The following is a 55,762-nucleotide window of genomic DNA, read 5'->3' as shown; positions in this document are numbered from 1 at the left end:
GCGGCTGAACAACGTCACCTGGCCCGGCCTTGTGCCCTACTTCGCGCGCTCCTCGGGCACGACAGGCGGGACCACGAAGCACATTCCCGTCACGCAGCCGATGGTGCGGGCCAACAAGCGGGCGGCGCTCGAGCTGCTGGTCCATCACGTCAGCAACCGGCCGCAGAGCCGCGTGCTGGCCGGCCGCAACTTCATGCTGGGCGGCAGTATCGGCCTCGACTTCCCGGCGGCCGGCGTGGCGGAAGGCGATCTGAGCGGCATCGCCGCCGCGACCGTGCCGTGGTGGGCGCGCGGCTACTACTTCCCGCCACCGGCGCTCGCCCGCCTGTCCAACTGGGAAGAGAAGACGACCCGCCTCGCCCGGGAGTCGCTCGACGCCGATATTCGCAGTATCGCCGGCACGCCGAGCTGGCTGTTGCTGTTCTTCGAGCGAGTGCAGGAGTTGAGTCAGCGATCGAACCGGCGCCTGGTCGAGTTCTATCCCGACCTGGAGATGATCGCGCATGGCGGTGTCTCCTTCGCGCCCTACCGCGCGCGCTTCGCCGAGTTGCTGGCCGGCAGCCACGCCGAGACGCGCGAAGTCTATCCGGCGAGCGAAGGCTTCATCGCCATCGCCGATCGCGGACCGGAGGATGGGCTGCGCCTGCTGCTCGACAATGGCCTGTTCTACGAATTCATTCCCGTCGACGAACTCGGCACCGCGATGCCGACGCGCCACTGGCTGGCGACCGCCGAACCGGGCGTCAATTACGCGCTGATCGTCAGCTCCTGCGCCGGCCTGTGGTCCTATGTGCTGGGCGACACCGTGCGCCTGCTCGACCGCGCACCGGCGCGGATCGCGATCACCGGCCGCACAGCCTACAGCCTGTCGGCCTTCGGCGAGCATCTGATCGGCGAGGAGATCGACCGCGCCGTCACCGCGGCGGCCCAGGCAATCGGCGCATCGGTGACCGACTTCTCGGTCGGCCCGATCTATCCCGCGGACGGTGCACGCAAGGGCCATCACCTCTATATCGTCGAATTCGCCGAACCCGTCGCCGCGCCCCAGCTTGCCACCTTCTCCGCCACGCTCGATCGCACGCTGAGCGGCCTCAATGCCGACTATGCCGAGCATCGCTCCGGGGACTTCGGCATGGATCCGCCGCAGATCGTCAGGGTTGCCAGGGGCGCCTTCGCCGCCTGGATGAAGAGCCGGGGCAAGCTCGGCGGCCAGAACAAGGTGCCGCGCGTCGTCGCCGATCCGCAGGCCCTGCGCACCATGCGCGATGCCCTCGGCGCGACTCGGGAGCTTGGCCCCTGAGCTGGGGCCGTGAGCTTTGACCGTGAGCCGGGGGCTACTTCGCCCGTGGAATGCTGAAGGAGAAGATCGTGCCGCCGCCGGGATTCGGGCTGACGCTGAGCTGACCGCCATGACCCTCGATGATCGAGCGGCAGATCGACAGGCCGACGCCCATGCCGGCCGACTTGGTCGTCACGAAAGGCTGGAACAGGCGCTCGGCGATCTCGGGCGCGATGCCGCTGCCGGTATCGATCACGCGCACCGCCAGCATGCCGTTCGGCGCCAGCTCGGTCGCGACGGTGAGCTCGCGGCGCGGGCTGCCATCCATCGCCTCGATGGCATTGCGCATCAGGTTCACGATCACCTGCTGGATCTGGATCCTGTCGACGAACACCGCGCCCGAGGTCGGGGTCGGGTGGAAATGCACCATGACGCCGCGCTCGCGCGCCCCGACCAGGGCAATGGCGCTCGCCTCGTCGATCAACTTGGCGATGTCCTCGGCCTGTTGCTCGGGTTCGCCCTTCTTGATGAAGCTGCGCAGCCGGCGAAGGATCTCGGAGGCCCGTTCGACCTGGAACCTCGCCTTCTCGAGCGCCTCCTCGAGACGGACCGTTTCGGCCTCGTCGCGCTTGGCATGCAGCCGCTGCGCCGCCTGCAGGTAGTTCGAGGCTGCCGTCAGCGGCTGGTTGATCTCGTGCGCCAGGGCCGACGCCATCTGGCCCATCTCGCTGACGCGGGAAACATGGGACAGCTCGGCCTGCAGCTCCTGCAGGCGCTGGCGCGTCACCTGGCGTTCCGTGACGTCGCGGATGAAGCCGGTGAACAGGCGGCGGCCGGCCATCGACACCTCGCCGACCGCCAGCTCGATCGGGAAGGTGCTGCCGTCCTTGCGCTGCCCGGCGACGACGCGGCCGATGCCGACGATGCGGCGGACGCCGGTGGTCAGGTAGCGCTGGATGTACTCGTCATGGCGTTCGCGATGCGGCGACGGCATCAGCAGGCTGACATTGCGGCCGCACACTTCCTCGGCGGTGAAACCGAACATGCGCTCTGCCGCCGCGCTGAAGGATTGGACGATGCCGTGCTCGTCGATCACGATCATGCCGTCGGGCACGGTCTCGAGGATCGACCGGAGCTGGGCCTCGCGCTCGAGCAGCGCGACTCGTTCAGGCTGCCTGGGGAGCGTCTCTCCGTCCTGCTCTCCGTTCTGCCGCCCCGGTCCTGTCATCCTTGATCCACATCAACGCACATCTCGAGCAGCCAGCACAGCTTGCCGATGTGGGATTTTAAGGCTTCATGATCTTCATTGTCGATGACGACTCCGCCATTCGGGAATCGCTTCGCTTCCTGCTGAGCTGCGAGGGGCTGGAGGCGCAGTCGTTCGCCTCCGCCAACGCGCTTCTCGATACCGGCACGATCGGCGCGGGCGACTGCGTCATCACCGACATCCATCTGCCCGGCATGGACGGCCTCGCCCTGTTGCGCACAATCCGCGCTAGAGGCTTGAAAATCCCGGTGATCGTCATGACCGGCTGGCCCAACAGCCTGGTCCGGCAGAGGGCCCACGAGATGGGCGCCACCCTGTTCCTGGAGAAGCCGCTGAAGGATGCGGAGATCCTCGCCGCGGTGAAAAACTGTCTCTCCGCCGATTGAATCGCGGCACGAATAAGAATTGATCGCGGTGCCTGCGCTGCTTCGTCTCAGGGGCGACTGCCGACGACTCCGCCCGCGTCGGTGGGAGCCTTCTCGCGCATTTCCGGTTAGTCAATAATTGAGATTCGTTCCCGGATGAAGGACTGTGCGCTTTATCAAATCTACCCTTGATGGATTCACGTGACCTTCCCGATCGCGTTCTTTTCCATTGCTGGCGCCTTCGCCGTTCTGAGCTGGCCGTTCCGTCGTCGGCCGCTCGGCGCGGCCGTGCTGGTCAATCTGGCTGCCATCTTCGTGGCCCTGGGGCTGGCCGAGGCCTATCTCGACCGCCAGGAAGCGGCGGGCGACGGCACGCGGCTCGAAGGCTCCATCGTCAACGGCTTCACGCGACCCGACGACCTGCTGGGCTATGCCCCGGAACCGAATGCCAGCGTGACGGCGCGCAAGCTGTTTGGCGACACCGTCCTCTATGATGTCACTTACACCACCAACGCCCATGGCCTGCGCATCACGGCCGATGCTCTGCCGGACGCCAGGGCGTGCGTGGTGTTCTTCGGCGACTCGATAACCTTCGGCGAAGGCGTGAGGGACAACGAGGACTTCCCCTATGTCGTGAGCCGGGCCGTCGGCGATCGGTATAAGACCTACAACTTCGCCTTCAGCGGCTACGGCCCACATCAGATGTTGGCCAATCTCGACTCCGGCCGGGTCGATCGGATCGTCAACTGCATGCCAAAGTACTTCTACTATCTCGCCATCCCCGACCATGCCGCACGCGTCGCCGGCATCTACTCCTGGGATCGTCATGGGCCGAGATACGAGCTGGCACCGGATGGATCGGTGGTACAGCGCGGCCACTTCGACGATCCCGAGCCGCAGGCGGCCAAGAGCGCCGTCGGCTGGGTGGAGGAGCTTCTCTCCGCCTCGACGATCGGGCGCAGGCTGTTGGCTCGCCCGGCGCCCCCGGAGCCCGTCGACCTGTCGCTGCTGGTCGGCGTGGTGACGCAGGCAGCCCGCCAGGCCCGAGACCGCTTTCCCGACAGCGTGTTCGAGGTGATCCTGTGGGACGTCGGCGACCCTGCACAGGTCCAGGCGATCGAGCAGGGCTTCAGGCAGGCCGGCCTGCACGTCCGGCTCATGACGAGTCTCGTGCCCGATTTCCGCCAGCATCCGGAAGACTATGTGCTGAGCGAGCACGACCGGCATCCCAACAAGGCATTCCATCGCCTGATCGGCGAGCAGATCGCCCGCGAAGTGCTGGCCGGCGAGCCCGTGCGCGGGAACTGATCGAGCGCGGGCCGCCGGTCAGATCCGGCGCCACAGGGAGCGCATCGCCGCCAGCACGACCAGGCCGAGACCTCCGGTGATGGCCGTGGCCTGCGGCGCGCCGATGAGGTCGGCCAACCAGCCGAGCCACAGGAAGCCGATCGGACCGGTGCCGATGCAGACCGAGAGCACGCCGAGCACGCGCGACCGCATCTCGGCCGGTGCGGCGAGATATACGAGCGTCGCCTGCATGGTGGCAAAGCCGGCGCCCGCGAGGCCGGTGAGCACGAGGGCGGCGCCGGCGATGCGGGGATCGTCGGCCAGCGCGAAGACGATCAGCGCCACCATGTAGACCGCCACGCCGCCGACATAGGCGCCGACATACCAGCGCCGCGTCAGCCACAGCACCAGCAGGATAGCGCCGAAGAAGGCGCCGATGCCGTCGAGGCTGGTCAGGATGCCGACGCCTTCGGGTCCGAGATGAAGCTGGTCGCGGCCGATCACCGGGATCATGCTGGTGAAGGGCCAGGCGAAGATATTGTAGATGACCGTCACCGCCATGGTGGCCGCTAGGCGCCTGTCGGCCAGGACGATGGCGATGCCCTCCCACGTGCGCGCCAGCACCGCGCCGGCCCCGGGCGCCGCCGCGATGCGGGCCCGCACCGACAGGGCCGCGACGAGTGCCGTCACATACATCGCCACGCTCAACAGGAAAGCACCTTCGATGCCGATGCCGGCGAGAAGCAGGCCACCCACTGCTGGACCGACCATGCGGCTCGCGTTGCTGGCGCCGACATCGAGCGACATCGCCGTCCCCATGGTCTCGCGTCCCACCACCTCGCCCATCATCATGCGGCGCAGGGGATTGTCGGTGGCCCAGCCGCAGCCATTGACGAAGCTGGCCACCGCGAGATGCCAGACTTCCAGCCGGCCCTGCCAGGCGACCAGCGCCAGGATCGCCGAGGTGATGCCCATGAGGACAATGACGGCGGCCAGGGTGACGGTGCGGTCGAATCGCTCGGCCAACGCTCCCAGGAAGGCGCCGAAGATCCCGAGCGGCAGCAGGCGCAGCATGGTCATCATGGCAACGATGAAGGCCGAGCCGGTGAGCTGATAGACCACGACGCCGATGACGACCGTCTCGAGCCAGCGCACCGTGAAGACGACGAGGCCGACATACCAGAGCCGCCAGAAGTCGGCCGACAGCGCGCGCAGAACCTCCCGGAACGACGGCGCCTCCTGTTGTTCGTTCATCGTGCGGCAATCCTCGAGGCGCAGGCTGCCGCCGCCATCGGTTTCATGTCTGGCCTTGATAGCGAATTTGCCACAACGGGGTAAGCGACACGACCGGCAAGACGAGTCATGCTGCGCAGCGGCACGACACCTCACCCTCCGAAACACGTCGGAAAGGACGCCATGTCCGGAAACAAGCTTCCGGCCGACACGGCCGCCGACTGGGCTGAAGGAACGGTCTTCACCGTCGGCCACTCGACGCTGCCGATCGAGCAGTTCATCGCATTGCTGCGCGCCTATCGCATCGACTGCGTGGTCGATATCCGCACCGTTCCGAAGTCGCGGCACAATCCGCAATTCAATGGCGACGCGCTCGAGGCGTCACTGAATGCGGCCGGCATCGAATACGAGGCGCTGCCGGGCCTGGGCGGCCTGCGGCGTCCGCGCAAGGATTCCGTGAACGGCGGATGGCGCAACGACAGCTTCCGCGGCTACGCCGACTACATGCAGACCGAGCCGTTCGCCAAGGCACTGGCGACCCTGATTGCGTTAAGCCGGCCGCGGCATGCGGCGATCATGTGCGCCGAGGCCGTGCCCTGGCGATGCCATCGCTCCCTGGTGGCCGATGCCCTGATCGTGCGCGGCATTCCGGTGGTCGAGATCCTGTCGGAAACCAGCCACCGGCCGCACAAGCTCACGCCCTTTGCCGACGTCAAGGGCACATCGATCACCTATCCGCCGGAGCAGCCCAAGCTCCTGTAGCCGCCGCTCGCTTCAGAACTTGGCGCCGAAGCTGACGCGGATGTTCTGAATCTTGTCGTACGGCTCCTTCACGAGCGGGAACGTATAGTCGACCCGGATCGGGCCGAACGGCGAACTCCACTGCAGGCCGAAACCCGTGCCGACGCGCATGAGAGAGCTGTCGAGGAGGCTGACGCCGGATTGGGAGATGCCGCCCCACAACGAGCCCGCATCGACGAACGCCTTGCCGACAATGCCGATTTCCTTGGGAAAGCCCACCGGAAAGCTGAGTTCGCCCATGCCGGCGTAGAAGTACTTGCCTCCCAGCGAGTCCGCCGTATTGCCGTCGCGCGGCCCGGCACCGCCGACCGCCCAGCCCGGCAGGCTGTCGCCGCCAAGATAGAAGCGGTTGTTCAACCGCAGCGTCGTGTTGTTGAACGGCGCGATCAAGCCGGCGGAGCCGCTCAGCGAGGCAACGACGTCCTCGACGATCTGCTGGTAGATCGCGCCATCGGCCGTCACCCGGAAATAGTAGTTGTCGCCACCGAGACCGGCCACCGCGATGGTGTTGCGCAGCAGCCAGCCCTTGGTCGGATTGAGACGCTGGTCGCGTGTGTCCCAGGACAGGGTCTCGGAGATCTCCGACGTGATCGACGAACCGGCCTGAGCCAGAACTTCGGCCGAGGCATAGTAGGGCACGTTGTAGATGCTCGTCTGGCGCAGCGTGTAGCGGACGGTCTGGGTCGTGTGCTCGGTATACGCCCAGCCGGCATTGAGCGAGAATCCGACACTCCAGTCGCTGTAGGAGGATGTCGACTGCCGGTTGTTGGTCGTATCGAAGATGTCGAAGCCGACCGCGATCGGCAGGTCCATGAAGTAAGGGTTGGTGAAGCCGAGATCGATCGATGTGGCGGTCGTGCCGAGCGACAGGGAGAGCCTCAGCGTATCGCCCGTGCCCACGAGGTTGCGTTCCTGGACCGAGACCGTGCCCATGATGCCGCCCGAGGTCGAATAGCCGGCGCCGAAGGAGATTTCGCCGGTGCTCTGCTCGGTCACGTTGACCTGCAGGTTGGTCTTGTCGGGCGCCGAGCCCGGCGCCGCCGAGATGTCGACCTTCTCGAAGAAGCCGAGGTTGCGCAGCCGCTGCTCGCTGCGGCGCACCTTGGCCGTCGAGAAGGCGTCGCCCTCGGCCAGCCGGAACTCGCGCCGGATCACCTTGTCGAGGGTACGCGTGTTGCCCGAGATGTCGATCCGCTCGACATAGACCCGCGGCCCCTCCTGAATGTCGAAGGTGATGTCGATCGTGTGCGTCTCGCGATTGCGCCGCATGTTGGGCCGCACATCGACGAAGGCATAGCCCAGCGAGCCCACCGCGTCCGACAGCGCCGTCACCGTCTTGTCGACCTCGCCGGCGTCGTACCAGTCGCCCTCGTTCATCGTCACGTAGCTCTTCAACGTGTCGACATCGAGCCCCTGGAACCGCGTCGCCACATCGATCTTGCCGAACTTGTAGCGCTCGCCTTCATTGATCGTGAAGGTGATGAAGAACCCGTCGCGGTCCGGCGCCAGTTCGGCGATCGCCGATTCCACCCGGAAGTCCGCATAACCCTCCGACAGGTAGAATTTGCGCAGCATCTCGCGGTCGAGGTTCAGCCGGTCGGGGTCGAACCGGTCGTCCGACGACAGGAACCGCCACCAGGCGCTCTCCACCGTGCGGATCTTGCCGCGCAGCGTGCCGTCGCCGAACGCCTTGTTGCCGACGAAGCTGATGCGCTTGATGCCCGTCACGTCGCCTTCGTTGATCTCGAACACCAGATCGACGCGGCCCTGTTCGAGCTTGATGATCTTCGGATCGACCACGGCGTTGTAGCGGCCGCTGCGGCGATAGATCGACAGCAGCCGGTCGACGTCCGCCTGCACGCGCGCCCGCGTGAACACCGTGCGCGCCTTCGACTGGATCTCGTCGCGCAGCTTGTCGTCCTCGATCTTGCGGTTCCCCTCGAACGCCACGCGGTTGATGGTCGGGTTCTCCGACACCTTCACCACCATGGTCGATCCCTGCATGTCGATCGACACGTCCGAGAACAGCCCGGTCGAGAACAGCGCCTTCAGCGACCGGTCCGCCGCCGCCGGATCGTAGGGCTGGCCTTCCTTCAGCTGCAGGTACGACCGGATCGTCTCCGGCTCCGCGCGCACGTTGCCCTGGATCTGTACCGCGGAAATCATGGTGCCGGCGCCGCCGGTCGCACGCTGCGCAACGGCCGGCATGCAAAACACGAGAAGCGTCAGCAAGGCTACGCTTGCGGAAATTACTCGACCAACCAAACACACGCCTCGCCAGAAAGGGACGAGGCTCCAATGGCATGGCGGTCACGCTCAAAGAGGGCGCGATTGTTCCAGACTGTTTCCGGTCGCCGTCTGGAAACCTAACGATACAAAATCCTTTCACTCGCCTGTCGGCGCATCGCGCAGACCGCCGACAGTTTTGTGTTTCTCCATATTTCCGCGGTACACGCAGAAACGAGCCGTCACATCTTTCCCGGCGCCTGCGCAGGCTTTCATTGAAGCGTTGTGGCAGCTTTACCGGAGTCACTGTTGAGGACTCCATGAACCGCTTTTATCTGCTCTTCGGCACGACGGTCGCCCTCGTCGCCAGTGCCTGGACCGTTTCCGGACTTGCCCAGGATGCAGGGCCGAGACCGCCGATCGGCCTCTTCGGCGCGGCGCCGCCCCCTGCGCCTCCGGGCGGTGCGATGCTTCCGCCCTTGCCGCCTCCTTTCCCGCCGCCCGGTCCCATGGCCGGGGTCGAGTTCGACGACATCGACGACTTCGGTCCGCCGCCGCCACCGCCGCCCCCGCCAGGAATGCCAGGCCACGGCCCGCGGCCAGGCCGCCAGCCGGCCGACATGTGTCTCGACAGAATGGCCGCAAAGGCCGCTCTCGTCGCCTACACCAAGGCCCGTCTCAACCTGACGTCCGAGCAGCTCGGCGCCTGGCAGGAGGTCGAAACGGTCCTTGGCGGCGCCCGTCAGGACGAACGCGCCGCTTGCGCCAAGCCTCTCCCGAATCCCGAACAGGTCGACGCCCTGCAGCGCAACGAAGGTTTGCGCACCAGATTGGCCTCGCAGCTCGACCGTCTCAACAAGCTGGATGGGCCCATGCACAAGCTCGTCGCCCTGCTGTCGCCGGAACAGCGCCAGGTGCTGGATCGCCTTCCGCCTTTGCCCTTCTAAGGCAGTAAACCGCCTGGCGTCTCCTTCCCCCTTGAAGGACCAGGCGAAGGACCACGCTGAAGCACGCCTCTGTCCACCCCGCTCTCCCCACGGACAAGCAGGCTTCAGCGTGGTCTATCTTTTTCCGATCTCGATTGGCACGTCACGTCCATCGCCCGACAGCAGGCTCGCCGACCGGCCAGCCGGCGTCTGCGACGCTTCTACCTTCCGCTTGCCTCGGCAGCTCGGCCCTTGGTTTCGGCGGCTGCCGGCGCGCTGATGAAGACGTCCATCTGCTGGCCGACATAGGCCGGGATCTTCCCGTTCGGGAAGCTGTAGACGACCTGGAGGACGCGCGTATCCGTCCGCTCCGTGCTCGAGCCCGTGAGCGACTTCTTGGGACGGACATACGGTTCGACGTACTCGAACGTCAGGTCGACGGTGAGATCGCTGTTGCCGCGGATGGAGGCCCGCGCCGGCCGCCCCCGCTCGAAGCGCCAGGCGTCGTTTTCGTCGATGTCGATACGCACCGCCAACCGATCGACATTCCCGACCATCGCCAATACCGTATCGTTGACGCTGGCCGCGGCGTAAGCGCCGGGCAGAGCGTTGAGTTCCAGCACTTCGCCGTCGATCGGCGAGCGCACGACCCGGCGCTCGAGATCGGTCCGCGATTCCTCGACCTGGGCCTGGGCGTTGGCCAGATCGGCTTTCGCCTGGGCCAGTTTGCTTTCGTAGATCGCAACGTTGGCGCGCCGCTTCGAGAACTCCTCCGCGCTCAGGGCGCGCTTGTCCACCAGCGTCTCGGCGGTCTTGAGCTGAACGCGGTAATCGGCGAGGGCCGCTTCCGCTTCCTGGATCTTGGCCTCGTAGAGCGGGATGTTCGCCTCTCGCGCCTTGAGCTCGGCGAGCTTGTCGCGGCCCTCGATCCGAAACAGCGGTGCGCCCGCCGACACGTGGGCGCCGACCTGCACGAAGACCTTGTCGATGATCCCTCCCACCGGCGTCGATATCTCGATATTCCGTCCCAGCGCCTCCACCAGTCCCGCTCCGGCGATATAGGAGCTGTATGTGGCGGCCGGCGGATGGCCTGAAACCTCGGCAGCGGCCGATGGCTGGCTGCCCTTGCTCGCCACCGCGAGCGCCGCGGCCACGCCGCCGACCGCCAACATGGGAAGCCCAACCTTGAGAAAGAACGGGAAGATCTTCATGGCAGATTGCTCCGTGCATCCGCGACAGCCGGCTGCCCGGCTGCGGACTGGGTGATCACGCCGTCGCTCATTTCGATGATCCGGTCGGCGTATTTGAGAATCCGATTGTCGTGGGTGACGATGACCAGGGCGCGGTTCTCCTGCAGCGCCACCTCGCGCAACAGATGGAGCACCGTGTCGCCGGTCCTGGCATCGAGTGCGCTCGTGGGCTCGTCGCACACCACGATCCGCGGGCTGTGCACCAGCGCGCGGGCAATCGCCACGCGCTGCTGCTGGCCGCCTGACAGTTCCGACGGCAGCGCCTCCGCGCGCGTACCGAGCCCCAGTCGCTCCAGGATCTCGGCGGCCCGTCGCCGGGCGACCGTGCGGCCGACGCCATTCAGCAGCAACGGGACCGAGACATTGTCGGCCAGCGTCAGCGTCGGGATCAGATTGAAGGCCTGGAAGACGAAGCCGACAGCCTTCCGCCGCAGCAACACCTTGTCGGCCGCCGTCAGCGTCTTCAGATCCTGGCCGAGTACCCGGCACAGACCCGCATCGTGATCCAGCACGGCAGCGATGATCGAGATCAGAGTGGTCTTGCCGCAGCCCGAGGGCCCGACCAGCATCACCATCTCGCCATAGCCGATATCGAGATCGAGCCCGCGCAAGGCCGGCACGCGCGCCTCCCCCGCCCCGAAGGACTTGGTCAGGCCGCGGCATTGCACGGCCACCTCCTGCGAACCGCCGGGCATCGCGGTCATCCGCGGAAGACCGCCGCCGGCTCCAGCCGCCGCACCGGGCGCGAGCTGAGCACCGCGGTGCCGAGCGACAGCAGCAGGATCGCAAACGCTGCCCCGCCGACGATCCAGTAATTGAGGTTGAAGGCGATGGTATTGCCCTGCACCACGACGCCGAAGAAAGTCACGACGCCGATTCCCACGCCGAAGCCGATCGCGCCGGCGGAAAGCATCTGCAGGGCGATCATGGCGAACAGCAATCGGCTGCTGGCGCCCATTGCCTTCAGCACGCCGAAATACCGGAGATGGTCGAGGGTGAAATTGTAGAAGGTCTGCGCCGCGATGCTGCCGCCAATCAGGAAGCTGATCAGCGCCGACGTGCCGAAATTGAGGAAGATGCCGGTGCGAAACAGGAAGTAGTTGGAGCTCATGGCGCTGAACTCCGCCTTGGTATAGGCAGCGAGACCCGTGTAGCGCCGTATGTCGTGCACGACCTTCGCCGCATCGACGCCCGGCTGCAGCTTGACCAGGATGAAGGACAGCAGCTTGCGGTCGGACGACTTGAAGAACTTCACCCGGTTGTAGGTCGTGTAGATGATCGGCTGCGACTGGACATTGGGCGCACCGCCATGCAGGCCGACGATCGAGGCGCGCAGGTCGTTCAGCTCCATGGTGGAACCGACACCGAGCGGCGCCCGCTGCTCGCCGGTGGCAGTCTGCGCCAGAACACCTCGGGCGCTGACCGCGTCGACGATCACGCCGTCGCTCAGTCTCAGGTCGGTGATGCGGCCTTCGACCATCTTGGCCGGTCCGCCGATGAAGGTCGCGTCGTCGATGCCGTAGAAGATGCAGTTGCGGAAGTTGCCATCCGGAAGTCGTGCCTGGATCGACCCCGAGAAGAAGGGCACCGCCCATTCCACACCGGCGATGCCCTTGACACGGTAGAGCTGAGCATCCTGCAGCGGCTTGGAGTCGTCGGAATATTGGACGTTCGGGTCCATGACCCACAGATCGACCGAGGGAATGTCATCGATCAACGCCGTGGCTCGCGACAGCATGCCGAGGAAGATCGCCGGCTGCTGCGCCATCATCAGCGCGGTGAAGGAAAGCGCGGCGATGATGCCAAGATACTTGCCGCGTTCGTTGATCAGCATTGTGAGGGCGAGCCGGAACATGACGATCCTCGTGGCCTGGCAACCGGTCTAGTAGCGGGTCCGCAGGTGCGGTCCTGTGTGGGTGTCGACGATCTCGGGGCGCGAACTGTCGACGGGACGGTTCCAGCCGCCGCCCAATGCCTTGCACAGCGAGATGTAGCTGGTGGCGGCCGACACCTGCGTCTGCAGGAGACTGTCGCGGGCCGTGTAGAGCGAGCGCTCGGCATCGAGCACATCGAGGAAACTCTGACCGCCTGCCGTATAGAGTGCCCGCGAGAGCTCGTAGGCATCGGCATAGGAACGGCTCGAGGCCGTGAGCTTGTCCAGGCGCCTGCGGTCCTGGGCGAGCGACACCAGCGCATTCTCGACATCCTCGAGGGCGGTGAGGACGGTCGATCGCAGGGCCACGAAGTACTGGTCGCGCTGGGCCTCGGCGACCTCGACTTCGGCTCGCAACTGGCCGCCGTTGAACAGCGGCAGGCTGAGGCTGGGACCGATCGCGAAGCCGATCGAGGAGGACTTGGCCAGCTCGCCAAGCTGAAGACCTGTCGTCGAGATGTTCCCGGTCAGGCTGACGCTGGGATAGAGGGCGGCCTCCGCCTTGCCGATCTTGGCCGTCGCCTCGGCAAGCTGGCGCTCCGCCTTGCGCACGTCGGGGCGCGACTGAAGGATGTCGGCCGGAACCCCGGCGCGGGGCGATGCTGGCGGGACCGGGATCGCCGCCTTGGCCGAGAGCCTGGAGACGAGCGCCTCCGGTCCGTCGCCCAGAAGCACGCCCAGCCGGTGAACGGCTTCGCTGTAGGACGCATCGAGGGACGCGACGTCCGCCTCGGCCGAATAGGTCTGGCCCTCGGCCTTGGCGGCATCGGCGGCGGAAGTAGTGCCGGCCTCGAACTTCCGTCGCGCCAGCACGGCGGTATCGCGATAGGCCTCGGCGGTCTGGCGGGCCAACGCCGCACGCGCCGCGTAGCCCCGTGCCTGCACATAGTACTTGGCGACATCGCCGATCAGCGTCAGCAGCGTGTCGTTCAGATCCTCCTGCGCCGCCTGCAGGCTGTAGGTGGCGGCTTCGGCACTGCGATAGTTGGCGCCGAAGATGTCGAGCTCCCAGCTCGCGTCGAACCCGCCCTGGAACAGCGAATAGTTGGACGCGGCGGCGCTCTGGTTGGCTCCCGAAACCGCCTGCGTTCCGCCCGAACTGCCTTGCGTCGACACCATCGTGCCGCTGGCGCTTCGATTGGCGGTCGCTGACGCGGTCGCTTCCAGGGTGGGCGCCAGCGCGCCGAACTTCTCCCGCCTCGTCGCCCGCGCCTCGCGGATCTTCGCCTTGGCGCTGGCAACGTCCAGGTTCTTCCGCACCGCCTCTTCGATCAGTTCGCTCAAGGTGGCATCGCCGAACGAGGTCCACCAATCCGCGAGCTGCGCCGGTTGCGGGCCGGCACTCTTGGCCGCATTGGCCCACGACGCCGGAACGGCCATGTCGGGCGTCTTGTAATCCGGTCCGACCGCGCATCCCACCAGCGCGGCGCACAACCACACTGCCGAAAACGCTGATCCGAAACGCCCGATAGAACTCATGGACCGGATATAGTTGATTCCGGCGCAGCTTCGCTCACCGATCCCGTCGCATTGTTGTAGCGCCGCGTTTCCGTCGGCTCGCCAGAAACATAGGGAAACACAAAAGACCGGCTCCCTCCGACGGCGATCGGATGTAGAACTATGCCGATGTCTCGTTCCCCCCATATCCTGATCGTTGAGGACGATCGGGAGATCCGCACGATGGTCTCGCGATTCCTCCAGAAGAACGGCTTTCGCGTCTCTGTCGCCGAGGACGCCCGGGCCATGGACCGGGTTCTCGAAGCGGCGGCGATCGATCTGCTGGTCCTCGATCTCATGCTGCCGGGCGAGGACGGCCTCAGCATCTGCCGCCGCCTGCGTGCCAGCTCCTCCATTCCGGTCATCATGCTGACCGCCAGCGGCGATCCGGTGGCGCGCGTGGTCGGCCTCGAGATGGGCGCGGACGATTACGTTCCCAAGCCCTTCGACCCGCATGAGCTGCTCGCGCGCGTCAAGGCCGTCCTCCGGCGCGTCAGCGCCTTTCCGGCCGCGAAGGAGGAAGTGCGGGACAGGCTGCAATTCGCTGGCTGGCGACTCGATCCCGTCGCCCGCGAGCTCAAGAACCCGGAAGACGTGCGAGTCACCCTTACCAGCGCCGAGTTCGACCTGCTGCTGGCCTTCTGCCGCCATCCCCGTCGCACGCTGACGCGCGACCAGCTGCTCGATCTCTCGCAGGGGCGCGCCGGCGCCCCACTCGATCGCAGCATCGACATTCTGGTGAGCCGCATTCGTCGCAAGATCGAAAGCAACCCACGCGATCCGGCCTTCATCAAGACGGTCCGCAGCGGCGGCTACATCTTCACCCCCGAGGTGACCACTGAATGAGCGCCTGGCGGCAGCTCCTTCGCCTCGATCGCGTGACGACCCAGATTGCGCTGGTCGTGTTCGTCGGCGGTTTCGTCTCCTCCATCGCCATCGGCTTCGTCCTCTTCTTCTTCCGGCCGGATCGCGAGCCACCCGAGGTCCATCGCATCGCGGATGAACTCGGTTCGATCGTCCGTGTGCTGGACGGCATGCCCCAGGCAGATCGGATGCGCGCAGCGGCGCTCTATCGGAGACCCGACTTCTCGCTCGAGCTGGACGGCAAGGCGGCATCCGGATCCCCGGCCGAGCTTGACGAGCTCTGGACGGCCTCGCTTGCCCGTGTGCTCCCGAAGGACGTTTCCGTCGTCTCTGTCGGTCATCCGGAAGGCGCCCGCGTGCAGATCCTCCTGCGGCTGGGTGACGGGCAATCCGTCCTGCTGCGCGCGGGCCCCGACAGGCCATCCATTGGGTCGCTGCCCCCGCCCCTCCCACCCCTGGGCGTGTCGCTGATGGTGATGGTCGCGCTGACGGTCGCCTTGTCGATCTGGGCGGTGCTGCGGATCGTGACGCCGCTGGCCCGTTTCGCAACGGCGGTCGAACAGTTCGGATTGAAGGGCGAAGGCGGACCATTGCGCGAGGAAGGCGCCGCCGAGGTCCGCAAGGCGACGAACGCCTTCAACAACATGCGCGAGCGCATCCAGCGCCTGATCGAAGATCGCACCCGCACGATGATCGCGATCAGTCACGACCTGCGAACGCCGCTGACGCGGCTGCGCCTGCGGGCGGAGGACATTGTCGAACCGGGCATCAAGGATGGCATGCTGCGCGACATGGACCTCATGGAGACCTCGATCGCCGGCGCGGTGTCCTACCTGCGCGACGGAGGGTTCCAGGAGGGGACGGAAATGGCCGATCTGCCGTCGCTCCTCGAGACCATCTGCGACCAGTTCTCCGATGCGGGCTTCTCCGTTCGCTACGAGGGGCCGGAGCGCCTCGCCGCCCGCGTCAGGCCGCAGGCGATCGCGCGGGCCGTGACCAATCTGGTGGAGAACGGAACGAAATTCGGCTCCCACGTGGCGGTGCGGCTGAGCCTGCATGGCGCTTCGGTGCAGATCGACGTCGAGGACGACGGCCCCGGCATTCCCGATTCCGAGAAGAGTGCCGTCCTGCAACCTTTCTACCGATCGGACACCGCCCGAGACTCTGTCGCCGGATTTGGCCTGGGCCTGGCGATCGCGGCCGACGTTGCCCGGCTGCATGACGGTACGCTCACGCTGCATGACAGGCTGCCGCGAGGCCTTCGCGCCTGCCTTCGGATTCCGCTCGCCGCCAGATAGACCGCGGTCACACGGCCCTGACGGCAAGCTCCGAGAACGAGAAGCACGCAGGCAGGCGACGCTTGTGTTTCCAGAGGTTTCTGCGCACCGCGCCGAAACGAAGAGCTACAACTTCCATGGCCTCGCAACCTCGACAGCAGAAGACCGGTTCCCGATATTCGGCCTCGTCGTCGGACGAGGAGGACATGAGTCACCATCACACTTTCCATCTGATCATCGTGTCGGCCTTCACTCTGATGGCCCTCTTTCTGCTCGTGGCACGGCCTGCCTACGACTCGCTGCGACCGCTCCTTGCCGGGCCACCGGTGTCCGAGATCGACTCGTGATCGAACAGGAGACGGGGACCACAATTTCGCCGTCCGGCAGGCGAATTGACGGCGCAAACCGGCCGCACGATTGACCTCTTTGATGGCGCTCGGAGCCGGTCGAGGGTCCCGGCGTTTTCGGACCGACGCCTCAACCTTTCGCGAGGTGGGCCCGATGGCGCGGCAATGCGGCCACGGGCGGACTACATGATGCAGATCAACAACAGCGTTCTTCGACTGCACGAAAATTGGATGCGAGCCGCAATCGCCCGGTCCGCTGCCCGGTCAGCAACAGCTCGCCAATAGAGGAGTCGCAATCATGTTCGGCGGTTTCATCCTGACGATCGTGGGCATCATTTCGACGTTGGTCTGGGCGCGTGAAATCGCCAAGGGATATCGCGCCTACCGGTTCGTCAAACCGTCAACCCTCGCCTATCTGCGGCGGGAGGGATCGGCAATGTTCGGCCTTTGCGTCGGGCTGTGCGGGCTTTGCCTTGCCACGAGCGTTCTTATTGCCGTGTGGGGCGCGGTGGGACATCTGCCGATCCGCTAGGCCGGACACGGCACGATTGTGTTTCCAGATGTTTCTCGCCTGCTTCCGGAAATAAGGCGCTACACATCGCCCCGCCTCTCGCCCCCGAGCTCCTGCCATACTGCCCCATCTGCCGGGACGGGCGATACCGTCTCGACCGCCCGCATCAGAACAGAGGCCGAACCGATGGCAGCTCATCCTGTCGATCTCCATGTTGGACAGAAGATACGGGAGCGCCGCCTCTCGCTAAGCATGACTCTCAGGAACGTCGCGGAGGCACTCGGCCTGACCTTCCAGCAGATCCAGAAATACGAATCCGGTGCCAATCGCATCGGCTCGAGTCGCCTCTACGACTTTGCCCGGGTGCTCGACGTCCCCATTGCTTATTTCTTCGACGGCATGCCCAGTGGCGGCCGCCGGAGTAGCCGCATCGAGGGACTCGGCGATGCCGTGACGCCTTTTGCCAACGGCAAGGATCCGCTGGCCAGCCGCGAGACGCGGGATCTCGTGACAGCCTACTATCGGATTCGCGAAGTGCGGCTGCGCAAGCGGGTTTACGAGCTGCTGCGGACCGCCGGTGCCGTCAGCCACGCCGACGCCGTTGCCAAGGGACGGCGCGGAGTCGACGGGCGCAATCGCTGATCCGGCCAGCCTGATCCGGGCCGGCCACGACTATCGGGACGCCGCGCCATGCTTCCTCGACAGCGCCAGCGTCAACCAGACGTTCCAGCCGCCGGCCCGGTTCTCGATGTCGAATTCCTTGTAGCCGCGCAGATTGAGCTCGAACTGGACCGGACCAAGCACGAAGCCATGTCCGATCTGTGGGCCGACGGCACTGACCTTCGACTGGAACGGTCCGGCCAGGGCGCCGGGCCCGCTGTCCGGACTCAGCTGATTGTAGAAATAGCCGACCGCCCCCAGATAGAAATTCTCCGTGAGCGAGTAGGAGGCGGCCCAGTCCACGTGACCATCGATGCCGCTCTGGTACTGGGTCGTAGGATTCATGAAATTGTAGGTCAGGCCGGCCACCACCGAGAATTCGAGGCCGGACGGGCTGAGGAAGGTGTAGCCGAGGCCGGCGTCGATCGCCCAGTGGCCGATGCCGAGACTGACGATGCGATTGGGGTCGTACTGGCCGGCCGGCACATTGACCATCGTGTAGGTCATGAAATTGTGCGGGCCGACCGCCCACTTCAGCTCCGCTTCCGGATAGATGTCGCCGATGCCGGTCATGCTGTCGTAGGCGGTCGAGGATTCGCTGTATCCCTCCGGTCCCGACAGCATGCTCCAGACCGTCGTGCCGGTATGGCCGAAGGTGAAAGTCGCGCCCAGAAACAGGCGGCCGTTCAGAACGGGATCGGCAAAGGTGTAGCCCGTGCCGACGAAGACATACTGTTCCGGCGTTTCGGCCGTGGCCGACAGGGTGAAGCCGTCACCGATGCCGCGCGTCGCCCCGGAAGTCACCTGCCGCTGATAATAATTCAAGACCAGCAAAGGCCCCGGATCTGCCGGCACGGCGGCGAAGCTGGCAATCTCGCCAGGAATCCACATGCTGGCGCCGGCTTCATCGGCCCGCGCTTCCTTCACGCCATCCCATACGACAGGTTGTAGAATCAGTGCGGCGACCGCCCCCGCCTTCCGCAACGATGTCCCGGCGCACTCTTCCACGGTATCGATCCCAGTAGGCGCTCGCCCGCCGCGAAGGACGGTCAGTCCATGATGTGATAGCCACCGTCGATATAGAGAGTCTCGCCGGTGATCAACCGCGTGGCGTCGTGGGCGAGGAAAGCGGTGGCGACGCCGACATCGTCGATGCTGACGAGGCTGTGCACGGGCGCCTTCTCCTTGGCCTTGTCGAGCAGATCGTCGAATTCCGGAATGCCCGAAGCCGCGCGCGTCGCCAGAGGCCCCGGAGAGATGGCGTGGACGCGAATGCCCTTGGGACCGAGTTCGGCCGCGAGATAGCGCACCGCGCTTTCGAGCGCTGCCTTGGCGACACCCATGATGTTGTAGTTCTTCACCACCATCTGGCTGCCGTAGTAGGTCATCGTGAACAGCGAGCCGCCGCTCGTCATCAAGGGCTCGGCCAGATGCGCCATGCGGATGAACGTCCAGCACGACACGTCCATGGTGGTGAGGAAACCCTCCCGCTCCACGTCGGTGACGCGGCCGCGCAGCGCCTCCTTGGGCGAATAGGCAATGGAGTGCACGACGAAATCGAGCTTTCCCCATTCCTGCCCGATACGCTCGAACACGGCCTCCATCTGACCAGGTATCTGGACATCGAGGGGCATGAAAATCGGCGCCTCGAGCCGATCGGCGAGCGGCTGGACGTGGGGCTTCGCCCTGTCGTTGAGATAGGTGACGGCCACCTCGGCTCCGAAGGCGCGGAAAGCCCGGGCACATCCCCAGGCGATCGAGTGCTCGTTGGCGATGCCGACCACCAGCCCGCGCTTGCCCTCGAGGAACCTGGCTTTGACGTCCGGTATGGTTGGAGCAGCCATTGCCTCTACACTCCCGGGATCGTTTGTACGGGGACGACTATTCCTCGCAGAGCTCCAGCGACAGCAGGTCGACCAGGACGCGCGCATCCTCGAGCGCTGCGGCATCGCCTGACGTGATGGCGACCCGCGCCTGCCGGAGGACAGTGTCGATGCGACCGGCCTGGATGTGATGCCGCATGTCGTGCGCCGTATCGCTGATCCTGGCAATGCGAGCGACGCTCTCCGCCAGCGTTGTCGACAGGTTTGTGGAACCCGACTGCATCGGCATCTCGTTCTCCTTGGTGACGTTTGTCTAGGCGAGCGGGGAGTCGGGGACGTTGATGCAGGTCAATTCAGACGATGACCGGAAGATTACCCTGCCGTTGCACTGGCCCTACAACCGTTCGAGACATCGATCATGAGAAAGCTCTCTGACGTCATCCTGGAGCAGCGTCCGCTCATCCTGCGCGGCAACGCATCGGTCGCCGACGCCGCTCGGCAGATGCGGGACCGTAGCGCCGGCTCCGTCGTCGTCGTCGACGATGCCGGACGCTTGAGCGGGATCTTTACCGGGCGTGATGCCGTGGCCCGGGTGCTCGCCGAGGGGCGCGATCCCACCGCGACCAAACTCAGCGACGTGATGACGCCCGCGCCGGCGACGATGTCGCCCGACCAGACAGCCGTCGATGCCCTCCGGTTGATGTGGGACGGCGGCTTCCGGCATCTGCCCCTGGTCAAGGACGGCAAGATCCTGGGCGTCGTGTCGCGCGGCGACTTCAAAGGGCTCGAAGTCGACCGCCACGAGGAGGAGCGCGAACTCTGGGAGCATATGCGCTAGCGAGCTGTCCCGCTGAGAGCGGGAATGTTTTTCAGGTATAAATTATCGATTGTCGTAAAGTTATTTTTGAGATATCAAGGCTTCGTCATTTGCGGAGCCAAACCATGTCACAGCGACGGATCAAGACACTCAGCCACCGCCTGTCCCTTCTTTGCGGCGGCTTGATCCTCATGATCCCCGTGGTCTGCATCCTCTACTGGGGGATGAGCAGCACCGAGGCGATCAGCCGGCAGTTCCTCGGCGAGCCGGGTGCGATCCTGCAGCTCAGCGGGGCACAGCGGCGCATGGCCGTCGTGCTGACGGCCATCGCCGTCGTCCCGCTGGGCCTGGCCCTCGCCTCCCTGCGCCAGCTTCTGCGCCTCTATGCCGAGGGGACCATCTTCGACGCGCAGAACGTGGCCGCCATCGGCAAGATCGGAAAGTGGCTGGTATGGTTCGGCGTCGCGCAGTTCGTCGATGCCACGCTGATCCCGCTGGTCCTGACCTTGAGCAATCCGCCCGGCCATCGGATCCTGTCGATCACCCTCTCGATGGGAGTCATCGAGGCCGTTCTGCTCGGCGCGGTCATGCTGGTCATTGCCCATGTCATGGACGAGGCGCGGATCATCGCCGACGAACAGGCGCAAACCGTCTGAGGCCGGGCCATGCCGATCATCGTGCGCCTCGACGTGATGCTCGCCCGACGCAAGGTCCGTTCGATCGAACTGGCCCAAGCCATCGGGATCAGCGAAACCAACATCTCCCTGCTCAAGTCGGGGAAGGTCAAGGCGATCCGCTTTTCGACCCTGGAAGCGATCTGCCGCTATCTCCAGTGCCAGCCGGGCGACCTGCTCGAATACGAGCCTGAGGAAGCGAGCAGCGAGCGTCCGGCAAGATCCGAGACTGTCGCTTCGGGCTGAAGCGACGTCCTGCCGCTTCGGTGGCGAATCGCCGGTGATGACGGAAGACCATCGTCCTGTACGATGGTCTGGCGAAGGATGCGAAGAGAGGAACCGGAATGCCCCTGTCGCGCCGCCAGGCACTTGCCGTCATCGGCTCGACGATCGCTACGGTCGGCGGCAGCGGTGCGCCGCAGGCTCAGACCGCCGCCGACGATGCCTTGACGCAGAACAATGAGGCATGGCGGCTCGGACCGCGGATCGTCGTCTACGTCGCACGGCGCATCCGCACCATGGAGCCCGACCAGCCCGAAGCGACTGCGGTCGCGGTGTCCGGCAATCGTATCGTGGCCGTCGGCAGCGAGGCCGACGTGATCGCCGCCCTCGGCGAACGGCCGCACGACGTGGATCGCCGCTTCGCCGACAAGGTGATGGTGCCGGGCTTCGTCGAGCATCATGTCCATCCGCTGCTCGGCGCATCGACCATGGTCGCCGATGCTGTGATCGCGATCGAGGATTGGGTGCTGCCGACGCGCACCTGGTCGGCTGCCGCTGACGCTGCGGCCTATTGGCAAGCGTTGCGCACTGCCTTTGCCGCCAACACGACAGCGCCGGCCACCTTTATGACCTGGGGATATCATCACGAGTTCCACGGTCCGATGTCGCGAGCCGCCCTCGACGGCTTCAGCCCGGACCGGCCTTTGGTGGTGTGGCACCGCTCCTGCCACGAGCTGTTCCTCAATTCGCCGGCGCTCTCGAAATATGGCCTGACCGCCGCGACCGTGCGCGGGCACGGTCTGGCCAGCGAGCAAGTCGATTTCGAGAACGGGCACTTCTACGAAAAGGGCCTGACCCTCGTGGCCGCCGCCCTGCTCAAGGACATCTTCACACCGGAGAAGATGCGCACCGGCCTCGACCTGTTCCGGCGCTACCTGCACGGCAAGGGGATCACCACCATTTGCGAACCGGGCACGCAGATGATACGGCCGCTGCACGAGCTCTACGGCGAGGTGCTGTCGGCGGAGGACGTTCCGTTCCGCACCTACTTCATTCCCGACGGCCGCGCCCTCTACGATCAGGCCAAGGCCGCCGGCACGCTCGATCAGCTCGTGCCCAGCACCGAATCCTATCTGAGCTGGGGGCGGGGCAAGGTGCGATGGCTGCCCAAGCAGGTGAAGCTGTTTTCCGATGGCGCGGTATTCTCCCTGCTGATGCAGGTCAAGGATCCCTACCTCGATGGCCACAAGGGCCAGTGGCTGGCGCTGCCCGATGATTATCGCGATGCCGTGCGCCGCTACTGGAACCGGGGCTATCAGATCCACACGCATGTGAATGGCGACGCGGGTCTCGAGACCGTGCTTGGCGCGCTCGAGGAACGCCTGGCGGCGGCCCCGCGCAACGATCATCGCTTCACCATCGTGCATTTCGCCGTCTCGACCGAGGATCAGGTGCAACGCATCGGCCGCGCCCAGGCCATGGTGAGCGCCAATCCCTATTACGTGACCGCCCTCGCCGACCGCTTCAGCGAGGTGGGGCTGGGGCCCGAGCGCGCCAACAACATGGTGCGGCTGGCCTCCGTGCTGCGCGAACGCCCGCATCTGTCGCTGCACTCCGACATGCCAATGGCGGCGGCCGACCCGCTGATGCTTGCCTGGGCTGCGGCCACACGCACGACGGCGTCGGGACGCGTGGCGGCGCCGGATCAGCGCATCTCGCTGGAACAGGCGCTGCGCGGCGTGACGATCGACTCGGCCTTCACGATCCGCCTGGAGAACGAGATCGGCAGCATCCGCCCCGGCAAGATCGCCGACTTCACGATCCTCGACGACGATCCCCTGGAGATCGAGCCTTCCAAGGTGCGCCAGATCGGCGTCTGGGGCGTGGTATTCGACGGCACCGTTCGCCCCGTCGAGCGGCCGCCGCAGCAACACGGCGCAGGAGAGGCTCCCATCCGCTTCGGCGCGTTCGACAAGCCGGCCCCATCGCGCCGGCCGGCGCAAGCCCTTTCCTGCACATCGGTCGGCGTCGGATCTTCCTCGACCGCACAGCAGGTCTGCGGCTGCCAGTCGTCGTCGACCCAACTGTCAACCGCCTGTGCCTGCGGCGGTGTCATGGCCCATGCGCTGGCGGAGCATTACGCCTCGATGGCCTGACCTCGATAGCTCGACAGGGCAACTTCCGCTCGGCTGCCACCGCTGCAACCGTTCTGAAGCAAGTTGATGCACATCAAGGTCGCGCGGCCCTGCACGGACGATTGTACGGCCACTTCCTCGGCGAACGTCGTCGATGCGAACAACCACGGTGTGGCACTCGATCGAGCACCACCTGTTCGACCGACGTGCCGGGAACCAACGGCATTCGCAGCGATGGCGTCGCCTCGAACAGATCGAGGCCTGACATGGTACGGACAGCGTTGGTTACGGGCGGCACGCGTGGCATTGGCCGGGCAGTCGCGATCGCGCTCAAGAGCGACGGTCACAGGGTCGCGGTGGCCTATCACGGCAACGAGGAGGCAGCGCGGGCTTTCGCGCATGACACCTCGATCCCGACTTACAAGTTCGACGTCTCCGACTTTGCCGCCTGCGAGACGGCCCTCAAGCAGATCGAACAGGCCGTCGGACCGGTCGACATCCTCGTCAACAACGCCGGCATCACCCGCGACGTGCAGCTTCACAAGATGACGCCGGCCCAGTGGCACGACGTCATCGGCACCGATCTCACGTCGTGCTTCAATCTCTGCCGACTCGTGATCGGCGGCATGCGCGAGCGCGGCTTCGGCCGGATCGTCAACATCTCCTCGATCAACGGCCAGAAGGGCCAGTTCGGCCAGACCAACTATGCCGCCGCCAAGGCCGGCGTACTGGGCTTCACCAAGGCCCTGGCGCTGGAAAGCGCAGTCAAGGGCATCACCGTCAACGCCATCGCCCCGGGCTATGTCGCGACCGACATGGTGGCCGCCGTGCCGCAGGAGATCCTCGCCAAGATCGTCGCCCAGATCCCCGTCGGCCGCCTCGGCCATGCCGAGGAGATCGCCGGCATCGTCCAGTTCCTCGTGAGCGACAAGGCGGCCTTCATCACCGGCTCGACCATCACGGCCAATGGCGGCCAGTACCTGGTCTGAACGAGGCTACGGAGTCTGAGCGACGCTACGGGCGGGGACCGAGCGCCGCCTTCCAGTCGTGGAAGACATCGATATCGAAGCCGTCGGGATAGAACAGCTCTCCCGGCCCATGGCCCGCCTGGTCGGTCGTGCCGTATTGCCAGATGATCTCCTTGGTCTGGCGATCGATCACCAGAACGCGATGGCGCTCGTCGTCGTTTAGGACGATGTCGCCGGTCGGCAGTTCGAGGGCCAGCGAGGGATGGTCGAGCATCTTGTCGCCGCTCTTGACCCTGTACTCCCAGGTGACCTTTCCCGTGCGGGGATCGAAGATCACCACGCCGCCGGGCTTGACATAATCGGCCACGATGACCTGGCCATCGCGCGTCGGATAGGCGTCGGACGGATACTGCACATGCGGCGCGCGCAGGCTCCACACGACCTTGCCGTCGGCCGTCAGGCGCGTGATCCAGGAGTCGGGAATCTCCGTCACCAGGAAATCGCCGCCCTCCAGCGGAGTCACGCCGTTGGGATAGATGAAGGCATGCGGCGGATCATGCCGGCAATGTCCCGCCTTGCCCCACTGGCGGGTCACTTCCGACTTGTCTGTATCGATGAACAGGATGCGGCAGTTGCGGATGTCGGCCACGACGATCGACCCGTCGCGCAGGAGATGCGCGTCGTCGGGAAAATCGAACTGGGTCAGCGCCCGGCCCTTCCGGTCGGGCATGCCGTAATTGAACGTGATCTCGCGCCGGGCATAGTCGACGATGTGGATGTCGTAGTTGTCCTCCTCGTTCACCATCAGGCTCTTGCCGTCGGGAGAGAAGAAGACGTCGTCGTTGCCGCGATAGATGTGAAGATCGGGTGACGGAAACTCCCAGACGATGCGCTTGTCCGGCGTGATCTCGATCAGCCGGTTGTTGCGCCGGTCGGCGATCACGATGGGATAGGGCAGCGGCTTTCCCCACGAGGCGACCGGCTGCTCGCGTGTGCCGGTCGCCGGCGGCGGCGGCGGCAGGTCGACCCCGGACGAGACGGCGCCCGCTCCCAGCATCTCCGGCGTCACCGTAACGGCAGTCCCCGGATCCTCCTTGACCGGCTTTTTCGATTGGCGCAGCGGGTCGGCAAATCCCGCACCGAGCGGCACGCACAGGGCAGAAAGTACGGCGATACAGGCGACGGTCCGGGCGAAGGGGCACAAGGGCATGGCGTGATCTTTGCGGATGGAGAGGGTCGGCGACCATGCGTCGGGAACGATGTCCGGCCGTTGATCTGAATCAACCTGCTCGGCTCAAAGCATCCATTTTCTATCCTTCACGGATGCGCCGGCGCCGCTCTCTTGTTATAGTATTACCTTGAGGAGACAGAGCATGACTCGTGCAAAATCAGGTCGGCGCGCAGTGCTGCAGGCGGCTGGCGCCTTGATCGGCGGTGGCAGCGCCTTGTCGTTCGCCGCGACGGCCAGAGCCTGGAGCCTCGAACCGATCGAACCCGAAGGCCCGATCGGCCTCGCCTATTCCGAGCGCTGCGGCGGTCCGGCTGAACACGCCCGCCTGCAATCGCAGCTCAAGGCCGCCCTGCTCGAGAAGCCGTCGGCCCCGTCATTGTCCGCCCCTTGCCCGATCTGCGGTTGCCCGATCACCGTTCGCCGCTAGCAGACACGCGCGCTTCTAGGAGGCTTTGTGATAAAGGCGTGATCCAGGCGCCTTATCCGACGGCATGAGCCGCGCGCGCCTTGATCCGTCGGTCGTCTTTGATAGAAGCGAAGCCACCTGACTGCGGTGGCACTCAACACCTCGCTCCCTCCTCGTTCGCCCCGCAGTTCCAAGCCACTACCGCCATCAGTCTTCACGGAGTCCATTTCCTAGCGAAGGGATGCGCCGGCAATGAACATTGCGACGAGCAACAGCCTTGCCTTGATCGTGGCGACACTCGATTTTCGTTTATCGTCCTCGCGTTGCCGAGAACCGATTCCCCATCCTTCCGCATCGGCTGACTGATCTTCGTCGGCAGCGATGAAAAGACCTGTCTGTCGATGATCGATCATCGGCGGCGTGGAATGCAGCGGCAACTTCTGGATCGGCAGGATCGTGCGATTTTCCGTTTCCCCATCGACGAGACAGGCGCTGGTACGAGGAACGAACGGCTGGCTGCGGACGATCTTGCCCTGGCCGATGGTCGCCTTGTGCGAGGGAGTCTATTTCTCGCAATTCGGCGAGATCGAATTACGCCTGGTCAAGCATCTTTGCCGACCCGACCAGGATTCGATCGATGTCGGCGCCAACATCGGCACATATCTTCATGCCATGAAAAGGCATTCGCGGCAGGTCCATGCCTTCGAGCCGATCCCGTGGCTGGCCCAACTTCTGTCGAAGAAATTCGGACGCAGGATCATCGTCGAGAACGTCGCGCTGTCCTCCAGCGCCGGCACGGCCGTCCTGCATATCCCGGAGATCGACGGAACACTCGTCACCGGGCTGTCGACACTTTCCGACCGGTTCACCGAACAGACGGCCCACCGCGACATCGTGGTCGAGACCAAGCCGCTCGACGCGGTCTACAGGGGCACTGTCGGCTTCATCAAGATCGATGTCGAAGGAGCCGAGCACAACGTGCTGCAGGGCGCGCGCCGGACGATCGAGCGATGCCGGCCGCGCGTTCTGGTCGAAGCTGAAGAACGTCACGCCCCGGGATCGATTCGCCTCGTCGAGTCCTTCTTCCGGCAACTCGGCTACCGCGGCTACTTCGTGCTCCGGCGACGGCTGCAGCCGATCGAGCGCTTCGATCCAGCCAGCATGCAACGCAGCGAAGATATCGCGGACTATCGGCTCGGCATGCCGCGTTCCCGCTTCGAGCGATACATCAACAACTTCCTGTTCCTGCCGGGCGAGGTGACGAGTTCGACATTGGCGCGGCTCGAGGCGGCGCTCGCGAAGCCAGGCGCCATACAATTCGAGGCGTGAAGCCCCGCCTCTCCTATTGCAGAAGTCCGTGCACTCCCAGGACGGCCGCACCGGCAACGACGATTGCGGCGACCAGCAGCACGCGATGCGCCCTCCGCAGGGAATCGAGCGAACCAAGGGGCGCCCGGCCGGCGAGTGGTTCGACGACGAACAGGATGACCATGAACAGCAACCAGAGCAGCGCCATCGCCGCCATCCACCAGGTGCCGGGCTGCAGGAACCGGTCCCAGACATCGAGTTTCCAGGTCATGTAGAGGCCACTCAATCCGGCCAACGGCACCGAAATCCTGACCTGTGATGAAAACCGCCGTTCGATCTCGGCAAACAGGGCCTTGTCGCGCATCGGCAATACCACCGTCGTCACGAAGCACAGCCCGCCGATCCAGTGGATGACGGCCAGGACATGCACGGCCCGGGCGAAGGTCACATCCTCCATCGCTGCTCGTTCTCCAGAATGACCGTCCGCTGCAACATTGGTGACACTCTTTCCGCGACGCCGCGCCACAGGTACTGCCGCCCTTGCTAACCGGCCCCTCCCGGCCGATTGTATCCGCCTCGGCCAACTTCGCGGCAAGCAGTCCAATGAGTACGTCGACGACAGTGTACCTTCGCGTGATCGGCAAGGGCGGACTTCAGCGCTTGCCCCATGAGGGACCGCTTAGCCACAGGCTGCAGAAGGCTTTCGGCCCGGAGTTTCTGGCCCTGAAGATTCTGAGCTTCGGCAGCATCACCGGGTTCGAAGTCACCTTCCAGCGGGCGCACGGCCTGTCGAGATCGAAAAGCCGCGATCTTTGGCGAACCCGTCTGAAAGACTACGTCGACTCGCATTACGGTCGGCGGATACCGAGCACGACAACCCTCGAATACGAGTGACGAGTGAAAGGCACCGGGCGAGCGCGTCGACCGGTCAGGCTACCGCCGCGTGCCATTCGACGCCGCACGCCGGGCGAAGACGCGCGCGACCTCGGCGAGATTCTCCGTGCCCCAGGAGCATAGCGGCACGAGGGCTTGGGCGAGGCTCCGGCCCAACGGCGTCAGGTCATAGTCCACGCGGGGCGGGACTTCCTTGTGGTCGGTCCGCTTGACGAGACCGTCGGCTTCCAGCTCCTTGAGTTGCTGGATCAACATCTTGTCGCTGGCGTCGCGCACGGACCGCCGCAATTCGCCATAACGAATCGGACCGCCCTGAGCGAGGAAGTACAGGATCAGCGGCTTCCACTTGCCGGCAACGACCCGCAGCGTCGCGTCGAGGCCGCAGGTGAAACCGGGCAATGTCGGCGTGCAGGTCTGGCTTGGCGCCGGACTCTGCGCGGGCGGTGAGATCGGGTGCGAGGCGTCCAACGACATTTCTGGGCACTTACCAAAAGGTTCATACTTGTCGATAGGTGGGTGCGCCGCCAGCTCAGTGCAACCTCACGAAGGAGCACAGGATGAGCAGCAAACTGCAGGGCAAGACAGCGGTGGTGACGGGCGGCGGAACCGGCATCGGACTGGGAGCCGCCAAACGGTTCGTGGCGGAAGGCGCATTTGTCTACCTGTTCGGCCGACGACAGAAGCAACTCGAGTCCGCGGTGGCGGAGCTCGGGACGTCGGCGCGGGCCATACCAGGCTCGGTGACCGATCTTGCCGACCTCGACCGGCTATACCAGACAGTGAAGACCGAGCGGGGCGGACTCGACATCGTGTTCGCCAATGCCGGCACCGGATTGTTCGCACCGCTGGGCAAGATCACGCCCGAGCACTACGACCAGATCTTCGACGTCAACGTGAAGGGACTGATCTTCACGGTTCAGAAGGCCCTGCCGCTGATGAAGGCCGGGTCGTCGATCATCCTGACCGGATCGAGCACGGGCGTGATGGGAACGCCGCAGTTCAGCGTCTATAGCGCGACCAAGGCGGCGGTCCGCAATCTGGCGCGCAGTTGGGCGCAGGACCTGCGCGGTACGGGCATCCGGGTCAACGTGCTGTCGCCCGGACCGACCAGGACCGAGTTGGCGATCGAAGTTGTGGGCGAGGAAGCGCTGACCACTATCGGGGCCGCCACGCCGCTCGGCCGCATGGGCGATCCGATGGAGACCGGAGCGGTGGCGGCGTTCCTGGCATCGTCGGACAGTAGCTTCATGACCGGCGGCGAGGTGTTCGTCGACGGAGGCCTGGCGCAGATCTGAGACCATTGTGCGCGAGGGCTTCGGATTGTGGAAATCGAAGCCCTCGATGCCATGCCTGTGGCCGGGCAAACTGTCGGAGGTGAAGCCTAATCGAGGAGAAGCCGATGATCGATCACACCGGCATCGGGGTCGCCGACATCCGGCGCTCCGCGTTGTTCTATGACGCCGCTCTGGGCGCCCTTGGATGGCGCAGGGTGAGACAGATGCCAGACGATGTTGGAACGGACGGCATCGCCTACGGCGTTGATCATCCGATTTTCTGGATCGATCGCTTTCACCCCCACTCGGTCCGGCAGCACACGGCCTTCGCTGCTTCAAGCAGATCCCAAGTCGATGCTTTCCACGCCGCCGCCCTGGCGGCGGGTGGGACCGACAATGGCAGGCCGGGTTTGCGGTGGCCAAACTACTACGCCGCCTTTGTTCTCGATCCGGACGGCAACAACATGGAAGCGATCTTCCGCGGCGATTGAACCGCCCGGCAATTCCCGGCCTGCGTGCGCTAACGCACACCGCCTTGCGTGTGGACATTTCCCGCACAACCGATGGCAACTTAAGGGCAGAGGCGCCGCTCAGTCCGCACCGATAACTCTCACCGATAACTCTCAAAGGGGGGAGATGGTCATGGTTCGCCATCTTCGTGCGGCCCTGTTGGTCGTTCTTGCGAGCAGTGGTGCAGCTCTTGCCGTTGCGCAATCGCTGCCGCCGGACGCCAGCTACCGGCCCTTGCCGGTGGCCCCGCTTGCCGAGGTGAAGGCAGCCGACGAGGCCCAAAAGGCCGAGGTGATGCGGCTCCAGCGCCTGCTTCTCGAAGAACGTCTCGACCTTTCCGATCGCCCGATGCCGAATGCGATGATGTCGGGAGGACGCAAGCGCATCCAGGATGGTGTCCGGGTCAAGCTGCGCCAAGGCACGACCTGGGACAGCCTCGCAAGCCTGACGCCGGATGAAATCCGCAACCGCGGATTGCTGCCGGCCGGCTTCATGCCGTTGCCTCACGTCAAGCAGGCGACTGGCGGGCAGGTGTTCCCGACCAACCAGATCGACGAGATCGCCCGACAGGAGCAGCGCAACCTGAGGCGCTTCGATGTCGATTTCGACCTGCCGGATCTCTTCACGCCCGAGTTTCCGCCGCCGATCTTCCTGACCACCCACCCTGAACTCGGCGACGTATCGCGCGGCGAGTTGCTGACCATCAAGAACTACTACCATCTGATGGTCGGCTTTCTGACGCCGGTGCAGCTCGAGGGACTGCGCCTCCTGCTGACGCCGTTCCCGCAGGAGGAATTCAATCAGACCGAGGATCGCAAGAGCGCCGACCAGAGCCTGGGCGTCACCTGCCTCGATTGCCACGCGAACTTCCATACCAATGCCGCGTTCCACCAGACTCCCGATGTGAGACCGCAGGCCGCCCGCTTCCGGCTGGATACGGTCAGCCTTCGCGGTCTGTTCAACCAGCAGATCCACGGCTCGAAGCGATCGCTGCGATCGGTCGAGGACTTCACCCAGTTCGAGCAGCGGACCGCCTACTTCAACGGCGATCACGTCAGCGCCCAGCGCAAAGGTGTGAACCTACCCGACCGTTTCGATCAGGTGCCGATGATGGCGCAGATGCAGAACATCATCGACTTCCCGCCGGCGCCCAAGCTCCTGCCGACCGGCCGGCTCGACCCGTCGAAGGCGACCCAACAGGAACTGGCCGGGGAACAGGTCTTCCTGGGCAAGGGCCAGTGCGCCGCCTGCCACGTCCCCCAGACGTCGTTCCTCGACAACAACATGCACGATCTGCACCTGGAGCGGTTCTACAAGATCGGCCAGACCTCGAACGGCCTGGTGATGCTGCCGGACGGCCCGATCAAGACGTTCACGCTGCGCGGCATAAAGGATTCGCCGCCCTATATGCACGACGGCCGGCTGCTGACGCTCCCGGACACCGTCGAGTTCTTCAATCTGGTTCTGGGGCTCAAGCTCACGCAGCCGGAGAAGGAGTCGCTCGTCGCCTACATGCTCGCCCTTTAACGAAGGATGCGAGCCGGTACGGCCCAGTTCGTTCTGCCCCTCGCCGATCCCGGGAGATCAGCATGATGTTGCGCCTCGTTCCGATGTCATTGGTCGCGGTCGTCGCCGTGCTATCGACCGCCGCCGCGCAGACCGCGTCGCCGCGAGGGCCCGGACAAGGCAATCCGGCGGGCACACCAGCCGGCACCCGCGAAGCGACGGCCGGAATGCCGGCACCGCGTCAGTTCAATCAGGCCGATCGTACCTTTCTGGAGCTTGCAACAAAGGGCGCCAACGCCGAGGTGGAATTCGCCCAGCTTGCCGAACGGATGAGCCGCGACACGGCCGTGAAGCAGTTCGCCGAACGCATGACTCGCGAGCATCAGGAGGCGAACAAGCGGATCGCGACCTTCGCGCACAATGCCGGGCTTCCGCCGATGCAAGGCCTCGATCCCGACCATCAGGCCCTTCACGACCGGCTTTCCAAGCTGCAAGGCGCGGCCTTCGACCGAGCCTATGTCGACAGCCAGATCGCCGACCATCAGGTGATGGCGCAGTTGCTGGAATACGAGATCGGTTCGGGCCAGGACAAGGAGCTCAAGGGCCTCGCGGCGGAGCTGCTGCCGACAATCCTGGATCATCTCCAGACCGCCGACGGCGTCCTCGCCACCCTGACGCCGACCGTCGCCAACCGGCGTTGAGCGTCCGGGCCTGCCCGATCGTTGCCGGGCACTATGATTTGCCACGCCATTTATCCAGACTGGGCCGGCCGCCTATTGCGCCGTCACCTCGACTTCGACGGACATACCCAGATATGCGTCGGTCATCCCGAAGAATGTGCCAGCCACCGGCATCGCCTGGGCAATGCTGCGGCCCACCGCGACCGGGATCAGGTTGAAGCCACCCAGGGCACGATGGGTTGGATCGAACGTAACCCAACCCGGACCCGGTAGGTAGATTTCCGCCCAGGCATGGGTCGAGCCCGCGGCGTTCCGGAATTGCGGATCGGGATTGTAGAGATAGCCTGAAACGAGACGCGCCCCGAAGCCCAGGCTTCGTGCCGCCTCGGCAAACAGCACCGCGAAGTCGCGGCAAGAACCCCAACCGCGATCGAGCGTCTGGCGGGGCGACTGAGTGCCTTCCTCCTCCCGACTCTGGTAGCGGATCTGAGCCGCCGTCCCCACCACCAAGTCCTTGAGCAACGCCAGCGTGTCGGTCTCGCTGCCGCGAACGAAGGCGACCGCCCATTCGGCAAGCCGCCCGGCCTTATCGACATATTGCGGCTGCGCGAGTGGCCCGAGATCGACGATCTCATCACTCGAATACGAGAACGGGTAGCGCACTGCCGACGCCGCCACGTCGAACGCCGGCCAACGCTCCGCTGCGAGTTCAACCACCGCGGTGCTATCGATTACGAGTGCGTCGGCGGGCGCGTCGAAGCTCGCGCTTGCGACCGCGTTGCCGAACACGTCGTTGCTCCAAGTGAGGATCGCCGGCGGCGTGACCTCGATACTGCTCGACAGTAGGCGAACCTCCCGGTTCTCGCGCGGCCGCAGCATGAGACGATGCGGCCCTAGCCACACCGGCAAGCGGTAGCTGTAGCGTGTCTTGTGTCGGATGGTGAGAACGACCATCGTGGATATCGGCGCGTCATTTGCCTCGATGTCCAACTTAAAGGGTGACATCCGCGCAAATATATCCCGTCAGCATCCCCTGATATTCGGCCGTTCGCAGCACCATCTGTCGGTTAGCGGCACAGGTCCGATGTTCGGTCCGGTGGCCGCTCACCAATAACCATAAGGATTTTCTCATGACCGACCAGCCGTCGACGGCGACCATCAACGCCGCCTGGGGCGCGCCGTCGTCAAGGGCCGCCACTTCTGATTGCGGGCCTGTCATTCGCTGCCTGTCAGCCCGTGCGGACGCTGCTTTTCCTGCCTGCTAATTTGCCTCCCGGCAAGGCGCGTGCAGTCGTCCCCGTCGATCCCAACGAGCTCGAGGCCGCACAAGCCGCCGACGCGCTAGAAAGCCGCTAGATGTCCAAACCTCGCTTTGTATGGAAGGACTGGCTCGTTCCGCCCGTCCTCTTCCCGCTATTTCTGGCGGCGATGATCGTCGCCTATGCACTCCTGCGCACCCCGACGTAGACCTTGTCCTACCATTTACCCCGTTCGACGCTCGATACCTTTCAGCGTCTGTTCTATGCGGCACGCGATGATGCAAGCGCCGCGACGGCAGCCATTCGATTCTGCGCGAGGATGAATGGCGACACGTTGAGGGAACTTGGCCGAGAGGTTGCGATGGGAGGCGTTGTCGCGCTGCTCACCCTTCCCGCTGCCTGCGAGGAAGCCGCCGCAAAGGCGGACGGTCCGACCGGAATCATCTTGTGGGACGTAGAGCTTGTGCTGGATAGCAGCTTGGGCGACAGCGAGATCCAGATCGATGAGACGGCGGTCAATTGAAGAGCCCCAGGACATGACGGACAAGCCCATAGAATTGGACCGACATCGCGGCATGCAGGCGCAGAAAGCGACTGACCTGCGTCGCCTGCTGGCAGAAGTCGAGGCTAACGAAGAGGCCTTGCGCGTTCGTCAGGAGGAGTTGGAAGCTCAACTGATCGCCGCCCCTTCGGTAGATTGGGACGAAGCGGCGGAGAAAGTGCGTTACGTTCTTCGCCTTTACGCGGCCACCCTTACCACCGAGGACACCCGCGGACGCGCGCTGGTCGCGGCTGTGCTTGCAGATATGGAGCGCCTTACCGCCAAGCCTTCGGCAACTTCGCCCTGACATCTTACGAGAGGGCTCTCTCGACGTTAGGAGTGGCGAGCGGCTCCAACCGACACTTGGAAGCAAGTATAGTTAGCACGATCTTGTTGGAGTTTTCCTGACAGTTGCCCGAGCAATGACAGCACATCCCAACAGCTGTGCTGACGGGACCATTTCGGGGAGGCCCTACGGGTTCAGCGGCGTTCTTGGGAAATGCTGCCAGAACGGACTATCGGAAGCTCGCCGATCTTAGGGCGTCGGCGCCAGATTGAGCGCTCCAGTGAGTGTCCCTCTTTGCGTCAATCTTTTGCAAAAGCCGAGGAATGGTGCCAGGGGCGGAATCGCGAATTCCTCGTAACTAACTGATTTTATTCGATAGTTTATCAGCAGGAAAGCCCACGAGGCCAACAGAAAGGCCAACGGCTTATTCTTCGCCAATAACGAGTAGACGATTCAAGCCCTCGGAGTCGTTCGACATACAGGCGCAAAATCATCCGAATATTCACGCTAGGTCCGCCTATCAGCCACTTCCAGTTCGAATCCCGATCGATCCGCGACGGAGCCCGGGAACTTTCTCTCCGGGCTCGCAGGCGTCGCAAATGAGGCCCGATTTCCGGGCTTTTTCGCGCCTAAAACCACCACCATGCGCCGGCGACTGCTCTACGCGAACGATCCCTCGGCAGTGCCTATTTGATCGCTAAAAGCTCGACGTCGAAAATCAGAGTCGCATTGGGAGGGATTACCCCGCCGGCGCCGCGTGCCCCATAGCCGAGCTCCGGCGGAATGATCAAGGTTCGCTTGCCGCCGACTTTCATGGACGCGACACCCTCGTCCCAGCCGCCAATGACGTGCTTCATGCCGATGGGAAATTCAAAGGGCGAGCCACGGTCGACGGACGAATCGAATTTCCGACCTTTGTTGCCTCCTTCGGACAGCCAACCGGTGTAGTGCATGACGCAGGTCTGTCCGGTCTTGGGGCTCGCGCCCGTCCCAACGGTGGTATCGATGATTTTCAAGCCGGTCTCGGTCGTCATGAGTTTCCCCTAGGTTTGCGCCGCGGCCGGATCGGCAACAACAACAGGCGCGATCGACATCAGCGGGCTGCGTGTCACTAGCACGTGGCCTTTCTTCGGTGAAGTCGCGTGCCTACGCATCGGAAGCAGCCTACGCAGCTTCTGACTGATGGCATTTTCCTGCTTCCAGCATCAGTCTCCATTGTGCACGGCCAATCGCCAAACTCCGTGCAAAGGAGTGATTGCACACTGAGCCCACCAACTCAGTATAATCCCAACTTTTGTACTGAGCCTGCGCGCTTGTCTCGAAGTGGTGGGAACATCGATGGCGTCATTCAGTCGTTTGCGCGCGTTCGTGTCCAATCGCCCTCTCGCTACTGGCCTCCTGCTTGCGAGGGCGGTCTTCGACAGCGGTGTGTCATTCCGGCGCATCGCCTCATCAGCCTGTAGATCAACTAGATGAAGACAGGCGGCATCCTTGATTGGCGCGCTGCGCCCGGCTCGGAGGCCTATCCTTTGGTTCACGCTCTGAACCCGTCTTTTACCTTACCAGGCGCCGCGCCTCTCAGTCGATTACCATCTCCCTACGCACGATGCTCCAAGACCGCGACTGACTCCAACCCGTCGAAGTAGTCCCCGTACCGGGTTAGCGTGTGCAATGCTGCATGGATCGCGCCGCAAGCTCGCGCGATAGCTGTTCCGTCCGCCTCGCCCTTTGAACTCTGGCGCAACTCGCGTTCCATTGTGGCCAGGTGCGATATCGCCGTTGCGCTCTTACCCTCTGCAACAGCGGAAAATGCCGTATCGATCTCGGCTTCCATCTTGAACCGGCGCGCCAGCAGCCGAAGCCGGATGATGGTAGAGCCCATCGACAGCATTGCGACGAAGCGAGCGAGGGGCTCGGCGTCGACCGCGGCAGGCATATCCGCCAGCCGACGATACAGCCGGCTCTCCCAATCACGAAGGCAGTCGCACTGACGGCCCGCCGCCAGACGCCGGAAATCCCGCAGCGTCATTTCGAGGATGCGCGAAGCCCGTGCCGCTGGTGACAAAGGCGGAATCAGCAGGAAGCCGATGGCGGCGGATCCCATGCCGACGACGACCGCTAGCCCCTGGTTGTAGTACTGGACGGTATCAAACGTCATCAGGTTGGCCGGCGCCAGAAGCATGCAGAAGAATATCGCGAACGACTTGAAGACCGACGTCTGCCACGGCTGCAGGGATAGGATGCCCACGGGCACCAGGACACCGCCGATCACGAGTGAAAGCCCGGCGAAGCTTTCCATGCCCGGCAAGATTGCAAACCGCACGATCGCCGCCACAGCGGCGGCGAGGGCGAGGCCGATGGTGAAGGCCCGGGCTTCGGAATAAGCCTGGGCTTCTCGCGGCGAAAACAGGATGACACCGATTGCCGCAAAACTCATGGCCCAGGCGCCGCTCGGCCAGGCGGTGACGACCCAGAACAGCTCAAGGGCAACTATCGTCACAAGCACGCGAACCGCGGCGATGGCGGCCGGCAAGAGATCCGGCCGGTACCAATGCAGACGGCGCCGATATGAAACGGCACGCGTCGGATCGACGAGCGCCGTCAAGCCGGAAGCGGTTTGCGAGAGGCCGCGCAACGCCTGGGCGGTACCATCCGCCAACAGACGCAAGGAGGGCGTGCGGACCGGTAGGACGACCAAGGCGCGAACGGCGCCACGGCAAATGCCGATCAGGCTGCCGGACTGTCCGGTCCAGAGCGAGTTGGCCAGCGGCAATCGAAGGGCTGCCGGATACAGCCGGAAGATGGCCTCCGCCTCGCGTCGATCTTCCTCCTGCAGTTCCTTCAGGCAGTTAGCGGCCGTTCTCCAGCCGGACAAGGCCTCGACCAGGCCATCCGTCGCCGCGCGCAGGGCGGCGACACGGTGACGAAGATCAGAGACTTCTCCGAGGGCTTCATCGACGAGGGGACTGAGCGCCACTATCCTCGTCGCCAAGGCGTGTCGGGCGGGTCGGGCATCCCCCTCCTCCGCACCGGCCCGGGCCAGTGAACGGCCGAAGCGATGGCTGATGTCGCCCGCAAGCGCGGCGAGTTCGGACGCGAGCCGGCGGCGCGCATCCCCCAGATCCGTGCCGGCCAGGACGACGGTCGCACAGACGATGCCGATGCAAATCTCGCTGGCGCGGGTGACTGCCAGAATGAAGACGTCGCCGCCGGGCCCACCAGTGGCTCCCAGTTCGTCTCCGGCAACGATCACGGCCGTGAAACCGGCAAGCGCGGCCCCATATGATGCGGAATCCCTGAGAAGGTTGGCCGTAAAGGCACAGGCGCCGGCCCAGATCGCCATGCCGAGGAGGAAAGCCGCACGATCCTGCGCGAAGCATGCCGTGAGCGCGACGACCGCGGCGGCGCCGACGACCGTGCCGACCAGACGGGCGGCTCCCCGGCGCAGCGACGCGCCGACGCTTGGCTGGCAGACGATCGCCGCCGAGGCACCGGCCCAATAGGCATTGTCGAGCTCGAGCCGGAAGGCGACGTAGAGTGCGAGACAGACCGCGATCCAGAGGCGCAGGCCGAAGAGAATCTTGCGAGTCAGTGCCCAAATGGCCGGCAGCCATCGGCTTGCGCCGGGCCGCGCGACGTCAGGTCGGGAGAGGCCTGACGCTTTGTTGTCCATATTCAGTAATGGTCAGCAGAGGGACGATTCTTGCCGCGAAACACCCCATAGTTGAACGCGAGGTAAACCAGCATCAGCGGAAAGACGAACAGCCCCGCTCCCCAGAACATGAAGGAAAGGCTCTCGTGTGGGGCCGCCGCCCGGTCGATGGTGATGACGAAGGGGATCATATAGGGCCAGAACGACAAGGCGAGTGTCCCAAACGCCGATGCGAAGATGACAGCGACCGAAATGAAGGGACCTGCATCCCAGCGTTGCTTGACGCTTGCCCCCAACAGCAAGGCAGCGACGACACTTGCCATCGGAAACAGAAACAGGATTGGCCGCGCCATCCAACGGTCCATGACCGCCAGGTTCTTGTTCAACGCAAGGGCGAAGACGACGACCAGGAAGAAGAGCAGGCCGGCCGAGAGAATGCGGATGAGACGGTAGGCGGTCTTCTTGAGCTCGCCTTCGCACTTGTAGACAAGCCAGGCCGCGCCAAGTAACGCATAGCCCACGCACAGGCCCACACCGCAGAGCGCGGCGAACGGACTGAGCCAGCCGAAATCGCCACCGACATAATGTCCATTGGACATTGGCAGGCCTTCGACAAGCGCACCGACCGCCGCACCTTGCACGAACGCAGCGACCAGGGATCCAAGAACGAAGCCGCCGTCCCAGACCCAGCGCAGCTTCTCCGACTTGTCCCGGAACTCGAAGGCGACACCGCGCAGGATCAGGCCGGCAAGCATGGCAAGAAGCGGAAGGTAGAACGCCGACAACAGCGTCGCATAGACGACCGGGAAGGCGCCCCAAAGCACGACACCGGTGACGACAAGCCACGTCTCGTTGCCGTCCCAAAGCGGCTCTATGGCCTGCAGGAGCGATAGCCGGCGGCCTTCGTTTGGCATGAACGCGAAGATGATACCAACGCCGAGGTCGAAGCCGTCGAGCAGGACATAGATCAGAATGCTGGCCGCCAGCACGGCCACCCAGAAGGTGATCATCGTCAGTCTCCCCTGGCTTCCTGCGCCTGTCCGGTCGCGAGAGGCGCTTTCACGACCGACGATTTCACGACCGACATGGGCCGGCTGGGCGTCGCATCGCGGGAAGCAATGACCAGCGCTCCCGCCGGCCCCGCCTGCAGCAGGCGATAGATATAGAAGACGCCGAACAGGAAGATGAAGCCGTAGAGCACGACGTACAGGGCCAGCGAGATCGCCACGGTCCGCGTCGTCAGGAAGGGTGTGGCGGCGTCCGCGGTCCGCAGGACGCCGTAGACGGTCCACGGCTGTCGTCCGACTTCAGCCGTGAACCAGCCGGTCAGCGTGGCGATGAACGGCAGCGGGAAGCTGAGGAAAATCAGCCACAGGAGCCAACGACTCTGCTCGAGGCGATCCTTCCAGATCAGGTATGGGCCCAGCCAGGCCAGCGCCAGCATGGCCAGACCGCAGGCGACCATTATGCGGAACGAGAAAAACGGGATCACGACCGGCGGCCGCTCCTGGACCGGGAAATCCTTCAGGCCAACCTCCTTCGAATCGAAACTCATGCTCGCGATCAGACTGCCCAGAAATGGAATCTTGATCTCGAAGTCGTTGGCCTCCTTCTTCGCGTTTGGCCATGCGATCACGACCTCACCGGCCGGCTGCTCGGTCTCCCATCGACCCTCGATCGCGGCGAACTTGGCCGGCTGGAATTTGTGGACGTAGTCTCCGGTCAGGTGACCAAACAGGAGCTGCGCGGGCACGAAGAGTGCCGCGAGGAAGAGCCCCATGCGAAGCATGACGCGTGCTTCCGCTTCGAACTCCTTGCGCAGGAAATACCACGCGCCGGTCGCCGCCACGCAGAAGGCGCCGGTGATGAAGGAGGCCAGCAGCATGTGGGGAAATCGGACCCACACAACGGGACTGAAGATGATCGCCGCCCAGTCCTTGGGGACGAACGCGCCATTCTCCAGGGCGTATCCGACCGGAACCTGCATCCAGCTGTTGTTGACCATGATCCAGAAGGCCGAGAATGTGGTTCCCAGCGCCACCATCGCGGTCGAGAAGAGATACAGCCAGGGCGGCACGCGGCTGCGACCGAAGACCAGGACGCCGAAGAAGCTCGCCTCGAGGGCGAAAGCCGTGAAGGTCTCGTAGGTCAACAACGGCCCCTGGATGGGACCCGACATGCGCGACAGCACGCTCCAGTTCGTGCCGAACTGGAAGGCCAGGACGATGCCGGACACCACGCCCAGGCCGAAGGCGACGCCGAAGATCTTGAGCCAGAACTCGAAGACGCGGCGAAATACCGGACGATCCGTCGCTTGATACAGCGCCTCCAACACCGCGAGCCAGACCGCCAGACCGATCGTGAACGATGGAAAGATGATGTGGAACGAGACAGTGAAGGCGAATTGCAATCTCGAAAGCAGGAGCGCACTGAGTTCCATTCTGCACCTCCTTATCGCCGGGACGGCTCAGGCCGACTGGCGGCGAACGATCACCGGGATCGACTTCGCCGCAGGCGTGCCGCTCTTCGGGTCGTGATGGGCAAGGGGCAGAAGTGGATTGGTCTCGGGGTAATAGGCGCCGATCGAGCCTCGCGCGATGCTGTGCGGTTTGGCCCAGAAGCCTGCGACGACGCGGCGCCTGCCGTCATCCGCCAACGCCTCGATTGCGACCTGCTCCCCTTCTGCAATTCCCCGCTCCCGCATGTCGGCTTCGTTCATGAACACCACCATGCGACCGCCGAACACGCCGCGATACCGATCATCGAGGCTGTAGATAGTCGAGTTGTATTGATCGTGGCTGCGCAATGTCGCGAGCCGCAGCATCGCCGGGTCCGACACCGGAGGATCTTCGTCGAGTCCGGGAAAGAGGATGAAGTTGGCGCGCCGCGTGCTGGTATTCCAGATCCGTTCGCGCGGTGGGATGTACAGATGGAAGCCGCCCGGCTTCTCGATGCGTTGATTGAAGTTGGCGAACAGCTCGGGAAAGACTTCTTCGATCTTGTGGCGTATGCGGCTGTAGTCCGCGGCAAAGCCGTCCCAGTCGATGCCGCTGGCCGGAAGTGTGGCCTTTGCCATGCCGCAGACGATCGCAACTTCGGATCGCAGATCGGCGCCGGGCGGCTCGACCAGACCATAGGAAGCATGAACCATCGACATGCTGTCCTCGACGGTAACGGCCTGCTCGACGCCGCCCTGCATGTCGATATCGCTGCGCGCCAGGCAGGGAAGAATCAGGGCTTCCTTGCCGTGGACGAGGTGGCCGCGATTGAGTTTGGTACTGATCGCGACCGTGAGGCGGAGATTACGCATGGCTCGCTCGGCAACGCCCGAGTCGGGTACCGCCCGGATGAAATTGCCGCCGAGGCCTATGAATACCTTGGCCCTGCCTTCGATCATTGCGTTAACGGCCTTCACGACGTTGTGGCCATGAGCGCGCGGCGGATCGAAGTTGAAAGCCTTCTTGAGCTGGTCGAGAAACTCGGGGCGGGGTTTCTCGTCGATGCCCATGGTCCGATCGCCCTGGACATTCGAGTGGCCGCGGACCGGGCACACGCCGGCGCCCGGCCGGCCGATATTGCCGCGCAACAGCAGCAGATTGACGATCTGGTGCACGTTTTCCGTGCCCAGCCGATGCTGGGTGATTCCCATGCCGTAGACGACGATCACCGAGCGGGCCTTCATGTAGACCCTGGCCACGCGTTCCAGCTGATCGAACGGCAGCCCGCTCACGCGCAGTATGTCGTCCCAGCCTGTGGCTCGCAGATCGGCAGCGAATGCATCGAAGCCGTGCGTGTGCTCGGCGATGAAGCCGAGATCAAGGACCGGCTCGGCGCCTCGACGCATCGCTTCGTCATGGGCCTCGAGGACCAGCTTCATGACGCCCTTGAGGGCGGCGATGTCGCCGGCGATGCGCACCTGGCAGAATTCGCTGGCGATCTTCGTCTCGCCGAATGTCGCCATCTCCAGTGGATCTTGAGGGGCGGCGAACCGCTCGAGGGCACGCTCGCGCAGCGGATTGAAGACGACGATCGGCACGTGCGCCCGCGAGGCCCTGTGCAGCTCGGTCAGCATCCGCGGACTGTTTGTGCCGGGGTTCTGTCCGATGATGAAGATTGCCTCGGTCTGGGCGAAGTCGTCGAGAATGACGGTGCCCTTGCCGATGCCGATGCTCTCAGGCAGGCCGACGCTGGTCGGCTCATGGCACATGTTTGAACAATCCGGGAAATTATTGGTACCAAACCGGCGCACGAACAGCTGGTACATGAAGGCTGCTTCGTTGGAGGTCCGACCGGAGGTGTAGAACTCGGCTTCGCCGGGATCGTCGAGCGCCGTAAGGTGATGGGCGATCAGCGTGAAAGCATCATCCCAGCTCACCGGGACATAGTGATCCGTTTGCGGCTCGTAGCGCATGGGCTCGGTGAGCCGCCCCTGCTCCTCTAGCCAATAGTCACTCTGTTGGTTCAGTTCACTGACGGTGTGCGCCGCAAAGAAGTCCCGCGTTACCCTGCGCTTGGTGAGCTCGAAGGAGACGGCCTTCGCTCCGTTCTCGCAAAGCTCAAAGGAACCGGCGTGGCGGGCGTCCGGCCAGGCGCACCCTGGGCAATCGAACCCCTTTGGATGGTTCATGGCGAGCAGTGCCGATGCGCCCTTCGTCACGATACTCTGCTCGCGGAGTGCCTTGGCGGTAGCATGCAAAGCGCCCCATCCGCCGGCCGGCGGATTGTAAGGCACGAAATTCGGCACGTTTTTCGATTCGTGGTCGATGTTATCGGTCGCAGTCCAAGGGGAAGATGGTTGCTCGGGCATTGTCTGCTCCTCGGCTGGCCACGACTGGAGAGTGGATCGATTCAGCGCTCCTTCCGAGTTAATCGAGGTGAATCTTTCGATGCACCGCGCGGCAGCACTTCGACGGTCGCTGTCATGCCCTGGACCAGCCTTATCCCGGCGGGAACGTGGTCGATCTCCACGCGTACCGGCACGCGTTGGGCAAGGCGCACCCAGGTGAAAATGGGATTGATCGAAGCGAGGCCGCCCTGGCCCGCACGGGCATTTGCCACGTCGATGCCTCGCGCCACGCTGCCCACGTGTCCCTGAATCTCTGCGGTGTAGCCCATCAGCTTGACGCGCACCGGGTCGCCCTCCTCGATGGCGTGCAGGCTAGTTTCCTCGAAGTAGGCGTCCACCCAGAATGAATCGACGTCGACGATCGACAACACATTGCGTCCGACGCTGGCATAGTCGCCGGTGCGCGCCAGCAGATTGGTGACGTAGCCATTGACGGGCGAATAGATGTGGGTGCGCTTCAGGTTCACCCGCACCCGTTCGAGGTTGGCCAAAGCTTGGCGATAGACTGCCCGGGCACTGATGGCCTTGCTGGCATAGGTCTGCTGCACTTCCACCGAAGTCGCCAGCTGGCTGAGCTGTTGCCGCCGTTGCGCCTCGACTTCCAGATTGTCGGCGTTCGCGCGCTCCTGGTCTGCCGCAGCCTCGGCCAGCCTGACGGCAATCGCATACTCCGTAGGGTCGATGACCATCAGCAGCTGGTCTTTGCGCACCAGCATATTGTCCGCGATTGGCAACTCGACGATTCGCCCGGCGACTTCCGGCGCCAGCGTCACCACATAGGCACGCACAGCTCCATCCCTGGTCCAAGGCGTGGCCATATAGACGTCCCATGTCTTCCGTGCGAAGGGGATGGCAGCCGCGACAACGGCGAGGGTGATCAGCACAGGAACAGCTGCCAGAAGCTGCGACCTGATCTTGGGCGCGGGCATCGCAAATCTCACCCAGCCACGGCCAGCGTAATACATCCGAGTATGATGATGTAGGCACTGAACAGGAACAGCGCCGGGTGCCAGACAAGGCGCAAGACGCCAAGATGTCCAAGAGCAAAGCGCAACACAGCTATGGCCATCCAGGCCGCAATCATCATCAGCGATATTGGTGCCATGTACACGCCGAACACGTCCACCTCAGTGAATGTCACGTCGCACTCGCCCTCTCACCTGTCTAGATTCATGAGCGCGATCGTCCAAGGTCCAAAGTTAATCCGGGTGAATCTGCACTCGGTGCGCGATCGATCCAAATCTCCTCTCTTTCGACCTCAGACGCTGCGCATCGCCGCGATCGCAGGCGCCTAGACCCGGAAAAACATCCTGATCTGCGCGAACAAGTCCGCCGGTTGATCGGTTGGAGCGACATCCCTCGCTGCATCGTCCCGGTGGATCTGAGCAAGCCCCTTCCGGACAGACCGTTCCATCTCGGCGTTCAACGCGGCATTTGAGTGAAGGAGCTTGGCGAGAGCAGCGCCCGGCAACTCCAGGGCCTTCCCATGAGTCAGCGCTTTCAGCGTGAACGACCTCGGCGATCCGGTAATCAGACCAAGCTCACCGATATACTCGCCCGCACCGATCCGACCGAGCACCCGACTGCCGGATTGGCCGCTCTCGCGGGAGAGTTCCAGCACACCGGCCTCGATCACGTATATGGAAGACGAGATGGCCTCCTGCTCAAAGATCGTGTCACCAGGCGAGACCGACTGGACAATGAGGTCGCGGGCCAATCTGTCCACTTCCTCTTGCGAGAGCGCCTCAAACAGGGTCAGTGATCGAAGCAACTCGCCAACCGACATGGGGTGCGGCCGACCTATACCGCCATATCGGAACAACCGGCGCACCTGGCGCAGAAGCGAGCTCTTTGCCGCCGCGACGATTGAGCTGTCAGAGACAGAAAATCGCGCGGCGTAGGTGTTCGATACCAAGTCGGTCCGACAGAGCGTGATCGAGGGAGCGGGAACGGACAGGATGCTCGGGCAAAGAAGCGTTGCTTGCCATATCAGGTCCAGGATCGTTTCCGGAGCGACCTCCGCAGGCGCAACGGTCTCCACCGTCGCTACCCGATGCCTTGTCGGCACGCTCCGATTGACGATCAACCCCTTGGCGACAAGGCTGTTCGGGACAGTGGCGATATCGTCGTCATCCGTATGGATTCGCAGAGACCGCCAGTTCATCTGGACAATGACGCCTTCGACACTATCGCCAATCGAGATTCGGTCCCCTACGTGAAATGGTTGTTCCAGGCCAATCGCAAGACCGCAAAAGACATCCGCCAGCGTATTCTGCAGGGCTAGGCCGAGAACGATTGCGATCACGCCCGACGTGACCAGAAGCCCCTGCACGTTCAGATCGAGGACAGAGTTCAGAATGATCCAAATGGCCGTGATGTAGATGATGGCCGACGCAAGGTCCGAGAAGAGACGCGCTTCGCGTGACTTCTGGTCGCGTCCGCGAACGAATACGATGACGTTCACGACCAATCTGGCGCCTACGAGCCACCAGACCACCACGAGTGCGCGAAGCCAGGCATCGGCGAGGCCAGAGGAGCCGCTGCCAAGATGTGGCAGAGGCGAGCTTCCCCGCCAGAGCAGGTACGTGCCGATCGCCAGGAGCAGCACCGCCTCAATTCCCATTCGGACCAACAAGCCACGTCCGTGCGCAATGATTGTCGCGAAGACGGCAAGGGCTAGCAGGCCAAGCGAAGCAAGGGGGTCATGCATCGGGATCGGAAACGCTTGCGATTTCCCTTCCACCTGTCCGGCCCCATGCGAGCGGCCGTTTGCAGCCGCTCGCGCTGCCCTGCAGCCTCATTTGCCGGGGCCATTGAGGATTTCCATCCGCATTACCTTGACACCGCCTTCGGCAAGCTTCGGCAGCCTGGCGAACCAGGCTGTCACGTAGGGCATCGCATTATGGGCCTCGAAGTCGGCTTGACTTGCGAAGATCTCGTAGAAAATGAAATGCCCTCGCGCCTCGCGGTCTTCCTGGAGGAAATAGAGCAGATTCTTCGGGTCGCTCCGCACGAGCGCCACCAGCGGTAACGTTGCGGCGCGTAGCTCCGCCTCCTTGCCCGGCTTCGCACGCACCTCTGCGACGACCGAATAGGCGCCTTGCGGCACCTGCGAATAGCCCCGTCCTGCGCGCATCTCATCACCCCTTGGTCGCCGACCTGCCGCGGCCGCGGGCCTCCAGGGCTTCCTGGAAGATCTTCTTTACGGGTCCCAGGGCTTGAACGAACTCGAGCTGCTCGCCCTCGGGTCCCTTGCAATAAATCAAAGACCACCCGTTCGATTTTCCCTCGGTGATCTTGATGGTGTTGGCATCGCGCGGAGCGGCCAGGCGCTCCTGTTCAGATGTCACCGTGACCACCCGATTGGCCTTCACCTGCGTCATGCCTCGGCGTGCCGCTTCGACTTCAAGGTCGTGGATGAACTTGTTGAAGTCGACATCGTCGCGAATGTAGAAGCAGATGTGCATCGACCGCGGATAGGCAGGGCTCATATGGTCCCGCGGCTCGGCCCAGCTGTCGCCGCTTCCCATCGGTTGCCCGGCATCGCGATATTGCAGGAGCTCGATCACGACATTGTCGAACTGCACGAAGCGGACGTCGAGTCGTTGCTCGCCCCCCTTCAGGTCGGGCACGCCGATCGTTCGCGGATTGACCTTCCGCTCCCGAGCGATGATCTCCTGATCCGCCAACAGCGTGTTATGGATCGGCTCGCCCTGAAAATCGCCGTCGCGCATCACCTCGTTGCCGCCAAGCACCTCGGTGTAGAACTCGAAGGCCCGATCCATGTTTTGCACGGTGATTCCGAAGTGCTGCACGCCCTGGAGCCGGGCGCCGAGAGTTCCGTTGGGATTTGCCATGACGACCTCCTCAAGCAGGCATGTTCTCGAATTGCGGGAGCTCGAGCGGCACCGCCCATCTGAGGCGGCGCTTGGTGAACATCTCGAGCACCGGCTTGATCTCGTCGCGGTTGTCCAGGCTGCCGAGCGTGACGAAGACCATTCCCGGAAAGCTCTCCAGGTTGTTGGTGAACACCCTGGCCCCGCAATCGGGGCAGAAGTTGCGGTCGAGGCCCTTGCCCGACTGGGCGGTGTAGTGAAATGCCTTCGGTTGGCCACTGATCAACGAGAAATCATCCGCGGGGACGCCGAAGAATGTAGCTGCTTCGCCACCGGAAGCTCTCTTGCAATCAAGGCAGTGACAGACGGCGACAAAGGTTGGATCGGTGTCAAACTGGAACTTGATGGCGCCGCATGCGCACTGGGCCGTATGTTTCTTCGCCATGGATAGAGTGTCCTTTCGACTGATGAGGCTCTTCGACCCGATCGCACGGTCGGGCGATCAGAGCGTCATGACGGCCCTGCCGACGATTTCTCCCCTTCGCAGCAGGTCGAGGAATTCGTTGATCTGATCGAACGTGAACGTCTTCAAGGTGTGGCGGATCTTGCCTTCGGCGGCGAGTGCCATGACTTCGCTCAGGTCGGTATTGTTGCCCCAGTACGAGCCATGGAACGTTTGTTCGCGGTTCACACGCGGGAGCAGTGGCACGCTGATGCGATCTCCGACCAATCCGACGTTGGCGTAGTGCCCGCTGATGCCAAGAAGGCTGAACGCAAGCTCCATCATCTCCGTCGCGCCCGCGCAGTCGATGATCGCGTCGAGGTCCTTCTGGCCCACGACCTTTCCGAGCTCTGCCGCGATCGCTACGGAGGTCTTGTTCTTGACGGTGATGACATGGTCAGCGCCGTTGGCCTTCGCGATAGCCAGCTTGTCAGCGTTCCGCGCGAAGGCGACAACCTTGGCGCCACCACCAAGCAGCTTTGCGTACTGAACTGCGTACGCGCCAAGTCCGCCAATGCCAAAAACGCCGATCACTCTCGCGGGGCCTAGCGCGCCGGCGTCGCGCAGCTTCTTGACGCCCCGGTATGGGGTCAGACCGGCATCCGTGAGGGGCGCGATCTGCTCGAACTTCAGACCCTTGTCTGCCTTGATGAGATAGCGCGCGGGTACCGGCAGGTACTCGGCAAATCCGCCATAGGGGCCAAAACCCGGCCACCGCACGTTCGGGCAGATATGGGTGTTGCCGACGAGGCAGTGGCGACAGATGCCGTCGCCCCAACCCGGCGCCACGCCCACAGGATCGCCTTCCTGAAAGCCGGCCATCCTGGGCACATTCCTCCCGATCCCGGAAACGACGCCGGAGATTTCATGGCCGATCGTGATCGGCGTCGGGATGTCCACGAAGGGACGGAAATAGCCGTCGATCAGCTGCACGTCCGAACGGCACATGCCACACGCCTTCACCTGGACGAGGATTTCGTCCGGTTCGATGTCCGGCACCGGGAGGTCCTCGAGGACAACCGGTTTTCCGTATTCGTGTATGCGGGCTGCTTTCATGCTCGCCTCCTTCTCGCGGTCAATCGGCAGGAGCAGCAGTCGATGAGGGCGAAGCTATCAGCCGCACATCGGGGAAGCAGGTTAAGCGAGGTAAAACAGCCTGTGCCGATCGGGGTCCCTGAGACCGATCGCAGAATTCACCTCTCTTAACTCCTCGTCGAAACGGCACTCGACTACCGTCCGCGGACATACCGACGGTCATAAGAGGAGTGGATCATGGCCAAGGACCTGCAACGCAAGGCGCTGATCTCGATCACCAGTTACAACGGCATCATCTATCCTGATGGCACAAGGACCGGCCTCTTCTTCACCGAAGCCCTGCACCCCTTCGAGGTGCTGACGCAGGCCGGTTTCGATGTGGACCTCGCCACGGAAACCGGCACTTACGGCTTGGACGACCTCTCTCTCACCAGCCAATTCCTGGCCGGCGACGACAAAGCCGTCTTCGAGAACCCCAAGCACCCCTTCAACGTGAAGCTGAACGGGCAATTGAAGAAGGCAGCCGATCTGAACAAGGGTGAGTACGGATTGTTCTTCGCGTCCGCGGGCCACGCCGCCCTCTACGACTACCCGACGGCGCACGGGCTTCAGAGCATCGCAGCCGACGTCTGGGGTCGCGGCGGCATCGTCACGGCCGTGTGCCATGGGCCCGTGCTTCTCCCCGGGGTAACCGACTCCAGGACCGGGAAGTCGATCATCGCCGGCAAGACCGTTACCGGATTCACCATCGAGGGCGAGATCGTGCTGAAGGTCTGGGACAAACTGCAGTCGGACAAAGTCCTTCCCGTCGTTGAAGCGGTCAACAAAGCCGGAGCGGACTACAGCTCGCCCATGCATCCCTTCGACGACTATTCCATCACCGTCGGGCGCCTGATCACCGGAGCCAATCCCGCAAGTGCACGCAGCGCGGCCGAAAGAGCCGTGAAGGCCTTCAACGGCCTTCATGACATCAAGGGACCGACACTGCACATCGCTGCTCAGTGAAGGCCAGGACACGTCATGACGCGGTCCGGGGCGACCAGAATCCGAGCTGCAAGCACCTCTCGACGCGCGGTGCTTGCGGCATTGAGCGTGGCGGGATTGCACGCGGTGTCGGCGATGCCGGCACACGCTCGCGATGAAGCAGATACAGCGAACGGAGTTGGGACAATGGCGACCTTCAGGACGGGCGACGGAACGGAGATCTTTTACAAGGACTGGGGTCCCAGGGCCGCACAGCCGATCGTTTTCCATCACGGTTGGCCTCTCTCGGCAGACGACTGGGACAACCAGATGATGTTCTTCCTCTCCCACGGCTATCGCGTGATCGCCCACGATCGCCGAGGCCATGGTCGATCCGCTCAAACCGACGGCGGCGGCGACATGGATACCTATGCTGCCGACATGGTTGCGCTGGCCGACGCGCTCGATCTTCGGAACGCGGTGCATATTGGCCACTCGGCCGGAGGTGGCGAGGTCGCGCGTTACGTTGCTCGCGCGAAACCCGGTCGTGTCACGAGGATGGTGTTGATCAGCGCCGTGACGCCGCTGATGATCCACAGCGAGAGCAATGCCGGCGGGTTGCCGAAAGAAGTGTTCGACGGATTTCGTGCTTCGCTGGTCACCAACCGCGCCCAGTTCTACCGGGATATCCCGGCCGGTCCTTTCTTCGGCTTCAACCGAACCGGCGCCAAGGCCTCCGAAGGCATCGTTCAAAACTGGTGGCGCCAGGCCATGATGGGCAGCATCAAGGGGCAATACGATTGCATCAAGGCCATGTCGGAGACCGACTTCACTCAGGACCTGAAGTCGATCGGCCAGCCAACGCTCATTCTCCATGCCGGCGACGACCAGATCGTACCAGTCGCCAATTCCTCTGTGGCCGCCAAGCTCGTGCGCGACGCGAGCCTGAAGGTCTATCCTGGGCTGCCGCACGGCATGTGCACCACCCATCCCGATATCGTCAATCCAGACCTGCTGGCTTTCGTGAAAGGTTGACAGGCGCGTCGTCAGGGTGACGCCGCCGCCTTTCGGGCGAGGAAATCGCGGACCAGCGGCGCCATCTCGTCGAGCTTGTCCTCCAGGGCGAAATGGCCGGTATCGAGCATATGGAACTCGGCGTCCGGCAGGTCACGCCGATAGGCGTGCGCTCCTGCTTCGGCGAAGACCTTGTCGTTCTTGCCCCACACGATCAGCGTCGGCGGTTTGCGGTCGCGGAAGAACTGCTGGAATTGCGGATAGAGAGGCACGTTGGTGCGATGATCGTAGAGCAGATCGAGCTGGATGTCCTTGTTTCCCGGCCGATCGAGGAGCGCCTGATCAAGAGTCCAATTGTCGGGGTTGATGCGCGACACGTCGCGAACGCCATCGGTGTACAGGAACCTGGTCGTCTCGAGCTTAAGCAGGCCCGACAGCGCCTCGCGGTCCTTGTCCGATCCGCTGGACCAATACGCTTTGATCGGATCCCAGGACTCCTTCAGCCCCTCCTGATAGGCATTGCCGTTCTGGACGATGAGGGCGCTGACCCGCTCGGGATGCTTGAGGGCGAGCCGATATCCGATCGGTGCGCCATAGTCCATTACGTACAGGGCGTAGCGGCCGGCGCCGATCTGGCCGAGGAGCACATCCACCATGTCGGCATAGTGGCCGAAGCTGTAGACGAACTGCTTGTGGTCGGGCGCATCGCTTTGGCCGAAACCGGGATAGTCCGGTGCGATGACGTGATACTTGTCGGCCAGCAGCGGCATCAGGTTCCGAAACATGTGCGACGATGCCGGGAACCCATGCAAGAGCAGCACGACAGGTCCGTCGACCGGTCCGGCTTCGCGGTAGAACATTCTGACGCCATCGACCGTCACCGAGCGATAGAACGTGGCGACCCACGCTTGGGGCTGTCCTGTCGCCGCCTTCTCCATCGGCGCAGCGAAGACCTGAGGAACCTGCGGCACGCAGACGGTGGCAAGTGCCAAGGAAAGAAGGAGTCGATTCATCATGACCTCCATCGAGCCTGTTTCAATGGGATCAAGTCCTATGCTGTTCCTCTCCTCAACAGTCGTTACGTTCCGTTAAGCCAGGTAAATTCAATTCGGGCGGCGAGGCCGAGGCGTATCGATAGAAGCAGGTGAACTGCTGCTTTCGCAACGCGGCGACCATTTTGGCAATCTCTTCTGCTCGGCCAACGATCTCTCGGGCCGTGAGCGGCGGGTCGAGCTGCGCACGCGCACGCTCATCAATTTGTTGAGTGTTCCGCAATGCCTCGACCGCGACCGACGCTACGAACTGGTAGCCCCGGCCGTAGACAGTGGCAACGTAGATCGGTTCCTTTTGTGCATCGCCGAGAGAGCGCCGGAGATTTGCCATGTTGACCTTGAGATTGCTCTCATGAACGAACAACCGAGGCCAGGCTATCGCCATCAGTTCGTCCTTGGTGACCAGTTCTCCCCGTCGTTCAACCAGCGCCGCCAGGATCGTCAGGGAACGTGATCCGAGGCGAATCGGGGCGCCATCGCGCAAGAGAAGCTGACGTGCGGGGATCAGCCGGAACGGGCCGAACAAGAACGTCCGGTCCGGCTCGCTGAATCTCGAGTCTCCCCCACGCATGTCGGATGAAGCCCCTACGGGAGCGCAACCGCCGGCCGCCGGCGCATCCACAGCTGTCACAAGCGGAGGTTCTTCCGCATCGCGTATCAGTGAACCAGAACGAACACTCATGGCTCGACTCGCGCTAACTGATTGGGAGGGGGATCATATGGACTGCAGAACCTGAAGTCCTTTCGCTGTTCTGGGATTTCCTGAATAGTCGGGTCGTGCGCACGTCGGCGCCCGCAGCTATTTGCATAGCTACAGGTCCGTGACGTTCAAGTTGACCGCTCCACGGGAAGTCTGAAAAAATCTTAGAATTCCTGAGTTTGAGGTCATTCTTGTCCGAATCTGATGATCCGGAGCGACGGCCAGGTAGACTCGAGATTGATCTCCCTCAGCGTGAGTTGCGCGTGGATGGAGAAGCGGTGCCCATAGGGGGCCGGGCCTTCGACGTCCTGCAGGCTCTCGTCGAGGCGGCGGGAATCGTCGTTACCAAATCGGATCTGATGGGGCGGATCTGGCCCAACAGCATCGTCGGCGACAATGCCCTTCAGGTGCATGTATCGGCTATTCGCAAGGCACTCGGTGCGGATCGGCGCTTGTTAAAGACAGTATCCGGTCGCGGCTACCGCTTGCTCGGCGACTGGACCGTGCGGCGCTCCCCGGACGCCGCCGACCCCCATGAATCCTCGCCAGCACCGTTAGATGCGCCGCCATCGGCATCCCATACCTACCGGTCCGGCGACTGCGAGATTGACCTGGCGCAACGTGAATTGCGGATCCACGGCGCTTCGGTCCCGCTCGGCGGCCGCGCCTTCGACCTCCTGGCGGCACTGGTGGAAGGAGCAAACGAGCTCGTCACCAGGGACCAACTGATCGAACGTGTATGGCCTGGCGTGTCCGTCAAGGAAGGCGCCATCGAGTTTCACATATCCGCAATCCGCAAGGCGCTCGGCGCTCATCGCGCCATCATCAAAACGATCTCGGGCCGCGGCTATCGTTTGATCGGTGCATGGTCGAGACACCACAGCGACCAGCCGAGATCATCGGTCTCCGCGCCTGGTGCGACCACCCCGACGAACTTGCCGGCGACGAAAATCGATCTGGTCGGTCGAGATGCGTCTCTCGAATACCTGCAGCAGGCCTGTTCCGCCTATCGCCTCGTCACCCTCACCGGTACCGGCGGCATCGGCAAGACCGCGCTCGGGATCGAGTTGGCGCGGAGCCTTCTCCCGGCGTTCGATGGCAACGTGTGGCTGGTCGAGCTGGCCTCGCTCGCGGATCCGAACCTGGTTCCGCTTGCCGTTGCCGAAGCCGTCGGCTTGCCGACCGACAGGGGTGCGAAGTCGGCGGACAGCGTCGCCCGGGACATCGGCGGGCGGCGACTCCTGCTGGTGCTCGACAATTGCGAGCATCTCATCGACGCCGCGACGCAGCTCGCGGAAAGCATCCTGCGCCTCTCGTCGCGCGCAGTTATTGTCGCGACCAGCCGCGAGACGCTGAGAACCAATGGCGAACATGTCTACCGTGTACCGCCGCTGGACGTGCCGCCCCACGAATCCGCTCAGGCCGACGAAATTCTCGGCAACAGCGCGGTGCAGTTGTTTCTCGACCGGGCGGAAGCGACGCACATGGTCGGCCTGCGTGACCGGCAGAATTTGCGCCTGATCGCCAATATCTGCCGCCACCTGGATGGGATGCCGTTGGCAATCGAATTCGCCGCTGCGCGCGCCGCGTCGTTGGGACTGGCGCGGGTGGCCGATGGCCTGCAGGACCGTTTCGCGCTGCTGACGACAGGCCGTCGCACGGCATTGCCGCGCCATCAGACGCTGCGTGCGGTTCTCGACTGGAGCTATGCCCTGCTGCCGGACGCCGAGCGTTTGCTGCTCCATCGCCTTGCCATTTTCACCGGCGGGTTTTCCTTCGATGCCGCATGCGCGGTGATGCGTGAGCATTCGCCGGCGGACGTCGCGGACGGTATCGCGAGCCTCGTCGAAAAGTCGGTCGTAAATCTAGAACAGGGTACCCCCAACGGACGCTGGCGTTTGCTGGAGACCGTGCGCTCCTACGCTATGGACAAGCTCAACAGTGCCGGCGAGTACGGGGCGACAGCGCGCCGCCATGCCGACTATTTCCGCGACTTCTTCGCTACGTTCGCCCCCCCTGCCAACGAAGAGAGCGCCAGCTCCCCCCTCGCCTCCTTCACCCGCGAAGTCGACAATTTGCGTGCTGCGCTGACATGGGCATTCTCTGCCGTCGGCGACCCCAGTCTCGGGGGGCGACTGACGGCCGCTGCGGTGCACTTCTGGCTGGCCACGTCGCTGCTCGATGAATGTAGAAACTGGGTCGGCAAAGCTCTGGCCAATATGGGCGACAGCGCCGATCTCGAGCAGGAGATGGTTCTGCGCAACGGTCTTGGCCAGTCATTGATGTTTACCGAAGGTATGACTTCGGCCACCCATAGCAATCTGACACGGGCGCTTTCCCTCGCCGAAGCGATCGGCAGCATCGAATACCAAAAGCGCGCGGTGCATGGCCTCTGGCAAATCAGCCTGCGCTCAGTGGAGTTGCGCAAGGCATTGCAGTTGAGCCGACGTTATGCCGCATTTGCACGTAATGATGCCGACCTGGCGGCAACGCGTACGGCTAACCTGATGGTTGGCATGTCCTTAACGTACCTGGCGGAATACGTCGAGGCCTCCAGACTGCTTGAGCATGCCATTCACGATCATCCGGTCGCGCAGCATCAAGGTGAAATGGCATCGCTTGGGCTGGACGGGCTTACTTCAGCCTTTGGACATCTGTCGACCTGTCTGCTCGCGCGCGGCCTGATCGATGCTTCAATCTCGGCCGCTGAACGGTCGATCGAAGAAGCGCAGCAGACTGGGCAGCCTGTTGCTCTATGCTTGGCGATGACGCGACCTGCGGGCTTGCTGTTCCCTGAAATCGGTGCATTCGCCACGGCGGAGCGCTATATCGCGGCGATTCTGGAGCTGGCTGATCGCCACGCACTCCATACCTTCCGCGCCCTGGCGACTTGCGCCAACGGACGCATGCTTTTCATGCGTGGCGACCCAGCTTCCGGGACCACGGCTCTACGATCCGGCCTCGCACAAATGGAGGCAACCGGCTACCGGTCACTTCAAACGATTTTTCGCGGGTACTTCGCCGAGGCATTAACCGCTGTGGGCAACGCCGATGAAGGTCTCGCGGAAGCCGAAGCCGCGCTGCGCTTTGCGGAGCAAACGGAGTATATGCGGTTCGTGCCGGAATTGCTGTGTATCCATGGCCGCGTGATTGCTCATAGCCAACCGGATAACCCAAAGGTGGAGCAGATATTGCGGCGCGCGATCGATCTGTCTCGGCGACAAGGGGCGTTGTATTGGGAGCTGCGCGCAGCGCTTGCTCTGGCGGAACTTTGGCAAGTGCAGGGGCACCGCACGGAGGCCCATGCCCTGCTCTCGCCCCTCTACCAGCGCTTTACCGAGGGCTTGACGACTCCCATCCTGGCGCGTGCCAACACGCTGTTGCAAGAAACCTCAGACGGTCGGTAGACGACCGACGACTGTGGCGACGCAGATTGGCTGATTTTGTGTGTCACCAAGCGAGCGCCAGAGATCGGCCCTGCTGGCTTTGAGGTTCCTCTCATGAAGGAGCAAATTCGGCTAGGCACGCACCCGCAAAAGTCCGCTGAAGCGCATATGCGCGAGTGATCACTGTCTCATCCCCATTCACGGCCCTAGAGCTCGAGTTGAGCTGCTGCCGGTGTGGTGGACGGCTTGTTAAGCTAATCCCACCTTCCGCTCGAACTCAAGCGGGCTGAGATACCCGATCGTGGAGTGACGTCTGGCGGCGTTGTAGAAGCGCTCGATGTAGTCGAACACATCTGCCCTGGCCTCATTCCTGGTGCGATAGGTTTTGCGTGCTGTGCGTTCGGTCTTCAGTGACGAGAAGAAGCTCTCCATGGCGGCATTGTCCCACACGTTACCCGATCTGCTCATGCTGCAGACAATGCCGCTGTCGGCCATCAATCGCTGGAACTGTTCGCTGCT

At 63.7% G+C, this 55,762-nt stretch carries 56 protein-coding genes and 1 pseudogene (1 of these 57 cut by a window edge); 27 read left to right on the top strand and 30 right to left on the bottom strand.

Features of this window, described 5'->3' with window-relative positions; all coding sequences use genetic code 11:
* Positions 1-1,300, top strand: the 3' portion of a protein-coding gene (locus tag B5D62_RS24415) for a GH3 family acyl-acid amido synthetase (RefSeq protein WP_085936667.1). It extends 242 nt beyond the left edge of the window; only the last 1,300 of its 1,542 coding nucleotides appear in the window; its start codon lies off the left edge, out of view; it ends in the stop codon at positions 1,298-1,300.
* 34 nt (positions 1,301-1,334) lie between these two features.
* Here B5D62_RS24415 and B5D62_RS24410 read toward each other — a convergent pair whose 3' ends face one another.
* Positions 1,335-2,507, bottom strand: a complete 1,173-nt coding sequence (locus tag B5D62_RS24410) for a sensor histidine kinase (protein ID WP_085936666.1) — start codon at positions 2,505-2,507, stop codon at positions 1,335-1,337.
* A 68-nt stretch (positions 2,508-2,575) separates the two neighbouring features.
* Between B5D62_RS24410 and B5D62_RS24405 the strand changes: the two genes are divergently transcribed.
* Entirely contained in the window at positions 2,576-2,932 is a 357-nt protein-coding gene (locus tag B5D62_RS24405) for a response regulator transcription factor (protein WP_085936665.1), read from the top strand.
* Between the two features lie 180 nt (positions 2,933-3,112).
* Positions 3,113-4,219, top strand: coding sequence for an SGNH/GDSL hydrolase family protein (locus tag B5D62_RS24400; RefSeq protein ID WP_085936664.1), 1,107 nt, complete (start codon positions 3,113-3,115; stop codon positions 4,217-4,219).
* A gap of 18 nt (positions 4,220-4,237) precedes the next feature.
* On the opposite strand, the gene B5D62_RS24395 is transcribed toward B5D62_RS24400, so the two are convergent.
* Positions 4,238-5,452 (bottom strand): MFS transporter, encoded by a 1,215-nt coding sequence (locus B5D62_RS24395; RefSeq protein ID WP_085936663.1) that lies wholly within the window; start codon positions 5,450-5,452, stop codon positions 4,238-4,240.
* 162 nt (positions 5,453-5,614) lie between these two features.
* Between B5D62_RS24395 and B5D62_RS24390 the strand changes: the two genes are divergently transcribed.
* Positions 5,615-6,193, top strand: coding sequence for a DUF488 domain-containing protein (locus B5D62_RS24390; RefSeq protein WP_085936662.1), 579 nt, complete (start codon positions 5,615-5,617; stop codon positions 6,191-6,193).
* Between the two features lie 12 nt (positions 6,194-6,205).
* Here the strand turns inward: B5D62_RS24390 and bamA are convergent, their stop codons facing one another.
* The gene (gene bamA / locus B5D62_RS24385) at positions 6,206-8,440 is read right to left on the bottom strand and encodes an outer membrane protein assembly factor BamA (protein ID WP_085936836.1); all 2,235 of its coding nucleotides are present in this window, start codon (positions 8,438-8,440) and stop codon (positions 6,206-6,208) included.
* Positions 8,441-8,778: 338 nt separating this feature from the next.
* On the opposite strand from bamA, the gene B5D62_RS24380 reads away from it, so the two are divergent.
* Positions 8,779-9,405 (top strand): Spy/CpxP family protein refolding chaperone, encoded by a 627-nt coding sequence (locus B5D62_RS24380; RefSeq protein WP_085936661.1) that lies wholly within the window; start codon positions 8,779-8,781, stop codon positions 9,403-9,405.
* A 200-nt stretch (positions 9,406-9,605) separates the two neighbouring features.
* On the opposite strand, the gene B5D62_RS24375 is transcribed toward B5D62_RS24380, so the two are convergent.
* From B5D62_RS24375 to B5D62_RS24360, 4 genes are read right to left on the bottom strand one after another with little or no spacing between them, the layout of a single operon-like run.
* Positions 9,606-10,595, bottom strand: a complete 990-nt coding sequence (locus B5D62_RS24375; RefSeq protein WP_085936660.1) for an efflux RND transporter periplasmic adaptor subunit — start codon at positions 10,593-10,595, stop codon at positions 9,606-9,608.
* Positions 10,592-11,329, bottom strand: coding sequence for an ABC transporter ATP-binding protein (locus B5D62_RS24370; RefSeq protein ID WP_085936659.1), 738 nt, complete (start codon positions 11,327-11,329; stop codon positions 10,592-10,594). The genes B5D62_RS24375 and B5D62_RS24370 overlap by 4 nt, the downstream gene beginning before the upstream one ends.
* A gap of 5 nt (positions 11,330-11,334) precedes the next feature.
* Positions 11,335-12,489, bottom strand: a complete 1,155-nt coding sequence (locus B5D62_RS24365) for an ABC transporter permease (RefSeq protein WP_085936658.1) — start codon at positions 12,487-12,489, stop codon at positions 11,335-11,337.
* 27 nt (positions 12,490-12,516) lie between these two features.
* Positions 12,517-14,046 carry an efflux transporter outer membrane subunit gene (locus B5D62_RS24360; protein ID WP_085936657.1) on the bottom strand — a complete coding sequence of 510 codons (1,530 nt, stop codon included), beginning with the start codon at positions 14,044-14,046 and terminating at the stop codon, positions 12,517-12,519.
* 141 nt (positions 14,047-14,187) lie between these two features.
* Between B5D62_RS24360 and B5D62_RS24355 the strand changes: the two genes are divergently transcribed.
* From B5D62_RS24355 to B5D62_RS24335, 5 genes are all read left to right on the top strand, one after another.
* Positions 14,188-14,910, top strand: coding sequence for a response regulator (locus B5D62_RS24355; RefSeq protein WP_085936656.1), 723 nt, complete (start codon positions 14,188-14,190; stop codon positions 14,908-14,910).
* On the top strand, positions 14,907-16,226 hold the full coding sequence (locus tag B5D62_RS24350) for an ATP-binding protein (protein ID WP_085936655.1): 1,320 nt from the start codon (positions 14,907-14,909) through the stop codon (positions 16,224-16,226). Before B5D62_RS24355 ends, B5D62_RS24350 begins: the two co-directional genes overlap by 4 nt.
* A gap of 185 nt (positions 16,227-16,411) precedes the next feature.
* Positions 16,412-16,552, top strand: coding sequence for a hypothetical protein (locus B5D62_RS33505; RefSeq protein WP_170921108.1), 141 nt, complete (start codon positions 16,412-16,414; stop codon positions 16,550-16,552).
* 298 nt (positions 16,553-16,850) lie between these two features.
* A complete protein-coding gene (locus tag B5D62_RS24340) occupies positions 16,851-17,084 on the top strand; it encodes a hypothetical protein (RefSeq protein WP_085936653.1) in 234 nt (77 codons plus the stop codon).
* A 165-nt stretch (positions 17,085-17,249) separates the two neighbouring features.
* Complete coding sequence (locus B5D62_RS24335) at positions 17,250-17,705, top strand: helix-turn-helix domain-containing protein (protein ID WP_085936652.1); 456 nt, start codon at positions 17,250-17,252, stop codon at positions 17,703-17,705.
* A 30-nt stretch (positions 17,706-17,735) separates the two neighbouring features.
* On the opposite strand, the gene B5D62_RS24330 is transcribed toward B5D62_RS24335, so the two are convergent.
* From B5D62_RS24330 to B5D62_RS24320, 3 genes are all read right to left on the bottom strand, one after another.
* On the bottom strand, positions 17,736-18,650 hold the full coding sequence (locus B5D62_RS24330; RefSeq protein ID WP_085936651.1) for a SphA family protein: 915 nt from the start codon (positions 18,648-18,650) through the stop codon (positions 17,736-17,738).
* A gap of 122 nt (positions 18,651-18,772) precedes the next feature.
* Entirely contained in the window at positions 18,773-19,567 is a 795-nt protein-coding gene (gene fabI / locus B5D62_RS24325; protein ID WP_085936650.1) for an enoyl-ACP reductase FabI, read from the bottom strand.
* A 37-nt stretch (positions 19,568-19,604) separates the two neighbouring features.
* Positions 19,605-19,835: a hypothetical protein gene (locus B5D62_RS24320; protein ID WP_085936649.1), complete on the bottom strand. Its 231-nt coding sequence runs from the start codon at positions 19,833-19,835 to the stop codon at positions 19,605-19,607.
* A 129-nt stretch (positions 19,836-19,964) separates the two neighbouring features.
* On the opposite strand from B5D62_RS24320, the gene B5D62_RS24315 reads away from it, so the two are divergent.
* From B5D62_RS24315 to phbB, 5 genes are all read left to right on the top strand, one after another.
* Positions 19,965-20,384 carry a CBS domain-containing protein gene (locus tag B5D62_RS24315; RefSeq protein ID WP_085936648.1) on the top strand — a complete coding sequence of 140 codons (420 nt, stop codon included), beginning with the start codon at positions 19,965-19,967 and terminating at the stop codon, positions 20,382-20,384.
* Positions 20,385-20,488: 104 nt separating this feature from the next.
* Positions 20,489-21,019 carry a DUF2975 domain-containing protein gene (locus B5D62_RS24310; RefSeq protein WP_085936647.1) on the top strand — a complete coding sequence of 177 codons (531 nt, stop codon included), beginning with the start codon at positions 20,489-20,491 and terminating at the stop codon, positions 21,017-21,019.
* 9 nt (positions 21,020-21,028) lie between these two features.
* Positions 21,029-21,283, top strand: coding sequence for a helix-turn-helix domain-containing protein (locus B5D62_RS24305; RefSeq protein WP_085936646.1), 255 nt, complete (start codon positions 21,029-21,031; stop codon positions 21,281-21,283).
* A 98-nt stretch (positions 21,284-21,381) separates the two neighbouring features.
* Entirely contained in the window at positions 21,382-23,415 is a 2,034-nt protein-coding gene (locus B5D62_RS24300; RefSeq protein ID WP_085936645.1) for an amidohydrolase, read from the top strand.
* 245 nt (positions 23,416-23,660) lie between these two features.
* Positions 23,661-24,383 (top strand): acetoacetyl-CoA reductase, encoded by a 723-nt coding sequence (gene phbB / locus B5D62_RS24295; RefSeq protein WP_085936644.1) that lies wholly within the window; start codon positions 23,661-23,663, stop codon positions 24,381-24,383.
* Between the two features lie 25 nt (positions 24,384-24,408).
* Here the strand turns inward: phbB and B5D62_RS24290 are convergent, their stop codons facing one another.
* A complete protein-coding gene (locus B5D62_RS24290) occupies positions 24,409-25,572 on the bottom strand; it encodes an outer membrane protein assembly factor BamB family protein (RefSeq protein WP_085936643.1) in 1,164 nt (387 codons plus the stop codon).
* 163 nt (positions 25,573-25,735) lie between these two features.
* On the opposite strand from B5D62_RS24290, the gene B5D62_RS24285 reads away from it, so the two are divergent.
* Positions 25,736-26,020 (top strand): hypothetical protein, encoded by a 285-nt coding sequence (locus B5D62_RS24285; protein WP_085936642.1) that lies wholly within the window; start codon positions 25,736-25,738, stop codon positions 26,018-26,020.
* Positions 26,021-26,229: 209 nt separating this feature from the next.
* Here B5D62_RS24285 and B5D62_RS24280 read toward each other — a convergent pair whose 3' ends face one another.
* A complete protein-coding gene (locus B5D62_RS24280; protein ID WP_085936641.1) occupies positions 26,230-26,436 on the bottom strand; it encodes a hypothetical protein in 207 nt (68 codons plus the stop codon).
* A gap of 19 nt (positions 26,437-26,455) precedes the next feature.
* Between B5D62_RS24280 and B5D62_RS24275 the strand changes: the two genes are divergently transcribed.
* Positions 26,456-27,328 carry an FkbM family methyltransferase gene (locus tag B5D62_RS24275; protein ID WP_139374070.1) on the top strand — a complete coding sequence of 291 codons (873 nt, stop codon included), beginning with the start codon at positions 26,456-26,458 and terminating at the stop codon, positions 27,326-27,328.
* Positions 27,329-27,341: 13 nt separating this feature from the next.
* Here the strand turns inward: B5D62_RS24275 and B5D62_RS24270 are convergent, their stop codons facing one another.
* Positions 27,342-27,764, bottom strand: coding sequence for a hypothetical protein (locus B5D62_RS24270; protein ID WP_085936639.1), 423 nt, complete (start codon positions 27,762-27,764; stop codon positions 27,342-27,344).
* 146 nt (positions 27,765-27,910) lie between these two features.
* On the opposite strand from B5D62_RS24270, the gene B5D62_RS24265 reads away from it, so the two are divergent.
* Entirely contained in the window at positions 27,911-28,201 is a 291-nt protein-coding gene (locus B5D62_RS24265; RefSeq protein WP_139374069.1) for a hypothetical protein, read from the top strand.
* A gap of 39 nt (positions 28,202-28,240) precedes the next feature.
* Here B5D62_RS24265 and B5D62_RS24260 read toward each other — a convergent pair whose 3' ends face one another.
* Positions 28,241-28,600, bottom strand: coding sequence for a winged helix-turn-helix transcriptional regulator (locus B5D62_RS24260; RefSeq protein WP_231714930.1), 360 nt, complete (start codon positions 28,598-28,600; stop codon positions 28,241-28,243).
* Between the two features lie 158 nt (positions 28,601-28,758).
* On the opposite strand from B5D62_RS24260, the gene B5D62_RS24255 reads away from it, so the two are divergent.
* The 4 genes from B5D62_RS24255 (at position 28,759) to B5D62_RS24240 (ending at position 32,192) form a co-directional block, all read left to right on the top strand.
* On the top strand, positions 28,759-29,496 hold the full coding sequence (locus B5D62_RS24255) for an SDR family NAD(P)-dependent oxidoreductase (protein ID WP_085936636.1): 738 nt from the start codon (positions 28,759-28,761) through the stop codon (positions 29,494-29,496).
* Between the two features lie 104 nt (positions 29,497-29,600).
* Positions 29,601-29,966, top strand: coding sequence for a VOC family protein (locus B5D62_RS24250; protein ID WP_085936635.1), 366 nt, complete (start codon positions 29,601-29,603; stop codon positions 29,964-29,966).
* Between the two features lie 151 nt (positions 29,967-30,117).
* A complete protein-coding gene (locus B5D62_RS24245; protein WP_085936835.1) occupies positions 30,118-31,512 on the top strand; it encodes a cytochrome B6 in 1,395 nt (464 codons plus the stop codon).
* A 62-nt stretch (positions 31,513-31,574) separates the two neighbouring features.
* Positions 31,575-32,192, top strand: a complete 618-nt coding sequence (locus B5D62_RS24240; RefSeq protein WP_085936634.1) for a DUF4142 domain-containing protein — start codon at positions 31,575-31,577, stop codon at positions 32,190-32,192.
* A 72-nt stretch (positions 32,193-32,264) separates the two neighbouring features.
* On the opposite strand, the gene B5D62_RS24235 is transcribed toward B5D62_RS24240, so the two are convergent.
* A complete protein-coding gene (locus B5D62_RS24235) occupies positions 32,265-33,125 on the bottom strand; it encodes a transglutaminase family protein (RefSeq protein WP_085936834.1) in 861 nt (286 codons plus the stop codon).
* A gap of 666 nt (positions 33,126-33,791) precedes the next feature.
* Here B5D62_RS24235 and B5D62_RS33500 point away from each other — a divergent pair.
* Both B5D62_RS33500 and B5D62_RS24225 read left to right on the top strand, forming a co-directional pair.
* Entirely contained in the window at positions 33,792-33,953 is a 162-nt protein-coding gene (locus B5D62_RS33500) for a hypothetical protein (protein ID WP_170921107.1), read from the top strand.
* A gap of 13 nt (positions 33,954-33,966) precedes the next feature.
* Positions 33,967-34,278: a hypothetical protein gene (locus B5D62_RS24225; RefSeq protein ID WP_085936632.1), complete on the top strand. Its 312-nt coding sequence runs from the start codon at positions 33,967-33,969 to the stop codon at positions 34,276-34,278.
* A 665-nt stretch (positions 34,279-34,943) separates the two neighbouring features.
* On the opposite strand, the pseudogene B5D62_RS24220 reads toward B5D62_RS24225, so the two are convergent.
* From B5D62_RS24220 to B5D62_RS24165, 12 genes and pseudogenes are all read right to left on the bottom strand, one after another.
* A pseudogene (locus tag B5D62_RS24220) lies at positions 34,944-35,300 on the bottom strand (FKBP-type peptidyl-prolyl cis-trans isomerase); the annotation flags it as partial.
* A 554-nt stretch (positions 35,301-35,854) separates the two neighbouring features.
* Positions 35,855-37,930, bottom strand: a complete 2,076-nt coding sequence (locus tag B5D62_RS24215) for an FUSC family protein (protein ID WP_085936630.1) — start codon at positions 37,928-37,930, stop codon at positions 35,855-35,857.
* 2 nt (positions 37,931-37,932) lie between these two features.
* Positions 37,933-38,919 carry a cytochrome d ubiquinol oxidase subunit II gene (gene cydB / locus B5D62_RS24210; protein WP_085936629.1) on the bottom strand — a complete coding sequence of 329 codons (987 nt, stop codon included), beginning with the start codon at positions 38,917-38,919 and terminating at the stop codon, positions 37,933-37,935.
* A gap of 2 nt (positions 38,920-38,921) precedes the next feature.
* Positions 38,922-40,349: a cytochrome ubiquinol oxidase subunit I gene (locus B5D62_RS24205; RefSeq protein WP_085936628.1), complete on the bottom strand. Its 1,428-nt coding sequence runs from the start codon at positions 40,347-40,349 to the stop codon at positions 38,922-38,924.
* A 27-nt stretch (positions 40,350-40,376) separates the two neighbouring features.
* Positions 40,377-42,716 (bottom strand): FdhF/YdeP family oxidoreductase, encoded by a 2,340-nt coding sequence (locus B5D62_RS24200; RefSeq protein ID WP_085936627.1) that lies wholly within the window; start codon positions 42,714-42,716, stop codon positions 40,377-40,379.
* Between the two features lie 41 nt (positions 42,717-42,757).
* Positions 42,758-43,684 (bottom strand): efflux RND transporter periplasmic adaptor subunit, encoded by a 927-nt coding sequence (locus B5D62_RS24195; RefSeq protein ID WP_085936626.1) that lies wholly within the window; start codon positions 43,682-43,684, stop codon positions 42,758-42,760.
* A gap of 8 nt (positions 43,685-43,692) precedes the next feature.
* Positions 43,693-43,896, bottom strand: a complete 204-nt coding sequence (locus tag B5D62_RS24190; RefSeq protein ID WP_085936625.1) for a DUF1656 domain-containing protein — start codon at positions 43,894-43,896, stop codon at positions 43,693-43,695.
* A 150-nt stretch (positions 43,897-44,046) separates the two neighbouring features.
* Entirely contained in the window at positions 44,047-45,498 is a 1,452-nt protein-coding gene (locus B5D62_RS24185; protein WP_218191286.1) for a mechanosensitive ion channel family protein, read from the bottom strand.
* 54 nt (positions 45,499-45,552) lie between these two features.
* Positions 45,553-45,891, bottom strand: a complete 339-nt coding sequence (locus B5D62_RS24180; RefSeq protein WP_085936623.1) for a putative quinol monooxygenase — start codon at positions 45,889-45,891, stop codon at positions 45,553-45,555.
* Positions 45,892-45,895: 4 nt separating this feature from the next.
* Complete coding sequence (locus B5D62_RS24175) at positions 45,896-46,612, bottom strand: VOC family protein (RefSeq protein ID WP_085936622.1); 717 nt, start codon at positions 46,610-46,612, stop codon at positions 45,896-45,898.
* A gap of 10 nt (positions 46,613-46,622) precedes the next feature.
* Positions 46,623-47,036, bottom strand: a complete 414-nt coding sequence (locus B5D62_RS24170; RefSeq protein WP_085936621.1) for a GFA family protein — start codon at positions 47,034-47,036, stop codon at positions 46,623-46,625.
* Between the two features lie 57 nt (positions 47,037-47,093).
* Positions 47,094-48,149: an NAD(P)-dependent alcohol dehydrogenase gene (locus B5D62_RS24165; RefSeq protein ID WP_085936620.1), complete on the bottom strand. Its 1,056-nt coding sequence runs from the start codon at positions 48,147-48,149 to the stop codon at positions 47,094-47,096.
* A gap of 216 nt (positions 48,150-48,365) precedes the next feature.
* On the opposite strand from B5D62_RS24165, the gene B5D62_RS24160 reads away from it, so the two are divergent.
* Positions 48,366-49,133, top strand: coding sequence for a type 1 glutamine amidotransferase family protein (locus tag B5D62_RS24160; RefSeq protein WP_085936619.1), 768 nt, complete (start codon positions 48,366-48,368; stop codon positions 49,131-49,133).
* A 165-nt stretch (positions 49,134-49,298) separates the two neighbouring features.
* Complete coding sequence (locus B5D62_RS24155; RefSeq protein ID WP_231714926.1) at positions 49,299-50,126, top strand: alpha/beta fold hydrolase; 828 nt, start codon at positions 49,299-49,301, stop codon at positions 50,124-50,126.
* Between the two features lie 11 nt (positions 50,127-50,137).
* Here B5D62_RS24155 and B5D62_RS24150 read toward each other — a convergent pair whose 3' ends face one another.
* The gene (locus B5D62_RS24150; RefSeq protein ID WP_170921106.1) at positions 50,138-51,118 is read right to left on the bottom strand and encodes an alpha/beta fold hydrolase; all 981 of its coding nucleotides are present in this window, start codon (positions 51,116-51,118) and stop codon (positions 50,138-50,140) included.
* A 55-nt stretch (positions 51,119-51,173) separates the two neighbouring features.
* Positions 51,174-51,839 carry a winged helix-turn-helix domain-containing protein gene (locus B5D62_RS24145; RefSeq protein WP_218191284.1) on the bottom strand — a complete coding sequence of 222 codons (666 nt, stop codon included), beginning with the start codon at positions 51,837-51,839 and terminating at the stop codon, positions 51,174-51,176.
* A gap of 281 nt (positions 51,840-52,120) precedes the next feature.
* Between B5D62_RS24145 and B5D62_RS24140 the strand changes: the two genes are divergently transcribed.
* Complete coding sequence (locus tag B5D62_RS24140) at positions 52,121-55,264, top strand: ATP-binding protein (RefSeq protein WP_218191283.1); 3,144 nt, start codon at positions 52,121-52,123, stop codon at positions 55,262-55,264.
* 228 nt (positions 55,265-55,492) lie between these two features.
* Here the strand turns inward: B5D62_RS24140 and B5D62_RS24135 are convergent.
* Positions 55,493-55,762, bottom strand: a 270-nt coding sequence (locus tag B5D62_RS24135; RefSeq protein WP_139374067.1) for an IS3 family transposase, incomplete at its 5' end; no start/stop codon positions are given.

Origin of the sequence: Enhydrobacter aerosaccus (assembly GCF_900167455.1) — a bacterium.
GTDB classification, from domain to species: Bacteria; Pseudomonadota; Alphaproteobacteria; order Reyranellales; family Reyranellaceae; genus Reyranella; species Reyranella aerosaccus.
Note: the sequence above shows the minus strand (reverse complement) of the source record. Positions and strands in the feature narration are given on the sequence as shown.

Excerpts from the sequence above, each read along its gene's own strand:
- B5D62_RS24410 (WP_085936666.1), bottom strand. The coding sequence starts at position 2,507 with ATGACAGGACCGGGGCGGCAGAACGGAGAGCAGGACGGAGAGACGCTC.
- B5D62_RS24405 (WP_085936665.1), top strand. The coding sequence starts at position 2,576 with ATGATCTTCATTGTCGATGACGACTCCGCCATTCGGGAATCGCTTCGC.
- B5D62_RS24395 (WP_085936663.1), bottom strand. The coding sequence starts at position 5,452 with ATGAACGAACAACAGGAGGCGCCGTCGTTCCGGGAGGTTCTGCGCGCG.
- B5D62_RS24390 (WP_085936662.1), top strand. The coding sequence starts at position 5,615 with ATGTCCGGAAACAAGCTTCCGGCCGACACGGCCGCCGACTGGGCTGAA.
- bamA (WP_085936836.1), bottom strand. The coding sequence starts at position 8,440 with ATGCCGGCCGTTGCGCAGCGTGCGACCGGCGGCGCCGGCACCATGATT.
- B5D62_RS24380 (WP_085936661.1), top strand. The coding sequence starts at position 8,779 with ATGAACCGCTTTTATCTGCTCTTCGGCACGACGGTCGCCCTCGTCGCC.
- B5D62_RS24375 (WP_085936660.1), bottom strand. The coding sequence starts at position 10,595 with ATGAAGATCTTCCCGTTCTTTCTCAAGGTTGGGCTTCCCATGTTGGCG.
- B5D62_RS24370 (WP_085936659.1), bottom strand. The coding sequence starts at position 11,329 with ATGCCCGGCGGTTCGCAGGAGGTGGCCGTGCAATGCCGCGGCCTGACC.
- B5D62_RS24365 (WP_085936658.1), bottom strand. The coding sequence starts at position 12,489 with ATGTTCCGGCTCGCCCTCACAATGCTGATCAACGAACGCGGCAAGTAT.
- B5D62_RS24360 (WP_085936657.1), bottom strand. The coding sequence starts at position 14,046 with ATGAGTTCTATCGGGCGTTTCGGATCAGCGTTTTCGGCAGTGTGGTTG.
- B5D62_RS24355 (WP_085936656.1), top strand. The coding sequence starts at position 14,188 with ATGCCGATGTCTCGTTCCCCCCATATCCTGATCGTTGAGGACGATCGG.
- B5D62_RS24350 (WP_085936655.1), top strand. The coding sequence starts at position 14,907 with ATGAGCGCCTGGCGGCAGCTCCTTCGCCTCGATCGCGTGACGACCCAG.
- B5D62_RS33505 (WP_170921108.1), top strand. The coding sequence starts at position 16,412 with ATGAGTCACCATCACACTTTCCATCTGATCATCGTGTCGGCCTTCACT.
- B5D62_RS24340 (WP_085936653.1), top strand. The coding sequence starts at position 16,851 with ATGTTCGGCGGTTTCATCCTGACGATCGTGGGCATCATTTCGACGTTG.
- B5D62_RS24335 (WP_085936652.1), top strand. The coding sequence starts at position 17,250 with ATGGCAGCTCATCCTGTCGATCTCCATGTTGGACAGAAGATACGGGAG.
- fabI (WP_085936650.1), bottom strand. The coding sequence starts at position 19,567 with ATGGCTGCTCCAACCATACCGGACGTCAAAGCCAGGTTCCTCGAGGGC.
- B5D62_RS24320 (WP_085936649.1), bottom strand. The coding sequence starts at position 19,835 with ATGCCGATGCAGTCGGGTTCCACAAACCTGTCGACAACGCTGGCGGAG.
- B5D62_RS24315 (WP_085936648.1), top strand. The coding sequence starts at position 19,965 with ATGAGAAAGCTCTCTGACGTCATCCTGGAGCAGCGTCCGCTCATCCTG.
- B5D62_RS24310 (WP_085936647.1), top strand. The coding sequence starts at position 20,489 with ATGTCACAGCGACGGATCAAGACACTCAGCCACCGCCTGTCCCTTCTT.
- B5D62_RS24305 (WP_085936646.1), top strand. The coding sequence starts at position 21,029 with ATGCCGATCATCGTGCGCCTCGACGTGATGCTCGCCCGACGCAAGGTC.
- B5D62_RS24300 (WP_085936645.1), top strand. The coding sequence starts at position 21,382 with ATGCCCCTGTCGCGCCGCCAGGCACTTGCCGTCATCGGCTCGACGATC.
- phbB (WP_085936644.1), top strand. The coding sequence starts at position 23,661 with ATGGTACGGACAGCGTTGGTTACGGGCGGCACGCGTGGCATTGGCCGG.
- B5D62_RS24290 (WP_085936643.1), bottom strand. The coding sequence starts at position 25,572 with ATGCCCTTGTGCCCCTTCGCCCGGACCGTCGCCTGTATCGCCGTACTT.
- B5D62_RS24285 (WP_085936642.1), top strand. The coding sequence starts at position 25,736 with ATGACTCGTGCAAAATCAGGTCGGCGCGCAGTGCTGCAGGCGGCTGGC.
- B5D62_RS24270 (WP_085936639.1), bottom strand. The coding sequence starts at position 27,764 with ATGGAGGATGTGACCTTCGCCCGGGCCGTGCATGTCCTGGCCGTCATC.
- B5D62_RS24265 (WP_139374069.1), top strand. The coding sequence starts at position 27,911 with ATGAGTACGTCGACGACAGTGTACCTTCGCGTGATCGGCAAGGGCGGA.
- B5D62_RS24255 (WP_085936636.1), top strand. The coding sequence starts at position 28,759 with ATGAGCAGCAAACTGCAGGGCAAGACAGCGGTGGTGACGGGCGGCGGA.
- B5D62_RS24250 (WP_085936635.1), top strand. The coding sequence starts at position 29,601 with ATGATCGATCACACCGGCATCGGGGTCGCCGACATCCGGCGCTCCGCG.
- B5D62_RS24245 (WP_085936835.1), top strand. The coding sequence starts at position 30,118 with ATGGTTCGCCATCTTCGTGCGGCCCTGTTGGTCGTTCTTGCGAGCAGT.
- B5D62_RS24240 (WP_085936634.1), top strand. The coding sequence starts at position 31,575 with ATGATGTTGCGCCTCGTTCCGATGTCATTGGTCGCGGTCGTCGCCGTG.
- B5D62_RS24235 (WP_085936834.1), bottom strand. The coding sequence starts at position 33,125 with ATGGTCGTTCTCACCATCCGACACAAGACACGCTACAGCTACCGCTTG.
- B5D62_RS33500 (WP_170921107.1), top strand. The coding sequence starts at position 33,792 with ATGGGAGGCGTTGTCGCGCTGCTCACCCTTCCCGCTGCCTGCGAGGAA.
- B5D62_RS24225 (WP_085936632.1), top strand. The coding sequence starts at position 33,967 with ATGACGGACAAGCCCATAGAATTGGACCGACATCGCGGCATGCAGGCG.
- B5D62_RS24215 (WP_085936630.1), bottom strand. The coding sequence starts at position 37,930 with ATGGACAACAAAGCGTCAGGCCTCTCCCGACCTGACGTCGCGCGGCCC.
- cydB (WP_085936629.1), bottom strand. The coding sequence starts at position 38,919 with ATGATCACCTTCTGGGTGGCCGTGCTGGCGGCCAGCATTCTGATCTAT.
- B5D62_RS24205 (WP_085936628.1), bottom strand. The coding sequence starts at position 40,349 with ATGGAACTCAGTGCGCTCCTGCTTTCGAGATTGCAATTCGCCTTCACT.
- B5D62_RS24200 (WP_085936627.1), bottom strand. The coding sequence starts at position 42,716 with ATGCCCGAGCAACCATCTTCCCCTTGGACTGCGACCGATAACATCGAC.
- B5D62_RS24195 (WP_085936626.1), bottom strand. The coding sequence starts at position 43,684 with ATGCCCGCGCCCAAGATCAGGTCGCAGCTTCTGGCAGCTGTTCCTGTG.
- B5D62_RS24180 (WP_085936623.1), bottom strand. The coding sequence starts at position 45,891 with ATGCGCGCAGGACGGGGCTATTCGCAGGTGCCGCAAGGCGCCTATTCG.
- B5D62_RS24175 (WP_085936622.1), bottom strand. The coding sequence starts at position 46,612 with ATGGCAAATCCCAACGGAACTCTCGGCGCCCGGCTCCAGGGCGTGCAG.
- B5D62_RS24170 (WP_085936621.1), bottom strand. The coding sequence starts at position 47,036 with ATGGCGAAGAAACATACGGCCCAGTGCGCATGCGGCGCCATCAAGTTC.
- B5D62_RS24165 (WP_085936620.1), bottom strand. The coding sequence starts at position 48,149 with ATGAAAGCAGCCCGCATACACGAATACGGAAAACCGGTTGTCCTCGAG.
- B5D62_RS24160 (WP_085936619.1), top strand. The coding sequence starts at position 48,366 with ATGGCCAAGGACCTGCAACGCAAGGCGCTGATCTCGATCACCAGTTAC.
- B5D62_RS24155 (WP_231714926.1), top strand. The coding sequence starts at position 49,299 with ATGGCGACCTTCAGGACGGGCGACGGAACGGAGATCTTTTACAAGGAC.
- B5D62_RS24150 (WP_170921106.1), bottom strand. The coding sequence starts at position 51,118 with ATGAATCGACTCCTTCTTTCCTTGGCACTTGCCACCGTCTGCGTGCCG.
- B5D62_RS24145 (WP_218191284.1), bottom strand. The coding sequence starts at position 51,839 with ATGAGTGTTCGTTCTGGTTCACTGATACGCGATGCGGAAGAACCTCCG.